Annotated in this window: 46 protein-coding genes (2 of these 46 cut by a window edge); 22 read left to right on the plus strand and 24 right to left on the minus strand. The window is 45.2% G+C overall.

Annotation, left to right across the window (positions count from 1 at the left end; translation table 11 throughout):
* Nucleotides 1-1,428, plus strand: partial view of a lysine--tRNA ligase gene (gene lysS, locus QUA02_RS00510; protein WP_333024436.1) — the 3' portion only. Its footprint begins 129 nt before the window's first position; only the last 1,428 of its 1,557 coding nucleotides appear in the window; its start codon lies off the left edge, out of view; it ends in the stop codon at nucleotides 1,426-1,428.
* 151 nt (nucleotides 1,429-1,579) lie between these two features.
* Complete coding sequence (locus QUA02_RS00515) at nucleotides 1,580-2,452, plus strand: hypothetical protein (RefSeq protein WP_333024437.1); 873 nt, start codon at nucleotides 1,580-1,582, stop codon at nucleotides 2,450-2,452.
* A 126-nt stretch (nucleotides 2,453-2,578) separates the two neighbouring features.
* Here the strand turns inward: QUA02_RS00515 and QUA02_RS00520 are convergent, their stop codons facing one another.
* From QUA02_RS00520 to QUA02_RS00535, 4 genes are all read right to left on the minus strand, one after another.
* Nucleotides 2,579-3,178 carry a TerD family protein gene (locus tag QUA02_RS00520; protein WP_333024438.1) on the minus strand — a complete coding sequence of 200 codons (600 nt, stop codon included), beginning with the start codon at nucleotides 3,176-3,178 and terminating at the stop codon, nucleotides 2,579-2,581.
* 180 nt (nucleotides 3,179-3,358) lie between these two features.
* On the minus strand, nucleotides 3,359-3,931 hold the full coding sequence (locus QUA02_RS00525; RefSeq protein WP_333024440.1) for a TerD family protein: 573 nt from the start codon (nucleotides 3,929-3,931) through the stop codon (nucleotides 3,359-3,361).
* A gap of 54 nt (nucleotides 3,932-3,985) precedes the next feature.
* Entirely contained in the window at nucleotides 3,986-4,519 is a 534-nt protein-coding gene (gene def / locus QUA02_RS00530; protein ID WP_333024441.1) for a peptide deformylase, read from the minus strand.
* Nucleotides 4,520-4,608: 89 nt separating this feature from the next.
* Complete coding sequence (locus QUA02_RS00535) at nucleotides 4,609-5,850, minus strand: HhoA/HhoB/HtrA family serine endopeptidase (RefSeq protein WP_333024442.1); 1,242 nt, start codon at nucleotides 5,848-5,850, stop codon at nucleotides 4,609-4,611.
* Nucleotides 5,851-6,056: 206 nt separating this feature from the next.
* On the opposite strand from QUA02_RS00535, the gene dnaA reads away from it, so the two are divergent.
* Together dnaA and dnaN are read left to right on the plus strand one after the other, a co-directional pair.
* Nucleotides 6,057-7,424: a chromosomal replication initiator protein DnaA gene (gene dnaA, locus QUA02_RS00540; RefSeq protein WP_333024443.1), complete on the plus strand. Its 1,368-nt coding sequence runs from the start codon at nucleotides 6,057-6,059 to the stop codon at nucleotides 7,422-7,424.
* A gap of 528 nt (nucleotides 7,425-7,952) precedes the next feature.
* A complete protein-coding gene (gene dnaN / locus QUA02_RS00545) occupies nucleotides 7,953-9,092 on the plus strand; it encodes a DNA polymerase III subunit beta (RefSeq protein ID WP_333024444.1) in 1,140 nt (379 codons plus the stop codon).
* Between the two features lie 201 nt (nucleotides 9,093-9,293).
* On the opposite strand, the gene QUA02_RS00550 is transcribed toward dnaN, so the two are convergent.
* Nucleotides 9,294-10,733, minus strand: coding sequence for a sensor histidine kinase (locus QUA02_RS00550; protein WP_333024445.1), 1,440 nt, complete (start codon nucleotides 10,731-10,733; stop codon nucleotides 9,294-9,296).
* A gap of 695 nt (nucleotides 10,734-11,428) precedes the next feature.
* Between QUA02_RS00550 and QUA02_RS00555 the strand changes: the two genes are divergently transcribed.
* The 8 genes from QUA02_RS00555 (at nucleotide 11,429) to QUA02_RS00590 (ending at nucleotide 21,651) form a co-directional block, all read left to right on the plus strand.
* On the plus strand, nucleotides 11,429-11,563 hold the full coding sequence (locus tag QUA02_RS00555; protein WP_333024446.1) for a hypothetical protein: 135 nt from the start codon (nucleotides 11,429-11,431) through the stop codon (nucleotides 11,561-11,563).
* 192 nt (nucleotides 11,564-11,755) lie between these two features.
* Complete coding sequence (locus QUA02_RS00560; RefSeq protein WP_333024447.1) at nucleotides 11,756-12,835, plus strand: permease; 1,080 nt, start codon at nucleotides 11,756-11,758, stop codon at nucleotides 12,833-12,835.
* A 140-nt stretch (nucleotides 12,836-12,975) separates the two neighbouring features.
* Nucleotides 12,976-13,764: a TIGR03943 family putative permease subunit gene (locus tag QUA02_RS00565; protein ID WP_333024448.1), complete on the plus strand. Its 789-nt coding sequence runs from the start codon at nucleotides 12,976-12,978 to the stop codon at nucleotides 13,762-13,764.
* A gap of 182 nt (nucleotides 13,765-13,946) precedes the next feature.
* Nucleotides 13,947-15,323, plus strand: coding sequence for an oligosaccharide flippase family protein (locus QUA02_RS00570; protein WP_333024449.1), 1,377 nt, complete (start codon nucleotides 13,947-13,949; stop codon nucleotides 15,321-15,323).
* 230 nt (nucleotides 15,324-15,553) lie between these two features.
* Nucleotides 15,554-17,119, plus strand: a complete 1,566-nt coding sequence (locus QUA02_RS00575) for a hypothetical protein (protein ID WP_333024450.1) — start codon at nucleotides 15,554-15,556, stop codon at nucleotides 17,117-17,119.
* 408 nt (nucleotides 17,120-17,527) lie between these two features.
* Nucleotides 17,528-18,094 carry a hypothetical protein gene (locus tag QUA02_RS00580; RefSeq protein ID WP_333024452.1) on the plus strand — a complete coding sequence of 189 codons (567 nt, stop codon included), beginning with the start codon at nucleotides 17,528-17,530 and terminating at the stop codon, nucleotides 18,092-18,094.
* Between the two features lie 714 nt (nucleotides 18,095-18,808).
* Nucleotides 18,809-20,164, plus strand: coding sequence for a sensor histidine kinase (locus QUA02_RS00585; RefSeq protein ID WP_333024453.1), 1,356 nt, complete (start codon nucleotides 18,809-18,811; stop codon nucleotides 20,162-20,164).
* Nucleotides 20,165-20,274: 110 nt separating this feature from the next.
* Complete coding sequence (locus QUA02_RS00590; protein ID WP_333024454.1) at nucleotides 20,275-21,651, plus strand: sensor histidine kinase; 1,377 nt, start codon at nucleotides 20,275-20,277, stop codon at nucleotides 21,649-21,651.
* Between the two features lie 213 nt (nucleotides 21,652-21,864).
* Here QUA02_RS00590 and QUA02_RS00595 read toward each other — a convergent pair whose 3' ends face one another.
* A complete protein-coding gene (locus QUA02_RS00595; RefSeq protein WP_333024455.1) occupies nucleotides 21,865-22,665 on the minus strand; it encodes an ion transporter in 801 nt (266 codons plus the stop codon).
* A 25-nt stretch (nucleotides 22,666-22,690) separates the two neighbouring features.
* Between QUA02_RS00595 and QUA02_RS00600 the strand changes: the two genes are divergently transcribed.
* The 3 genes from QUA02_RS00600 to QUA02_RS00610 all read left to right on the plus strand — a co-directional run bounded on the left by QUA02_RS00600 (nucleotide 22,691) and on the right by QUA02_RS00610 (nucleotide 25,867).
* On the plus strand, nucleotides 22,691-24,655 hold the full coding sequence (locus QUA02_RS00600) for a pentapeptide repeat-containing protein (RefSeq protein WP_333024456.1): 1,965 nt from the start codon (nucleotides 22,691-22,693) through the stop codon (nucleotides 24,653-24,655).
* A gap of 270 nt (nucleotides 24,656-24,925) precedes the next feature.
* Nucleotides 24,926-25,447: a hypothetical protein gene (locus QUA02_RS00605; protein ID WP_333024457.1), complete on the plus strand. Its 522-nt coding sequence runs from the start codon at nucleotides 24,926-24,928 to the stop codon at nucleotides 25,445-25,447.
* 75 nt (nucleotides 25,448-25,522) lie between these two features.
* Nucleotides 25,523-25,867 carry an NAD(P)H-quinone oxidoreductase subunit M gene (locus QUA02_RS00610; RefSeq protein ID WP_332978567.1) on the plus strand — a complete coding sequence of 115 codons (345 nt, stop codon included), beginning with the start codon at nucleotides 25,523-25,525 and terminating at the stop codon, nucleotides 25,865-25,867.
* Between the two features lie 87 nt (nucleotides 25,868-25,954).
* Here QUA02_RS00610 and QUA02_RS00615 read toward each other — a convergent pair whose 3' ends face one another.
* Nucleotides 25,955-26,266 carry a hypothetical protein gene (locus tag QUA02_RS00615; protein ID WP_333024458.1) on the minus strand — a complete coding sequence of 104 codons (312 nt, stop codon included), beginning with the start codon at nucleotides 26,264-26,266 and terminating at the stop codon, nucleotides 25,955-25,957.
* Between the two features lie 797 nt (nucleotides 26,267-27,063).
* On the opposite strand from QUA02_RS00615, the gene QUA02_RS00620 reads away from it, so the two are divergent.
* Nucleotides 27,064-29,391, plus strand: a complete 2,328-nt coding sequence (locus QUA02_RS00620; protein WP_333024459.1) for a protein phosphatase 2C domain-containing protein — start codon at nucleotides 27,064-27,066, stop codon at nucleotides 29,389-29,391.
* 182 nt (nucleotides 29,392-29,573) lie between these two features.
* Here the strand turns inward: QUA02_RS00620 and QUA02_RS00625 are convergent, their stop codons facing one another.
* The 14 genes from QUA02_RS00625 to QUA02_RS00690 all read right to left on the minus strand — a co-directional run bounded on the left by QUA02_RS00625 (nucleotide 29,574) and on the right by QUA02_RS00690 (nucleotide 47,722).
* The gene (locus QUA02_RS00625) at nucleotides 29,574-30,269 is read right to left on the minus strand and encodes a CsgG/HfaB family protein (protein WP_333024461.1); all 696 of its coding nucleotides are present in this window, start codon (nucleotides 30,267-30,269) and stop codon (nucleotides 29,574-29,576) included.
* Between the two features lie 104 nt (nucleotides 30,270-30,373).
* Nucleotides 30,374-31,615, minus strand: a complete 1,242-nt coding sequence (locus QUA02_RS00630) for an RNA-guided endonuclease InsQ/TnpB family protein (RefSeq protein ID WP_333024462.1) — start codon at nucleotides 31,613-31,615, stop codon at nucleotides 30,374-30,376.
* A gap of 190 nt (nucleotides 31,616-31,805) precedes the next feature.
* Nucleotides 31,806-32,171 (minus strand): DUF1823 family protein, encoded by a 366-nt coding sequence (locus tag QUA02_RS00635; protein WP_333024463.1) that lies wholly within the window; start codon nucleotides 32,169-32,171, stop codon nucleotides 31,806-31,808.
* A 149-nt stretch (nucleotides 32,172-32,320) separates the two neighbouring features.
* A complete protein-coding gene (gene gap / locus QUA02_RS00640) occupies nucleotides 32,321-33,352 on the minus strand; it encodes a type I glyceraldehyde-3-phosphate dehydrogenase (RefSeq protein ID WP_333024464.1) in 1,032 nt (343 codons plus the stop codon).
* A gap of 461 nt (nucleotides 33,353-33,813) precedes the next feature.
* On the minus strand, nucleotides 33,814-34,122 hold the full coding sequence (locus tag QUA02_RS00645; protein WP_333024465.1) for a P-II family nitrogen regulator: 309 nt from the start codon (nucleotides 34,120-34,122) through the stop codon (nucleotides 33,814-33,816).
* A gap of 4 nt (nucleotides 34,123-34,126) precedes the next feature.
* On the minus strand, nucleotides 34,127-35,098 hold the full coding sequence (locus QUA02_RS00650) for a sodium-dependent bicarbonate transport family permease (RefSeq protein WP_333024466.1): 972 nt from the start codon (nucleotides 35,096-35,098) through the stop codon (nucleotides 34,127-34,129).
* A gap of 203 nt (nucleotides 35,099-35,301) precedes the next feature.
* Complete coding sequence (locus QUA02_RS00655) at nucleotides 35,302-36,036, minus strand: glutathione peroxidase (RefSeq protein ID WP_333024468.1); 735 nt, start codon at nucleotides 36,034-36,036, stop codon at nucleotides 35,302-35,304.
* A 92-nt stretch (nucleotides 36,037-36,128) separates the two neighbouring features.
* Nucleotides 36,129-36,254, minus strand: a complete 126-nt coding sequence (locus QUA02_RS00660) for a hypothetical protein (protein WP_333024470.1) — start codon at nucleotides 36,252-36,254, stop codon at nucleotides 36,129-36,131.
* A gap of 31 nt (nucleotides 36,255-36,285) precedes the next feature.
* Nucleotides 36,286-38,145: a tetratricopeptide repeat protein gene (locus QUA02_RS00665; protein ID WP_333024471.1), complete on the minus strand. Its 1,860-nt coding sequence runs from the start codon at nucleotides 38,143-38,145 to the stop codon at nucleotides 36,286-36,288.
* Nucleotides 38,138-42,226 (minus strand): tetratricopeptide repeat protein, encoded by a 4,089-nt coding sequence (locus QUA02_RS00670; RefSeq protein ID WP_333024472.1) that lies wholly within the window; start codon nucleotides 42,224-42,226, stop codon nucleotides 38,138-38,140. The genes QUA02_RS00665 and QUA02_RS00670 overlap by 8 nt, the downstream gene beginning before the upstream one ends.
* 24 nt (nucleotides 42,227-42,250) lie before the next feature.
* Nucleotides 42,251-45,034 carry a tetratricopeptide repeat protein gene (locus QUA02_RS00675; protein ID WP_333024473.1) on the minus strand — a complete coding sequence of 928 codons (2,784 nt, stop codon included), beginning with the start codon at nucleotides 45,032-45,034 and terminating at the stop codon, nucleotides 42,251-42,253.
* Nucleotides 45,035-45,440: 406 nt separating this feature from the next.
* Nucleotides 45,441-46,310, minus strand: coding sequence for a calcium-binding protein (locus tag QUA02_RS00680; RefSeq protein WP_333024474.1), 870 nt, complete (start codon nucleotides 46,308-46,310; stop codon nucleotides 45,441-45,443).
* 359 nt (nucleotides 46,311-46,669) lie between these two features.
* Entirely contained in the window at nucleotides 46,670-46,879 is a 210-nt protein-coding gene (locus QUA02_RS00685; RefSeq protein ID WP_333024476.1) for a hypothetical protein, read from the minus strand.
* 654 nt (nucleotides 46,880-47,533) lie between these two features.
* Entirely contained in the window at nucleotides 47,534-47,722 is a 189-nt protein-coding gene (locus tag QUA02_RS00690) for a hypothetical protein (RefSeq protein ID WP_333024477.1), read from the minus strand.
* 1,409 nt (nucleotides 47,723-49,131) lie between these two features.
* Between QUA02_RS00690 and QUA02_RS00695 the strand changes: the two genes are divergently transcribed.
* Both QUA02_RS00695 and QUA02_RS00700 read left to right on the plus strand, forming a co-directional pair.
* Nucleotides 49,132-49,329, plus strand: coding sequence for a hypothetical protein (locus tag QUA02_RS00695; RefSeq protein WP_333024478.1), 198 nt, complete (start codon nucleotides 49,132-49,134; stop codon nucleotides 49,327-49,329).
* Between the two features lie 612 nt (nucleotides 49,330-49,941).
* Nucleotides 49,942-50,142, plus strand: coding sequence for a hypothetical protein (locus QUA02_RS00700; protein ID WP_333024479.1), 201 nt, complete (start codon nucleotides 49,942-49,944; stop codon nucleotides 50,140-50,142).
* A 150-nt stretch (nucleotides 50,143-50,292) separates the two neighbouring features.
* On the opposite strand, the gene QUA02_RS00705 is transcribed toward QUA02_RS00700, so the two are convergent.
* Entirely contained in the window at nucleotides 50,293-51,042 is a 750-nt protein-coding gene (locus QUA02_RS00705) for a pentapeptide repeat-containing protein (RefSeq protein ID WP_333024480.1), read from the minus strand.
* A gap of 54 nt (nucleotides 51,043-51,096) precedes the next feature.
* Here QUA02_RS00705 and QUA02_RS00710 point away from each other — a divergent pair, with 54 nt between their 5' ends.
* Nucleotides 51,097-51,609 carry a phosphoribosyltransferase gene (locus QUA02_RS00710; protein WP_333024481.1) on the plus strand — a complete coding sequence of 171 codons (513 nt, stop codon included), beginning with the start codon at nucleotides 51,097-51,099 and terminating at the stop codon, nucleotides 51,607-51,609.
* A 12-nt stretch (nucleotides 51,610-51,621) separates the two neighbouring features.
* Here the strand turns inward: QUA02_RS00710 and QUA02_RS00715 are convergent, their stop codons facing one another.
* Both QUA02_RS00715 and dxr read right to left on the minus strand, forming a co-directional pair.
* On the minus strand, nucleotides 51,622-52,296 hold the full coding sequence (locus tag QUA02_RS00715; protein WP_333024483.1) for a Uma2 family endonuclease: 675 nt from the start codon (nucleotides 52,294-52,296) through the stop codon (nucleotides 51,622-51,624).
* A 398-nt stretch (nucleotides 52,297-52,694) separates the two neighbouring features.
* Complete coding sequence (gene dxr, locus QUA02_RS00720) at nucleotides 52,695-53,885, minus strand: 1-deoxy-D-xylulose-5-phosphate reductoisomerase (RefSeq protein ID WP_333024484.1); 1,191 nt, start codon at nucleotides 53,883-53,885, stop codon at nucleotides 52,695-52,697.
* A 127-nt stretch (nucleotides 53,886-54,012) separates the two neighbouring features.
* On the opposite strand from dxr, the gene QUA02_RS00725 reads away from it, so the two are divergent.
* The 3 genes in view from QUA02_RS00725 to QUA02_RS00735 are tightly spaced (at most 9 nt apart) and all read left to right on the plus strand, a layout consistent with a single transcriptional unit that may run on beyond the window.
* Nucleotides 54,013-55,626 carry a DUF2079 domain-containing protein gene (locus tag QUA02_RS00725; RefSeq protein ID WP_333024542.1) on the plus strand — a complete coding sequence of 538 codons (1,614 nt, stop codon included), beginning with the start codon at nucleotides 54,013-54,015 and terminating at the stop codon, nucleotides 55,624-55,626.
* Between the two features lie 8 nt (nucleotides 55,627-55,634).
* Nucleotides 55,635-57,185, plus strand: coding sequence for a DUF2079 domain-containing protein (locus QUA02_RS00730; protein WP_333024485.1), 1,551 nt, complete (start codon nucleotides 55,635-55,637; stop codon nucleotides 57,183-57,185).
* A gap of 9 nt (nucleotides 57,186-57,194) precedes the next feature.
* A protein-coding gene (locus QUA02_RS00735) for a DUF2079 domain-containing protein (protein WP_333024487.1) crosses the window boundary here: on the plus strand, nucleotides 57,195-57,671 show its start. 969 nt of this gene lie beyond the right edge of the window; only the first 477 of its 1,446 coding nucleotides appear in the window; its start codon is at nucleotides 57,195-57,197; the stop codon falls past the right edge of the window.

The following is a 57,671-nucleotide window of genomic DNA, read 5'->3' on the forward strand; positions in this document are numbered from 1 at the left end:
CAGCCGGGAAAAGAACTCCAAAACGGAGAAAGTGACCCCGAAGAAATTTCCCTCCGATTAGCCGGCCGCATCACTTCCAAGCGAGACAGCGGCAAAATTGGTTTCATCGATTTAAAAGACGCCACAGACAAAATTCAACTCAAAATCGAGAAAGCAATCGTCACCGGCGAAGTCGGTTTGAGCTTTGAACAAATTAAAAAATTGCTCGATGTCGGCGATTTTGTCGGCGTCGAAGGTATCGGCTGCCGCACCCCCAGGGGAGAACTTTCTATTTTAGTGCGGGAATTCACGCTTTTATCAAAAGCTACTATGCAATTTCCCGATGCTTATTACGGCATTAACGACCCCGAAGTTTGCCGCCGTCACCGCGAAATGGATTTGGCTAGCAATCAAGATGCGCTCAACCGTTTTATGCTTCGCAGCCGCATCGTTCAAAGCATCCGTTCCTATCTCTGGCAAGCCAATTTTTACGAAATAGAAACGCCGACACTGCAAGCTATTTACGGCGGTGCTGCTGCTAAGCCATTCATCACCCACCACAATGCTTTGGAAGTGGATTTGTATTTGCGAGTTGCTCCCGAATTATTCTTAAAAAGGGCAATTTGCGGCGGTTTCGAGCGAGTTTTTGAACTAGGAAAAGCCTTTAGAAATGAGGGAATTGACAGCACGCACAATCCCGAGTTTACTTCTTTAGAAGTTTACCAAGCTTATGCTGATGTTTTCGACATTTTAGGAGTTGTCGAAGATGTCATGTGTTTCGCGGCGGAGGCGGTATTTGGGGATGTCAAAGAAATTGAAAATCAGGGGGAAACGATTAGTTTAGAACGCAAGTTCGACTACAGCGAAAAGTATCCCGGTTTCAGCGGCAAACACTGGCAAGTGAAAACGATGGTAGAAGCTGTCAGAGACGAGTTTGGGCTGGATTTTGACAGTTTGGACTTGGAAAGTGCGATCGCATCTGCAACCAAGCTAGAATTGCACCTGTCTAAGTTAGAACAACAGAGTTTAGGCTACGTGCTGTATGCAGTTTTTGACAAATTAGTTGTTCCCAAACTAATTCAACCTACATTCATCATCGACTACCCTGTCGAAGTCAGTCCCTTAGCAAAAGGACATCGCAGCAAGCCCGGATTTGTAGAACGTTTCGAGCTATTTATCAACGGTACAGAATACTCAAACGGATTCTCAGAATTGAACGATCCGAAAGAGCAAAGAAAGCGGTTTGAGGAACAGTTGGCGCAGAAAAATGCGGGCGATGACGAAGCGCATCCAATGGATGAAGATTTCATCCAAGCCTTATCTTTGGGAATGCCTAATTGTGCGGGAATGGGTATCGGCGTAGACAGATTGGTGATGCTTTTAACTAATACTCAAAGCATCCGAGATGCGGTGATGTTCCCGACAATGCGGCCTGTCAAAGATTCGTAAAATATTTGAGTTCAGTTCACCTCCCCGACTTCTCTAAGAAGTCGGGGAACTCGCTTGCAGCAGCTAAATATTAATATTTATGACATTTGAAATAAAATTTATCGCGGCAGTTATAATTTTTTTGTTTATTTAACTAACCCACCGATCGCACATGATTTTAAGTGAGTCAGTTACCCTCAAACCAAGATATCAACCTCAAGCATCAGACACCTGTATTGAAGTAGAAATCATCCAGTTTAATCTCTGGAGGCAAATGCAACCCGCAAAGAGATTAGCATTAGCCTCTGCTGCCACGAGGGGCTGCCGCCAATTAGCCTTATCGGGAATCAAAAAACGCAACCCTCAATTAGATTCCGTCTACCTCAAACAAGAGTTTATCAAAGCAACTTTAGGACAAGAATTTATTAAAATTGCCCAGTTACTAGAGACAAAACTTGTAATGCAAGATCCGATCTGGTTAGCAGCTAAAATTGGTAACATCCTAGATACACTGTCAATTCCCTACTATGTTGGCGGTTCAATTGCTAGTTCCGCTCACGGCGAACCCAGATCTACTCAGGATGCAGACATTGCGATCGGCATCCGAAAAGAACAAACTCAGTCCCTCATGCAAGCAATGCAAAGGGAATTCTACATCAGCGATATTGCAGTTGAAGACGCTTTGAGGGGGAGAAGTTCAAGTTTCAACGTCATTCACCTAGAGACAGCCATTAAAGCAGACATTTATTTGATTAAACCCGATCGCGAATACGAGCAATCTCAGCTCGATCGCCGACAGCAATTCTACCCAGACGACAGACCAGAATTAACCTTTTATATCTGTAGCCCCGAAGATATAATTTTGCAAAAACTCATTTGGTACCAAATGTCAAGATTTCAGTCAGACAAGCAATGGCGAGATATTCTAGGAGTGATGAAACTTCAGGCAGATTCGTTAGATAGGGCTTACCTGCAACATTGGTCTTCCCAGTTAAATATCGCTTCAGAAATCGATCGGGCTTTTTCTGAATCGGGATTAAATTAATCTGAGATATTGCACTATTGTCAATAAGGCTTTCAGGGGCGGGCTAGGAGCAACGCCCCACAATAAAATTTAAATTTCGACGGTGCGGGTAGGCAAGGGGGCACTACTCTTACAAATTTTTACGAATCACCGCATAAACGAACCGACAACACCGTTCATATCTTCAGCCAAAGGATTTCCCAAAGCCTTAAACTTCCACTCGCCGCCTTCTCGATAAACTTCTCCCATCAACATATTTAATTTTCCTTCATAAGAAGGGTCATTTGACAAGCGATAGCGAGCTATTTCTTTCCCGGCGGCATCTACAGCCCTCACAAAAGCATTTTCTACCAGACCGAAATGCTGTTTTCTCTCTTTTCCATCGTAAATATTAACTCCCAAAATTATTTTGTGATATTGTGCTGGCAAAGAGCTGAGTTTCACCACTATTTGTTCGTCGTCTCCGTCTCCAGCCCCCGTGAGATTGTCGCCTGAGTGAACAACTATTTTGTCGTTTGACTCCAAATGAGAGTAATAAATTACATCCTCTTTGTAGTTCTTTAATTTGCCATTTTCCCCCAGCAGCAGAGCGTAGGAATCTAAGTCAAAATTAGCACCGCTGCTGCGGCCGAAAAGACCTTTTTTAGCTTGTGCAACATCCCAGCCCAAAGCCATTGTTAGTCTGGACAAGTCGTATTCGCTTTTGCTGAGAACGATCGATTGTCCTTTTGTTAAGTTGATAGCCATAGTTTTGTGATTTTGTATGGTTTATAGTGGAGATGTTTTAGAAAGATTAAATCTTTCGCCCTTCTTTAATTGAATTCCCATCTGGTTTATCACCTCATGAGTCTGATTGCTTAAAATCGAGGGAAACATTCCTGCTTCCGAATTTCCCCTCGATTTATTTAGCTAGGAGCGATCGACCTTTTATGCGGCATACTTGTCTACAAAGCTCTGCAAGCCGGAATTGTAGCCTTGTCCTACGGCTTGGAACCTCCACTCGCCGTCTTTCTTGTAGAGTCTGCCAAATTCGATCGCAGTTTCCCGCGAAAAATCCTCATCCAAATCGTACTTCGTGACTTCTGTGTTAGTAGTAGTATCGTAAATTCTGATAAAAGCATTCCGAATTTGACCGAAGTTTTGCCTTCTCGATTCTGCTTGGTCGATTGTTACCACAAACACAATTTCTTGCACCGCCGGATCGACTTTGGTTAAATCGACTGTAACGGTTTCATCATCGCCAACTCCTTCTCCGGTTCTGCTATCTCCCAGATGTATTACAGAACCGTCCGGCGACTCTTTGCTGTTGTAGAAAACAAAGTATTTTTCGCTGGGAATTTTTGCATTAGCCCCCAACATAAACACGGAAGCATCTAAATCAAATGCCGCCCCGGTGTCTGTAGCGTTGATATCCCATCCCAAACCAATCCCAGCATTTTTCAGCCCGGGTGCTTCTTTAGATAGATTGATTCTCCCGCCTTTTTCTAAGTTGATAGACATTCGCCCTCCTATTCACAACATCACTGGTGTTACCGATCGCAATTATATCAATTATTAGAGGAGCTTGACAAATTGCTGCTGGTACTCGTCCTCTGTCATCAGTTCTTGGGTGCTTTCCACTCTGTCTAAAAACACGATTCCATCTAAATGGTCGTGTTCGTGTTGAAAAATACGGGCTACAAAGTCGGTCAATTCTTGTCGGTGGAGTTTGCCGTCTCTAGAAGTGTATTCTATCTCGATCGCCCTACTTCTCGGCACCAATCCCCGAATCCCCGGAATGCTCAAACAGCCTTCCCAGTCTTTGACTGTCTCTGTTGATGCAGCCACAATCCGGGGATTAATCATCGCTGTGGGTTCCATGTGGGGTGCTTGGGGATACCGCAGGTTGGGGCGGGATGCGACGATGAACAGGCGATCGGACTGAGCCACTTGAGGGGCGGCAATCCCCACTCCGTTTGCGTGCTGTACTGTAAAGATTAAGCTGTCAATCAACTGTTGAATGCGATCGTCCTTAATATTTTCGACAACTTGCGACGGGCGGCGCAGTACAGGATTTCCTAATTGTGAGATTTGTAATATTTCTGCCATATTAATTAGTCATTGGTAATTGGTAATTGGTAATTGGTAATTGGTAACAACTGTCAACTGTCAACCGTCAACCGTCAACTGTCAACTGATTATCCAACTTTTTGAACCGGCAAACTCCCCGGTTTTACAGTCAAATTAACTATTTGCCCGTTGCGGTTAATCTCCATTTGCAACATACCGCCAACTTTAGCATTTTGCACGAAATCCTGAACAGCTTCCGACTGAATAATCGGCTGATTATTAATTTTTTGAATCACATCTCCAGCGCGCAAACCGGCTGCGGCTGCGGGAGAATTAGGAACAACGCTAACAATAGCCACACCCCGATCGACTGCAACTCGCAAGCTGCTGTTAGCGTTGCTGTTAATTTGCTGCTTAACCTCTGGATTCAGCGTCGCCATTTCAATGCCTAAATAAGCGTGTTCGACTTTCCCCGTCGTAATCAGTTCCTTCGCCACCTGTTGGGCAGCCTGAATGGGAATCGCAAACCCCAATCCTTGAGCACCTTGAATAATCGCCGTATTCATGCCAATAACTTGGCCTGAAGCATTCAGCAGCGGGCCGCCGGAATTCCCCGGATTAATTGCAGCGTCTGTTTGAATAAAACCGATCCGCTTGTCGGGCACGCCCACATCTGAGCTCGATCGCCCCGTAGCGCTAATAATCCCCGCAGTTACGGAATTGTCCAAACCCAAAGGATTGCCGATCGCGATCGCCCATTCCCCAGACAACAGCTTATCCGAATTGCCGATCGCCACCACAGGCAGAGCATTCGCCTCAATCTTCACCACAGCAACATCCGTCACCTTATCCGCCCCCAACACCTGCCCCTGAAAGCTGCGGCCGTCCTTGAGAGTTACATTTACCGTATCGGCTCCCTCTACAACGTGAGCGTTAGTGAGAATCACGCCGTCGGCACCGATGACAAAACCCGAACCAGTGCCGCGTTCGATCCCGCCCCGGCCGCCCGAATTCGGTTCTATGCCAAAAAAATCTTCCGGCGACAGCGCTCTATTTTGCGGTTTCACCCGGCGCGAAGCATCGATCCGAACCACTGCCGGGCCAACTTTTGCCACGGCAGCCACAATAAAATTCACATTAGCCGCGTCGCCCGACAAGGCAGCAGGCGGCAAGACTTTGCTAGCTCGATCCTTTGTATTAGGAGACAGTTGCAATTTCGGTTCCAGCGCCTTTTGTCCCGAATCGCCAGAATTTGCACGAAATTGAGAAACCGTCAGACGATCGCCCAACATGGCGGCCCCGGCTCCCGTTACCAGCAGCAATATGTAAATTGCCGGTTGCTTCCAAAATTTGCCAGTAGAACTCTTCATGGCCACGTTTTAAGGCTTTCCTGCCAAATCTAAATATTTGCCGAGCAGCTCGATACCTGGTTTGGGCCGATGGTGCCACCAAATTTTTGGGCGATGGCGTCCCGCCCCGCAAGCTACGGCAGACTCCCTTAAACTTTAGCATCTGAGGACTAAACTCTCTAGACTGTAGAATTAATATCTTGAATGCCGATCGGCAGAGGTGAGCGATGGACATTCCCCTCGAAAGTCTGTGGAATCAGATACTTGAACGTCTCCAGGTACAACTGAGCAGACCTAGCTTTGAAACGTGGATCAAAACTGCCCGCGCCGAACAACTCGAAAATAACTGTTTGATCGTCAGCGCCCCCAACCCCTTTGCTCGCAATTGGTTGCAAAAATATTACAGAGAAATCCTTGCCGATGCAGTGTACGAAATTCTCGGCTATCCAGTAGACATTTACTTGACAATTTCCGGCGGAAACGAAACAGGCGGCAGCAGCGACTCCGCCATGATTTGGCCGTACCCCATTGCCGATGTCGAAAGCCACTCGCTTCACCCCCCCAAACCCGCCAATTTAAACCCAAAATACCTATTTTCCCGCTTTGTCGTCGGTTCTAACAACCGCATGGCTCACGCGGCTTCCCTCGCGGTAGCCGAGTCTCCGGGCCGAGAATTCAATCCCCTATTTTTGTGCGGCGGCGTCGGTTTGGGCAAAACTCATTTGATGCAGGCGATCGGTCATTACCGCTTGGAAATTGACCCCAACGCCAAGATTTTTTACGTTTCTACTGAGAAATTTACTAACGATTTAATCGCCGCAATTCGCAAAGACAGTATGCAAACTTTCCGCGATCATTATCGGGCAGCAGATGTTTTGTTAATAGATGATATTCAGTTTATTGAAGGCAAAGAATACACTCAAGAAGAATTTTTTCACACTTTTAATACTTTGCACGAAGCCGGAAACCAAGTAGTTTTAGCTTCCGATCGCCCGCCGCAGCAAATCCCCCGCCTGCAAGAGCGTTTGTGTTCCAGATTTTCGATGGGATTAATTGCCGACATTCAATTACCAGATTTGGAAACTCGGATGGCAATTTTGCAGAAAAAAGCCGAGTATGAAAATATGCGGCTGCCGCGAGATGTGATTGAATACATTGCTTCTAGTTATACTTCCAACGTTCGGGAATTGGAAGGAGCTTTGATTCGGGCCGTAGCATATCTTTCAATTACCGGTTTGCCGATGACCGTGGAGAATATCGCCCCAATTTTGAACCCGCAAACTGAAAGCGTAGAGGCGACGCCCGATGCAGTAATTGCAGTTGTGGCCGAGGCATTTGATGTTTCTGTTGAAGATTTGAAAGGTATTTCCCGCAGGCGAGAAATTAGTCTCGCCCGTCAAATAGGGATGTATTTAATTCGGCAACATACTGGTTTGAGTTTGCCGAAAGTTGGCGAAGTGTTCGGCGGCAAAGACCACACGACTGTGCTTTACAGTTGCGACAAAATTGCTCAGTTGCGGAACACAGACCCGAATTTGGCCCAAACTTTGCGTCAGTTGAGCGATCGAATTAACGTTGTCAGCCGCAAAAGTTAATAAAAAGTCATTAGTCAGTAGTCAGTAGTCAGTAGTCATTAGTCAGTAGTCATTAGTCAGTAGTCAGTAGTCACGCCAAATTCTGGTTAAATACCTTATTGAGCTCGCTTCTCTGCGGAGGCAGACTTCGTTTGACTCTCGACAGCGATTTCAATCGCCGAATCATCGAAGGGGTAACTCTCCCATAACAGACTTGCCTGTGGAAAAACCTGTGGAAAATTTGCCCTTATTTTGTGGAAAACATTACTGCTTGGCCCGAAACAGTTTTTGTACCAAAATGGGCGGGCGATCGACCGCACCAACTTTTCCACAAGTTTTCCACAGGTATTGTTTAGCTACAAGTCACGCCCAGCAAGCAGTTAACTTTTTTTTCCACAGTTTCCACAGGTCGATGCCACAAAAATAATTCAATAAATTAAAAAAAAATCTGGTACTCCGCGCGCACCCTACACAGAGAAAAATTGCCCCGTCAGTTTTCTGTGATACGATTTGTTTCTGTTTCAAATCCGGTTAATTAACCTTCCACCCATGAAATTGGTTTGCACCCAAAGTGACCTCAACGCCAACCTCTCGTTGGTGAGTCGGGCTGTTCCCTCCCGCCCGACACATCCGGTACTAGCCAACGTGCTCTTAGTAGCGGATGAGGAAAATCAGCGGGTTAGCTTGACAGCTTTCGATCTCAGTTTGGGAATTCGTACCAGCTTTGCAGCAGAAGTGACTGGCGGCGGCAGTTTTACCATACCCGCGAAATTGCTCAACGATATTGTTTCGAGACTCCCAGACGGAGAGATTACTTTAGAAGACGAAGCAGGGGACACCGTAGCATATCTCACTTGCAGTTCTGGCAGCTACCAAGTTAGAGGCATGGGCCCGGAAGAATTCCCAGAATTGCCGGCAATCGAAGCCGGAACAATCCTCAAATTGCCGCCGGAAGCCTTGATAGAAGGACTCAAAGGAACTTTATTTGCGACAAGCCCCGACGAGGCAAAACAGGTACTCGCAGGCGTACATTTAAAGGTATTGCCAGATTGCCTGGAATTTGCAGCTACAGACGGGCACAGATTGGCAGTAGTTCAAACTCCCAATGAAAAAGCCGAAGGCGAAGAAACCGAAGAAGAATTTGAGGTAACAGTCCCCGCTAAAGCATTGCGGGAAGTAGAAAGAATGCTGGTAATGCGACAGTGGACTGAACCTGTTACGCTGCATTTCGAGCACGGTCAAGTAGTGTTTGAATGGGCCGATCAGCGGCTGACAACTCGCACCTTGGAAGGGCAATATCCCGCATACCGGCAGTTGATTCCGCCCTCCTTTGAGCGGCAAATTACCTTAGAAAGGCGATCGCTCTTAGCAGCAGTAGAAAGAATTGCAGTTTTTGCCGACCAAAAAAATAATATTCTCAAATGCAGCATCGACGAGGAGAATCAGGAAATCACTTTGTCGGTAGATGCTAAAGATGTCGGCTGCGGCAAAGAGTCAATGCCGGCCCAGATTTCGGGAGACAGCATAGATATTGCTTTCAACGTAAAATATCTGATTGATATCTTAAAAACGGCTCAATCCCCAGAAATTCAACTGCAATTAAACGGTGCTTTAGCCCCCGTAATTTTCCAGCCTTTGGGCGGAGTCAATGCTACATTCTTGGTAATGCCCGTTCAGCTTCGAGCGTAACAGTAGGGTGCTCTTCGGCGCACGGCCGTGCGCACTGCGCACCCTACATACAGCGTATTCCAGGTTTGTGAATTGTAGGGACACGGCAGTGCCGTGTCCCTACGCGAAGCTGAGGATAGGCGGGCGTACTTCATAAATGTGGAATCTGCTGTAATTAGTTTCTATTTCTTCCCTCTTCCTTCTTCCTTCTTCCTTCTTCATTTAAATCAACGGCAGCAAAATTTCAAATTCCGTACCCGTACCGGGCGTAGAATGCAAATTCAACTTGCCTTTATGCTTCTCCGTCACAATTTGGTGAGTAATTGCCAACCCCAAACCAGTACCTTTGCCCGCCGGTTTAGTGGTGAAAAATGTCTCAAAAATCCGCCGCTGAATTTCTGGCGGAATTCCCGGCCCGTTATCGGCAATTCTGATGGCTATCCAAGCGTTATTTTGATTTTTTTCCGCTGCTTCTGGGCTGAAGTCCCCGTTTTGGCTGCCGGATGATAGCATTTTTGAATTTTGCCGATCGCCCAAAACATAATTTTGAATTAATTCCGAATTCACGCAGTCTCTGTCAGAACCGTCTATTACCTCAGTTTCAATAGTAATCGCAGGTACAAAACTTTTTTCTCCTTTTACCTCTTCCAAAGCGTCGATCGCATTGCTGACAATATTCATAAATACCTGGCTCAACTGACCAGAATAACACTTGACTAAAGGCAAATTCCCATAGTTTTTAACTACTTTAAACCCGTACTTGAGACGGTTTTTCATAATCAGCAGCGTACTGTCAATACATTCGTGGAGGTTAGCTTCTTTCAAGTGGGTTTCGTCCATGTGAGAGAAGGTGTGCAGGCTGGTTACGAGTTCGGTCAGCCTCTCTGACGAAACCTGCATACTTTTGAGAATTTCCACCCAATCTTCTTGCAAAAAATCAAATTCTATGTTTTCTTTTAGTTCGTCAACTTTTTCGCTGGGGCCGACAATTTGCTCGTAAGCAGACAACAATTCCATGATGTCTTTCGAGTAGTTGGACAAAAAGCCGAGATTTCCGCTGATACAGGTGACGGGATTTCTAATTTCGTGGGCGACTCCAGCTACCATCTGCCCCAAACTTGCTAGTTTTTCGGTTTGAATTAGTTGAGATTGAGTTTGCTGCCTCAGCAATTTTGTCGCTAGTTCGTGAATGTTGGATTGGGCTACTAACAGTTCGTGCACGTCTACCAAACTATAAGTGTTAGGTGACACTTGAACTACGATCGGCTCGTAAAGCAGTTCTCTCGATCGCAGCAGCGACTTCCTCGCTGCATCCACGATTAAAGTATTGCTGGGAAAAATTAAACTTTCAGTTTCGGCAAAGCGGTACAAAGCCCTCACAGGTCGCTTTAAAAATAATTCTCGCCCAAAAGGACGGCTGATAAATTCTAAAAATCTCCGCCGGGAAATCATACCGCCAAATTCACCTTGATGGGTCACAATGACTCCCGGTAACAGGGGATTAGCTTCTAACATCTGGGAAATTCGCATTCCCAAATCCGCAGCTTCTACCTGAAAATCGTAAAGCGACAATTCTTGGAGAGTAGAGTCTAAACAAAGTTCTCCTAGGTCAGCCTCGGAGATGGGTTGGACTGGTCTTTCGGCGCAGGAGGTATTCAACATAAATTCATCACTACTAAAATTGGGGTTCTATTTGCCAGCAGACATTTAGCTACCAAAGGTCAGCAGGTGAGTAGCTGAGTGCTTTGGTCGGCATCCCCCTGGCAAACTGCATTTTAAATTACACAAAAAACTGACGGTCGTAAAGGGGATTTTACCACTTAAAGTATTAGGCAAGATTTAGTATCACCGAAATAAATGCGCCCTGGCAATTATAGCTGACTTTATTTTATACTGACTTGAGGGGTATTAACGCTTGGTTTGACTATTTAACTATTAATTAACATTGAGCTCTCGTCTTAACCTATTGTTAATAGTAAAATTACATTTCTGAAAAATATAATTAAGTGACAATAGAGGAAAATCGGAATTAACCCGCCTCGCCCTGGAAGATACCGCTGGCTGCGCGTCCCTGAGTTTTAGCTAGCGTCATGTCGCGCGATGACCAAGAATTTCTTGATGGTACCCGCCACGTGATTTATCCGTGGAATCAATCCAAAATCTAAAATCTCAAATCCTCAAGCCCCCTAATTTATCCGTGGGGTCAATCCAAAATCCAAAATCTCAAATCTAAAATCGAATGACTGGGAGCCCTCGCCCGTGCTACGGCATTTGAGCCGATGTCACCATAGGTTTGTAACAGCGGAGGACACTCCACTCCCGCCGTTTCCCTACCTCAAAATAATCCATCGAACTCGATGAAATATGTAACCGTCGCCCGATTAATTGTAGGGACACGGCACTGCCGTGTCCTGACTGTGGGTAATATCAATTCCGATGCCACCGGATTTGATATCGGGCAGAAATTTGGAGTGCAATTCAAACAAGTTTAACGACTTCAAATCATTCAAGACATCAGCAACGATCGAATTATAACATCTACAAATTAAAGTAGAATAAAAGCAGAAATCATTTTGAAACTTAAATTATTAACTGAATCTTAACTTAGGGCTGTGCTTTGGTATAATCGACAGGGATTATGCCAAAAACATGAAACTAGATAGCAATTTACCAGTAGGCGATCGATGCAACCAGCCCTAACGAATCAGTTAAACAATGCTTTTACCCTTTTTCTCAGCTTGTTAGTAGAGGCAATACCTTTTCTGCTGCTGGGAGTTTTATTCTCAGGTTTGCTGCTGGGCTTTGTAGACGAACGCAAACTCGTATCCCGCATCCCGCGAAACCCGCTGCTGGGGGCTTTGATGGGCAGTTCGATCGGCTTTTTGTTTCCCGTGTGCGAGTGCGGTAACGTCCCCGTAGCCCGCAGGTTGCTGATGCAGGGAGTGCCCGCACCAGCCGCGATCGGCTTTTTGCTCGCGGCCCCCACCATCAACCCCGTGGTAATTTGGGCGACTTGGACGGCATTTCGCGATCAGCCAGAAATTGTAGTTTTGCGGGTGGTATTTTCTCTCTTTACAGCCACAATTATCGGCTGGGTGTTCAGCGCCCAAACAGACTTGCGGCCTCTGCTACACCCCTCTGTAGCCCGCGCGATTCCCCTACCAAAACCAGATTTGTCCGAAAAAGAGCTCGTCGAAGCCAACACTCCGCTGCTGTTGCAGTCGGGAACATTTATGCTCGGTCACCCGGGGGGGGCGGTGCCGATCGAATCTTTGCTAAAAGACGACTGGAAGCCATTACAAACAGGCAAAACAGAAAAAACCTCGAAACGTTCCTCGATGTTCCACCCTGTTTCTAAAGAGCGTCTGCGCCTGCTTTTAGATACTATGGTACAGGAGTTGCGCGAATTGGGAGGAGTGTTGGTAATCGGAAGTGCGATCGCAGCCATCATTCAAGTTGGCGTACCCCGCGACCTAATTCTCAACCTCGGCCAAGGCCCGGTTTCCTCGATTTTAGCCATGCTGCTCTTAGCCGCAGTCGTATCGATTTGTTCTACAGTAGATGCCTTTTTTGCCCTGTCTTTTGCTTCCACATTTACCAGCGGTTCGCTGTTAGCTTTTCTCGTTTTCGGCCCGATGATTGACCTCAAAGGCATCGGTTTGATGTTATCTATTTTCAAAGGTCGAGCCGTAATTTACTTAATGATTTTGGCAGCTCAGTTAACCTTTTTAATGACTCTAGCTGTCAACTTGTATCTAGGTTGATCGATTAGCCCGGACGCACAAATAACGATAAATTCCCAATTCCCAATTTCCCCTACTTCGGCTACGCGAGCGTACAACCTCCCAATTCCCAATTCCCAATTCCCAATTCCCAATTCCCAATTCCCAATAACTATTAAAAAATGGATCTTAAAAAAATTAGCCCTTGGCTGGACGCCCTAGCTATCTTAGCGTGGGGAATATTGCTCCTCAAATATTGGAGCACCGGCAAATTAAGCATTCTCATTCACCCCAATTACTTTGGCTTGACTGTAGCGGGAGGAATCGGCTTAATGGTGATTGGCGGGTTGAAAATTTGGGAACTATTAAAACTCGATCGCACCACAAAGCAATCGCGGACATCGCCAGCAAATAAATCTCCCAGAATCACAGAAGTTGAACACGTTACTTTGTTTCCCCCCAGTATCGGCAGCACCTTAATGTTGAGCGTCGCATTAATAGGTTTAGCAACAACGCCGCGCACTTTTACCAGCCAGACAGCATTAGAACGAGGCCTCACCGAATCCCTGCCAATCACCAGACTGCAACCCCAAGAATTTCGCAATACTACAAAACCCGAAAAGCGATCGCTCGTCGAATGGGTGCGGCTGTTAAATTTCAATCCCGAACCCGATACATACAGAGGTCAAAAAGTAAAAGTTCAAGGATTTGTAATTCACCCCCCCAACATAGCAGAACAATATATGTGGATCGGGCGTTTTATCATTACCTGCTGCGCGGCGGACGCCTATCCGATCGGGTTGCCGGTAAAATTACCGATCGGTCAAAGCCGCACCGCCTTTGCCCCAGACAGTTGGCTAGAAATAGAAGGAGAAACGATTGTAGAAGAACTGCAAGGCAAGCGCAAATTAATCATTCAAGCATCCTCTCTCAAACCAATTCCCGAACCAAAAAACCCTTATGATTATTAGATGTGGAGTAAGTCTGAGATTAAATTTTACCTATATTGCGAGATGGACACTCCAAGCCCCTCCTGCGTATACAAATTAAGATGCTGTACAGTCAGCTATAAAAGTGGTAGCAGCATCCTGTAGGAGTTGCCAATACCAAATTCAGCAACTACACTCGTAATTAGGAAATAAATTCTCAGTATATGTCATCCGAAAAAAAATTAGCTATTAAAGGTGCTGTCTGGACGATCGCCAGCTATGGAAGCAGTCAAATTATCCGATTTGCCAGCAACCTAATCCTGACGCGCCTGCTTTTGCCAGAACTATTTGGTCTGATGGGTCTAGCCTACGTTTTCATCACAGGGATTAACTTATTCTCAGACATCGGTCTGGGTCCAAGCATCATCCAGAACAAGCGCGGGGAAGATCCTCAATTTCTGAATACCGCTTGGACACTGCAAGTTATTCGCAGCTTTTTTATTTTCATTTGTTTAATTATAATTACCCACCCAGTTGCTAGTTTTTATGGAGAACCCCGTCTCCGGTGGTTGATTCCAGTAATAGGTATAAATTCCCTAATAGGAGGGTTCAACTCCACTGCTACGTCCAGCCTCAACCGACAGATGGCAGTCAAGAGAGTAGTAATTTTTGAGTTGGGCATACAGATAGTTTCTACTACAGTGATGATTGTCTGGGCTTGGTTCGATCGCAGCATCTGGGCGATCGTTGCAGGCGGCTTTACTGGAGCTTTAATGGAGTTAGTATGGAGCCATTTTTTGATTCGGGGCAAGTCGAACCGCTTTGCTTGGGATAAAGAAGCAGCTAAAGAAATATTTTCTTATGGTAAATGGATATTTTTGTCTACGGCTTTGTTTTTCTTGTGTTCTCAAGCCGATAGACTCATCCTCGGGAAAATATTTACTTTAACAATGTTGGGCATTTACGGCATCGCTTTTACTCTCGGCGATATGCCGCGCCAAGTAATCATCGCCATTAGTGGCAGGGTGATTTTTCCCTCGATTTCTATGATGGCAGACTTGCAGCGGCAGGAGTTGCGCGCGAAGATACTCAAGAACCGCAAGCTAATTCTAATACCGTTAGCCGTAGGTTTAGCAATTTTTGTGAGCTTTGGAGATGAGTTAATTTTAACACTGTACAGGAAAGATTATTGGGCTGCATCTTGGATGATGCCAATCTTGGCTTTAGGTATCTGGCACACTACCCTCCACAATATGATGGGTTCTTGTCTGTTAGCCGTAGGAAAGTCTCAGTACGCAGCTATGGGCAATCTGCTGACTTTTGTGAATCTATGTATAAGTATACCGCTGGGATATCACTTAAAAGGTAATTTAGGTGCCGTGATTGCTGTAGCTCTAGGCGACCTTCCTAGCTATGCAGTAACTAACTACGGTTTGTGGCGAGAAGGACTAACTTGTTTTTGGCAGGATATTCAATTAACAGGGCTGTTTGTAGGGGTGCTGGCAACTCTACTTTGGTGTAGAGTCGCTTTTGGTTTGGGTCTGCCGATCGATAAAATATCACCGATAGATTTAATTCCCATCAATACACTGTTTCAGTAAACAAACCTGTTGAAAGTGCCGCGTGTCCCACCTACTTAATATCTTAAGTTTCATTCAGTCCTGGAGAGACCCCAACTTTCAACAACCGGGTTTTATTACCAAAAGACGCGTTGCAGTCCTTTCGGTAAAAAAAACGGGTTTCTGAGGGTCGGGAGTGCGCCCAAGACTGTAAAATTTAATAGGGAAAATTTGGCAGTAAATTTTCAGCAAAAATTAGGAGAGAAAGATTTGTGAGTATTTTTAACAAAAAAATAAATCCTTCACCCTTCGCTATGGGGCCATTCAAACAGCCGATCGACCGCACGGCGATCGTCCTCATGCTACTGCTGAGCATCTTAATGGGACTGCTGCTGCTGAGCGGCGATCGCACAGCACCCAGAGTGCGAGAATTTACCTGGGAAAACAAACAAATCGGCGCCGCAGATACCGGCTTTATCCTCACCTTCTTTCGGCCGATGAACCACTCCACCGTCGAGGAAAACTTAAAGCTAGAACCCCCCCTCCCCGGTAAATTTAGTTGGGCTGGAAGGCGCATGGCTTACACTCTCCAAGATCCAGCACCCTACGGCGTTACCTACACAGTAAAACTCGCCGGAGCAACCGACAAGTATTTCGGAGAAAACAACCAAAATAAAGGAACGCCAATTCAACCGTTTAGCAGTTCCTTTCGCAGCCGCGATCGAGCTTTTGCTTACATCGGCGTCCAAGGCGAAACAGAAAGCAGATTAATGCTAGTCAATCTCACAAGCAGCGAATCGAAACCGATACCGCTGACTCCCAAAGATTTAGTAGTAACGGATTTTAAACCGTATCCCGACAGCGATCGCATTTTATTCTCCGCCACAGATCGATCGATCGCCCGTACTGGCGGCACCCTAAATCAAGAACTATTTACAGTCACCACCGGCCTCAATCCCCAATCGGGATCGGAAACCAGACCTCCGCAGCCAGCAGGTAGAATCGACAAACTCTTAGATTCCAAAGACTACCAAAACCTCAAATTCGACCTCTCAGCCGACGGAAAAATCATAATTATCCAGCGCGTCAACCGCCGCAATCCAGGCGATTTCAGCCCTTGGATTTTGGAAGAAAAAGTTGCGCCCCGACCCTTGGAAAATCAACAAGGGGGAGATTTTATGATTCGCCCCGACAGCAAATCGATGGTAATATCTCAAAAACAAGGATTAGCGATCGTCCCCCTCAAACCGGAAGCAGACCCAGTAGAATTTTTGCCAAAATACGAACAAGTATTGGGCATGGCCCGCGACAACTCCGCCGCCGCCTACGTTAAATACAACAGCGACTTTACTCGATCGCTTTTCATCTTAGACAACCAAGGTGCAGAACAAGAAATATTGCGGATTCCCGGCAGCATTATCGCCGTTTATTTCGACCCCCGGAAAAACAAAGACAACCAATTCCAGCGTCTCTATTGCCTGTTAGCCCAACGCCTCAAAACAGAAAGCTACAAAGAACAGCCTTTCATCGCCGCCATCGACCTCAAAAAAGATGGCATCCGTTTGGTAGGAACCATCAAACCGCTGCTGGTTTTGCCCAACCAATTAGATACCCAAATCAGTTTATCTCCCGACGGGCTGGCATTAATTTTTGACCAATCAGTCACAACAGCAACACCCTCAACAGTAGACAGTCCCCGCAATGACAGCGGACAGGCGATCGCCACCAGCCGCCTCTGGGTGCTACCCTTATTAGAAATACCCGCAGACGGATCTCCGGCAAAAGTACAGCCAGAAGAACTTCCCTTTGCCGGCTATCACCCCCGCTGGCTCCCCTAACTCAATTTGAGATTTGAGATTTGATATTTGAGATTTGATATTTGATATTTGAGATTGACCGATATTGGTAAATATCAATAAGGTAAAGTTCTCCGCGCGCACCCTGCATTGAAATGTGTGCGGTGCGTACCGGGTGTTGAAATGTGCGCGGTGCGACCCAACTTTTACAGTCCTGGACGCACTAATCCTCAGAAACCCGGTTTATTCGTAGATTTTTCGGTTGCCAACCTCTTATTGTCGTAGAAACCGGGTTTCTGAGCGTAAGCCCTAGTTTAAATCGACAAATATAAGTCCTAAGATGGTGGATTTTAGATTTTAGATCGATCGATACTGGTAAATATCAAAAACCTTGAAAGCAACTCGCTTTTTCTGCAATTTCAAATCTCAAACCTCAAATCTAAAGTTCCCATGACTCCCGAAGAAATTAGCAATACCCTTAAAGACTTATTCGGCGAAAGTGTTGAGACGCCGGCCCCTACTTCTTGGCAAGTACAAACCCCCAAATTTCGCCTCTTAGTCCTCCTTTCAGACGACGGGAGTTGGCTGCGGATTTTGCTGCCGATCGCCGATTCCCAGGAAGCTCAACCGTTTTTAGATAAACTGCTAGAAGCTAACTTTGACACAACCCTCGAAACTCGCTACGCCATACATCAAAACGTTTTGTGGGGAGTATTTCAGCACAGTTGCGCCACACTCGCCACCGCAGATTTCTCGGCCGCCGTCGCCAGACTGCTTGCTTTGCAAGAGCGAGGTTTGTCCGACTTTTTCGGCAGTGTGATAGAAAGCCGCATCCGTCAAATCATCAAAGCTGCCAAGATGCAAGGCCAGTCGGTGGAAACAACCCTTCAGACTTTAGACCGTTTCTACGCAGAGGGATTGATGGGCGAAATGGAACTCGGGCGAGAGTCTCGCGAACAGACTCTCGCCGCTTGGCGGTATCAGCTAGAACGCCTCTGGCCGGAGGTGGAACCCTAAGATGATTTGAGATTTGAGATTGCAGATTGCAGATTGCAAAAAAATGACAACCATCGAGGTTGGAAAGTTGCCTAAAGCTGCATTTCTTTTTACTGGTATAGCAACCGCACCCGACGGTTAGGAGGTCTTTAATTGCACAAACCCTTGCGAAAGATTGCTTCTTCCTTCTCTCCTAGATAACTAAAGCCTTACATCGGTTACATCGGTTACATCGGTTACATCGGTTACATCGGTTGCCGAACTTCCTTCTGCTGTACAATCTGCCGATTTTTGCCTGCGCCCCAGTCTTGACCGTTGGGGCCTCAAGTCACTTCCACGATCGCCAATCCGGGCCCTCGAACCCTCGAACGATGCCCGTATATTCACTGATAGCCCGCGAGCTGTTCTCCAATTCCCTACTAGCACCAAAAAAATGGTATAATAAGTAACAAAAATTCCTAATAAATGTTAAAGATTTTCGGAAAACACGCGATCGCAGGGTATATCATGGTAAAAAGTTTACAGCGCCTACTCCGTAAGTTCCACAAAAGCTTCGAGCGTTTAACATTGATTTAGAAACAAAATCTTTAGCAGACAATGCTAGTGCGATCGGGTTTTCCCATCGGGTGCTGTTGTAATTTGACAAATTAGCAACTACCCGCTACCAATTACCCGTTACCAATTAATAGCAACTTAAGTTGTTCATTAATACAACATTTAACAGGGGTTTCATCTATGTTTGCTGTTCGTGAGACTAGCTCGGAGTTATCTGTGTTGCATATACCTGAGAGTTGTACTTGGAACCTATCCTTAGAATCAACGCTCCTAGACCTGCCGCTCTACAACTGCCAAATTGAATTAACTCAACAGGCAAAAGAAGTAGCCCAGGCTTTTGAAGAAAATTCCATGCTTCCCGGCGTCATTTTGAGCGATCGGGGTAATTTTGTCGGCATAATATCCAGGCGTCTATTTTTTGAAAAAATTAACCGCCGCTACGGATTAGAAATGTTTTTTAAGCGACCAATAGAGGTATTGTACAGGTTTTCCAAGCCAGAGCTACTGGTGCTTCCCGGCAGTAAATTAATAGTAGAAGCCGCCCAGGAATCTCTTTACAGGTCAGCCGAATTAGTTTACGAACCCGTAGTAGTGGAAATAGCACCCCAGACCTACAAACTGTTAGACGTACACCAATTAATGGTCGCTCAAGCCAGAATTCACCAAATAACAAATAAGCTGCTCCACAAACAAACCCAAGCAAAACTCATCCAAACAGAAAAAATGGCGAGTTTGGGGAGGATTGTAGCCGAAGTAGCCCACGAAATTAGAAATCCGCTGAACTGTATTTGGGGAAATTTGACTTTTCTGCTGTCCTATTTTGAGCACTTGCTTCAGCTCATGTCGGTTTATGAAGAAGAATATTCGGAACCCTGTCCCCGAATTGATGCGCTCAAAGAAGAAATTGAATTTGATTTTTTACAAGAAGATTTGCCAGTCACCTTAGAAGGGATGGAGTTGGGAGCCACGCAATTGCTAAAAATAGTTAACGGGCTGCACCACTTCTCTCACATGGACGAGACAAAGGCAGTGGAGACAGACATTCACGAATGCGTGGAGATGACGCTGTTAATTCTGAAAAACCGCTTTAAAAATAACATAGAAGTGGTAAAGAATTACGGCGAACTGCCGCTAGTTAGCGGCTACTCCGGTCAGTTGAGTCAGGTGTTTTTGAATTTGTTAGTTAACGCTCTAGATGCTCTGACAGAGTACGCAGCCGATCGAGAAATACAGACCGAGTGCCTGGACGACTGGCAGCCCCAAATCGAAATTACCACTAAAGTCATAGAAACCGAAAACGGCAAGCGGGCAGCAATTAGCATTGCCGATAACGGGCCCGGCATTCCCCCAGAAAATCAATCGCAGATATTTGACACCTTTTTTACCACTAAACCTGCCGGCAAAGGCACCGGTATGGGGCTGGCTATTTGCTATCAAATCGTCACAGAAAAGCACGGCGGCCAACTTTCATTGCGATCGCAACCGGGCAAGAGCACCGAATTTGAAATTCTCCTGCCAATAGTTCGCAAAACATGATTAACTCAAGAATCGTCTCGGCTGAACGCTTACGAAAAGTGAAATGATAGGCTAGCTTAGTAGTACGTTCTCAATTCACTTTCCCAGCGTTTCGGCAACTAAAAGTTCCAGTGGCAAATAAATTCAGTTCCAAACTACGAGGCCCTTCACTCTCCGAAGGCAGCCATCAAGACCTTTCCCTAGAGTCTACCCTCTGGGATTTGCCCCTGTATGACTTTCAGGTTAAATCGAGCTGCTTGGCCGTCGCAGTTGCCGAAATCTTTGAACAGTATCCCCTAGTGCCCGGAGTCGTCTTGCTGGAAGCAGGAGAGTTTGCTGGCATGATATCCCGCAGGCAACTCCTGGAATATTTGCTCAAACCCCAAGGCCCCGAGCTATTTTTGCACCTGCCGCTGAAAGTTCTCTACAGTTATGCTCGGGTCGAAATATTATTGCTCGCAGAGAGTGCAACTATTTTGACAGCAGCTCCACAAGCTCTGCGCCGATCGCCCGAATTGCAGTCAGAACCGATCGTCGTCCAAATAGACTCCCAATCTTACCGACTCTTAGACTCTCACGCACTAAACATCGCCTACTGGCAAATTCGCGGCATAGAAACTCAAGTCCGCTACGAAAGAGCCCAAACTCAAATGATTCAAAGCGAAAAAATGGCTAGTTTAGGGCGTTTAGTCAACGGAGTAGCCCACGAAATTTTAGATCCGGTAGGCTTTATTTGGGGCAATTTAACCTACGTCAGCGACTACAGCAAAAACTTGATGGAGTTGCTATCAGTTTACGACGCGCACTGTACCGATACCCCGCCGGAAATAGCACGGCTCAAGGAAGAGATAGACTATGACTTTTTGCAAAACGATTTCCTCCGAACTGTTGCCAGCATCAAATCGGGAGCCGAACGTTTGAGCAAGTTGGCAACCAGTTTGCAAAACTTCTGCCACATCGACGATATTTATCCCAAACCGACCGACTTGCACGCCAACATAGACAGCATACTTTTGCTGCTCAAAAGTCGTTTGACCAGGGAAATCAAAGTAGTAAAAAACTACGGCTACCTGCCGCCAGTGCCGTGCTATGCAGGACAGCTCAACCAAGTATTTATGAATATATTGACCAATGCTATTCATACATTAATTAACGAAGCAGTCGGTCAAGAATTGGCGAAAGAGTTCAAAGGTGGAGGAATCAGAGAGGGCGATCGCCAGCCTCAAATTGAAATCACAACTCAAGTCTGCTGTCCCGAACCTGCACCGGATTTAGACAAACTTCATGTTCGGTGGGTTTCGATTTGCATATCAGATAACGGGCCAGGAATGTCACCTAGCAAGTACAAAAAAATCATAGAATCATTCTCTACTGAAAAACGCGCCCTCAAAGAAACCAGTTTAGCAGTTAGCTATCAAATTGTGACGGGCAAACACGGCGGTGCATTCAGAATGCGATCGGAATTAGGCAGCGGCACCCAATTTGAAATTTTGTTACCCTTGGCTTAAAGAAGGAAGAAGGAAGAAGGAAGAAGGAAGAAGGAAGAAGGAAGAGGGAATAGGGAATAGGGAATAGGGAATAGGGAATAGGGAATAGGGAAGAAGTTACAGTTTATTCCTGATTTATGAAGTATAGGATACGGCAATGCCGTCTCCCTACCCGTTATCTGTACTCCACTCAACGGAAAACTGCTGTAACAGTCAACAGTCAACAGTCAACAGTCAACCATTATCTAATTGAGTGCCACACATTTTACAATATTTGGCATTAGCATCGTGTACAGACCAACCGCAACCTTTACAAACAGCTTCTCCGTGATTAGCACTTTTAACTAATTGTTTAATCAAATCCCCCAATTGCCAAGGAATCAGAGCAATTCCCGTCAAAATCATCAAAATAGTCAGAAAACGGCCAGATTCCGAAATCGGAGTAACATCGCCAAATCCCACCGTCGTCATCGTGACAACCGAGAAATAAACAGCATCCAAAAAAGTTCCAAAACTTTCGGGATTTGCCGGATGTTCCACTTGATAAATCAAACCAGAATAAACAAAAATTATTGCCAGCAAAGTAAACAATATCCTAGCAAAAATCACCCCATCTTCGCTACTGATGCGGAAAATAGAAATTTTCAATTCCAGAAAGCGGATGAGTCGGAGAATTCTAAACCAGCGAAAAATTCGGATAAAACTAACGTTGACAAATCCAAGCAAAAATGGTAATATTGCCAGCAAATCAATGATTGAAAAAAAACTAAAAATAAATTTCACTCGATTTTCTGCACACCACAGCCGCAATAAATACTCAACTGCAAAAACGATTAAAAGAACGGTATCGAGAGTTTGCAAATAAATTCTAACAGCTTCCGAAATCGGGTAAGTTTCGGCGATGAAGCTGGCGGAAGATAAAAGAATGAGTCCGGTAAGAGTTAAATTTACGGTTCGGCCAATAGGAGTTTCGATATCTTCGAGATAAAATCCAATTTGCGATCGGGTTAACATAGATGAGATAATTAATACCATTTCTGAGGTAAGGGAATTATCGCACATGAGTATCGAATTAACTAAGGGTGAAAGGTTCAATCTTTCTAAAGAAACTCCTAATTTGAGTAAAATTGCGATCGCCCTCGGTTGGCAAGTCAGCCAGACAGCACAAAACTGCGACATTGACGCATCAGTTTTTATGTTAGCGGCGGACGGTCGCATTCCCGATGAAAAGTATTTTGTATTTTACAACAATCTGACCTCCCCCGACGGTTCGGTGCGGCATTCAGGAGACAGCAGGAATGGACAAATTGAGGGAGATGATGAGACGGTTTATCTGGATTTGAGTAAAATCAATTCGGCGATTCAGGAAATTGTGTTTGTTGTGACTATTCACGATGGACAGCAAAAGAATCAAAGTTTTAGTCAAGTTACAAATGCTTTTATCCGGCTTTACAATTCAGAGAATCTTAGCGAATTGGTTCGGTACAATTTAAATCAGATATTTTCCCAAGAAACGGCTTTAGAATTTGGACGTTTGTACAAAAAAAATGGCGAATGGAGGTTTCAGCCGGTAGGACAGGGATATAATGCTGGGTTGCAAAGTTTTGTAGATAAGTATTATGTTGAAAATGCGGTTGAGAAAAGCGCGAATGCTAGTGAGAAGGTTGATGATGCTGAGGTTTTGAGACAGTTTAGCGATCGGGTGGATCGGTTATTGCGCGAAGAGGCGATCGAGGAGACACCAATTCCAGCATCTAGCGAAGGGGTAGAACAGCCGGCTGCTACTCCTGTAAATGCGGATACTGTGGAATCTCAGGAAGAGGAAAAAATAGATGATTCTGCACTAGAAAATCTGAAACCCGTTATCAGTGCTGAGGAATTTTTACAACTGTATAATCAGGGAGAACGAGATTTTACGGGAGTTAATCTAGCTGGAGTAAATCTGAGCGGGAAATCCCTGAGTCAGGTTAACTTGAGTAGTGCTAATCTCAGCGGTGCAGAACTCTCTGAAGCAAACTTATCAAGCGCTAACCTCAGTGAGGCAAATTTATGTCATGCAAACCTTCACACAGCCAATCTCAGCTCAGCAAACTTAGGGAAAGCAAAATTCATAAATGCAAATTTAAGTGAAGTAAATCTGCAAGGATCAAACCTAAGTGAAGCTAATTTGAGTGGGGTAGATCTCAGCAGTGTTCATTTGTTCTCGAAGACAAACTTCAGCAGAGCAAACCTCAGTAAAGCAAACTTAACAGGGTTGAATTTGAGGGAATCAAAATTGATGAAGGCTGATTTGAGTAATGCAAACTTAAGTGATACTAACCTATTAATGGCAAACCTTGAAGGGGCAAACCTTGAAGGATCAAAACTTCAACAAGCACTTTACAACGCACAGACTGTCTTCCCTAGAGGCTTTGACCCTGTTAAAGCAGGTGCTTACTTAATTGCTCCTAATGTTTCACTGAAAGAAACAAACCTAGCTCGTCGTAACTTGAGCGGAGTTAACTTGAGTGAAGCTAACTTGAGTGGTGCAAATCTAACTAAGGCAACTTTGCAGAGAGCAAAACTCCTGCAAACTAATTTGAATAAAACCAACTTAAGCGAAGCAGATTTGGGTGGTGCCAACTTAACGGCTGCAAACCTGATAGGAGCCAACCTGATGCAGGCAAACTTATCAGGTGCTAACTTAACTGCCGCAGACTTGAGTGGAGCGAATCTGAAAAATACAGAAACAAGTGGGGCAAATTTTAGTGGTGCTAATCTGAGCAAAGTTAATCTGGTTAGTGGAACTCTTCAATGTAATGTCAGCGGAGCAATATTAACTGAAGGAAATCTCTGTGGGGCTAACCTTCGTTATGGTAATTTTACTGGAGCCAACTTAACTTCGGCAGACTTGCGCGGGGCAGATTTGGATAATACAAACCTAGAAAAAGCCAACCTAAAGGGAGCGAACATAAGTGGGGTGGTCAATCTGGAAAAGGCCAAACTCGCAGGTGCAATTATGCCAGATGGCACAATTCACGAATAAATTCGATCGCAAATATTAAAGAGCCAGGTGGGCAATGTATTGGTGTCAATTTTCCACGCTCTTTCCCGAAGTCCGGCAGGGGTTTCAACCCCTGCCTCATAGCTCAATTCATCTAAAAAGGACTGAATAACTCATACCAAATCCTGCTTTATTCTTTAGTCCGCGTAGGCGGACTTTGTTTGTGTAGTAGCGGTTTTAACCGCCTACTGGCAATGCCGAGCCTACAAATAGAGTATGATGAGTGTGAAATGTCAAATACATAGATTTTCGATGAATGAATCTGACACGGAAATTATAGAATCTACCCTCAGATGGATGACGGAGTTTGTCGAGTTACCGCATCCAGTTTTCAGCGATTTACCGATTTGTCCCTTCACTAAAAAAGCACGCTTGGCTAATCAAATTTTATTCAAAATTGAGCGGTTTTCAGCGCTGACTGAGTTCGATCGCGATTCTGCAATAATGAAATCGATTTATGAATTTTACAATTCGGAATTTGAAATAATGGTAGTAATTAATCCCGATAAAACTGCAATTACTGCGCCACAAACTAAAGAATTGATAGACAAATTGAATAATCGGATTTCAGAGTTGGGCTTGCTGGCTTTTCACACTCATCCAGAGGAAGATTTTAATATTGACGGGCTTCGTACTAGGAGGATGCCGTATCCGGGCTTCACCGTTCAAGTAAATTCTAAGCTGAAGCCAGCTTCCGATGCTTTAGAGAAAACTGAATATTACAAAAATTGGACTGCCGAACAACTAAAATATTTCGGGATTCCGAGAAATTGACGATCGCCCGCCCTCCCCGCGCATCTCCCAGCCATTACAATAAACTCAGCAAAAAATCTTTACACATAAGAACTCATGCAGCTCAAGTCAACAACCCGCCATATTCGCATATACACCGCTATCCTCGAAGACAACGAACTCGTCCCCAGCAACGACCTTTTGACGATCGACATTGACCCAGATAGCGAACTAAACTGGAACGACGAGTCAGTCAAACAGGTATATGCCAAATTCGACCAACTCGTAGATGCTTACGAGGGCGAAGATTTGACCGAGTACAACCTCCGCCGCATCGGTTCGGAGTTGGAACACTTGGTACGATCGCTCCTACAAAAAGGCGAAATCAGCTACAACCTCAACAGCCGCGCTGTCAACTACAGCATGGGATTGCCCCGAGTTGACGCGAAAATTCACCTGTAAGCTGCTAGACAAATAAATTGCTTGGTTTCGATAGAGTGTCCGAGGGAGAGTGGGAGAGTGGGAAAATCTTCCTTCTTCCTTCTTCCTTCATTCTTCTTCACTGCCGATAGTTTCTGCGTCTTTCCCGGCATCCTTGGGAGCAACTGCCCAATTGGGAGTACGATCGCGCTCCAAAAACTGTTTTACCGCAACTTGGCGGTTAGTCATAAACTGACCCCAAGCGCCGGGAAACAGACTATCCAATGTTTCCACCAGCGCCCAAACCTCAATATTCATCACTTTGTAATAAAAACCGTGAGAATGCTGAATCTTAGTCAGCATTTCGTCAACCTCAACTGCCCGCAGCAGCTTGGGATCGGGCAAATTATGGCGAAAGGCGCTTGACTCATGTGGGGGCATGGTTAATAACTCAACAGCTTGCAGAGTCCGGTCAGTCGATTTTAGATTTTAGATTTTAGATTGACTCCACAGATGAATCTGGGGGCTTGAACTAATATCTAATTTTTTTTGCTCTCCACGACTCCTGTCGGGGGCTTGTATCCGTCAGTCGATTTTAGATTTTAGATTTTAGATTTTAGAATTGACTCCACAGATGAATCTGGGGGCTTGTATCCGTCTTTGGGTAAAGTTAAATTAACTTTACTTGCCAAGCTCAGGCGCGAGGCACGGATCGCCCTTCGCGAGAAAACCGAGAATTGATATTTATACCTGTCGGCTCAGGTGATTTCTGCGTATCTAGATCGTACCATTACAATCAGTCTAAAACCTCAATTCCGTTGACTGCCGCGATTTATTCGGAAATTGGCACGATCGGGAATATGCTGAAAACAGCGTGCCCTCAAGCCCTTGACTGCGGTGTCGCGCCAGCGTCGAACCCTGACAACTGATAGCAAGATTTATCCGGGGGTCAACAAAATGGTAGACTATTCGTGTCAGTACAAGACTTTAAAACCTACCCCTAGACTGGGGGGAAGTCACGCCTAAAACATTGTCAGGAGAGCTCGCAGCGCACATAAAAGTGCAAACGTGGTGAGCCTGGGAACCTGAAAAATTAGGATATTAGGACTGCGAAGTCTTAAGCATCCCCGTCTGCTGAGAAAGCGGGGTGTAAAATCATCGCCACGTATCAACCCGTCGAGGTTCAAGCGCTAAAATAGTTCAGATCAGCACTGGGCCCAAAGGCGTCAGGAACCCTTATGCAAAACTCTGTGGCAAAACACTACTTATGGGCTTTAGGTGAAGGGATCAAAGGGTGTAGGCCGGGCGATCTGATCGCGGGTCGCTACTTGGTCAAGCGCGATCGACTTCTTGTCGATACTCAACCCGAACAGTTGCCGGAACTGCCTGAAGAGATTCCGAGTGTTGTCACTCCTTATTTGAGACTGTTTGCCTATCAGTTGCACGTACCTCAAGTATACGGGCTGGTATCCTCGCAGACGAGCAAGCTCTCGGGAGATATCTGGCTGCTGGAAAACGGGCCGATTTTGAGGGTGACGGAATCTTTAATGCCGGAATTGGCCGACTCCTGGAAAGGAGCCGCCGCGATGCGCCAGCTCAATTGGCTGTGGCAAATTGCCAAGTTGTGGCAGCCGTGTATCGCTCAGGGCGTGGCTTCGACGCTGCTGACTCCAGAACTGCTGCGGGTGGAAGGGCAATTGGTGCGGTTTCTGGAATTGCAGCCCGATCGCAAACCGCCTAATTTGTCGCAGTTGGGCAAATTGTGGCAGCAGTGGCTCGAAGATGCTCACCCGGCGATTGCCAATTTTTTGAGGCAACTTTGCCAGCAAATGGTGGCCGGTCAAGTGCGCAACGGCGAACAACTGATGGGCCAGTTGGATAAAGCTCTGGCAAAATGCGGCAGATCGTACGATCGTCACGTTGAGATTGCCACGGGCACGGATGTGGGCCGAGCGCGGGCTCACAACGAAGATGCTTGCTATCCGCCCAGCGGTACGGTGTTCGCAGGAAACCCGGGCTCGTCCGCTTGCGCGATCGTCTGCGACGGTATCGGCGGACAAGACGGGGGCGAAGTCGCTTCGGAAGAAGCGATTGCTGTGCTGCGCGACAAGTTGCAGCAAATGCCCCTGCATCAAGCTAATTGGGACCCGCTGAGCCTGACTTCCAAGCTGGAACGGGCCGCTTGTGCTGCTAACGACAAAATAGCCGGTCGCAACGACAGCGAACACCGCCAAGGCCGCCAGCGGATGGGAACTACGCTAGTTATGGCTTTAGCCCACATACACGAACTATACGTCGCCCACGTCGGAGACAGTCGGGCTTACTGGATTACCCGCACCGGTTGCTATCAAGTTACTCTCGACGATGATGTGGCTTGCCGCGAGGTGCGTTTGGGCTACTCCCTCTACCGGGATGCTTTGGAACAAGTGGCCGCCGGAGCTCTGATTCAAGCTTTGGGCATTACTTCCTCCAACACTCTGCACCCGACCGTGCAGCGTTTTGCGGTGGATGAGGATTGCGTTTTGCTGCTGTGTTCCGACGGTTTGAGCGATAAAGACCGGGTTGAGGAATGTTGGGAAGCGGAGATTTTGCCAATTCTCGACGGTAGCATTAATGTGGGGAAGGCGCGCGATCGGCTGATCGAGATTGCTAATACTAGAAACGGTCACGATAATGTCACTGTTGCTTTAATTCACTGTCAAGCACATTTGAGGGAAGACGGCAATACTTTTACAGAATTGTCTGTCGCACCTTTAGATGTGCCGCCGATCGAACTAATTGCCGACAGCGAGGATACGCCAACCGATTTGACCGATAGCACAGCCCTTGGCGATGCTGATTTTCAAGGCAAAACGCAGTTTGTACAGCCACCGGACAAAGGCAAAAGCCTATTTTCGCTGCTGCTGAAAATTGTATTTTTATTAGGTTTGGGGGGTGTATTTGCTTATTTTTTCATCCCTCCGGTAGGTCGGGCGATCGATACTGCCGGGGAGTCGATTTTCGGGAAACGCGGTTTAATTAATGCTGGAAGCAGGCCGGAGAAAACAGTTGAATCTGTACCTTCTCCGGTAAAATCTTTAGAAACAGGCTCGTTTATAGAGATTAAAAGTTCTGCGGCGGGGGAACAGGGAAAAGAGGGCGATCGCTTGGATTTGCGAGTCGCAATTGGTGAGTTGACTGTCAAAGGAACAGTCCCGGCAGGTAGCATTTTGCAGGTGACAAACAAACAGCTTACGCCTCAAGGCAATTGGCTGGAAGTGAAAGTTTGTTCGATTCCTGAAATAGTGCAGTCGAACTCTTCCAAACCCAAGTCAAATAAAGATTTTTCTACTGTTTCAAAACCTGCACTGAATCCATCTCCTGCTGTGGCAACTCCCACTCCCTCGATTTCCCCCGCAGTTAAGCCAACTGTTGATGCAGTAGAAATCGCCAACCTGCAAGCGGGAGAAATCGGATGGATTCAAGAAAAAGATGCCGTTTCTAAGGTAGCGTCGAACCCAACTCCCAACCCGAATCAACAGGGAAAATGCGTTGTTGGTTCTGACTCAAATCCCAATGCTAATTAAACTGTTAATGCTTGAGTATGTTGAGCAGATTTGAGCGAGTTTAGTTGAACGAAAAATGCTGATTCCTAAACAAAACTAAGATTAACTGGTACAATCGCCCGCAAAATAGCTGACCTAATTTTAGATTTTAGATTTTAGATTTAATAATTCACAATCTAAAATCTAAAAAGGTTTCAAAATTTCTAACCTAATTTCTTAGATACTTCTGCAAGTTTAGTCACCATTTGGGATACGGCTTTATCAACTGCCGAGCTCAAAAGTGAATCTTCATTGCTACTGCCGGAATTACCGCCAAGACCCCTAACGGAAATATTAGAATCGCTTTGATCCGCTTCTCCTACTGCTTTGGCAGTCGCAAGAATATCTCCTGAAGCTGTACCGATTAACCGCACGTCTATTTGAACGGTAGCTTTGGTTTTTTGGGAACCGCCGCCGATTCCCATAAAACTGCCGCCGCCGGATTGTTTGTCGATATTAAACCGGGTAATGGTGCCGATGAGTACGGCGTCAACTCCTAATTGTTTGCCAATTTCTGCTGCTGTGCCGGCATCCATCGTACCGCTGCGATTTTGCTGTTTGAGCACTTGTTCGAGTTTGCTACGATCGACTACTGTATAAGTACCATTGTTGACGAGTTCGTTGATTAGCAGTTCGCTGATGCCTTTGGCGGCGCCGACTCCCCTGTAGGAAGTGTAATAGCTGTTGGTGGTGCCGTAGTCGAAGTCCATGACGACGAGGCGCTTTTTGGCAGTAGCTTGGGCGAGTTGGGTTGCGGGTTGGGTGGTGGCTGGTGTGGCGATCGCACTTACACAAACGCCTGCTAGCATTAGCGCAGCGAGGGAAATGCTGGTTAAGCGAGATATGGTGGTTGTTTTCATAAAGCTTTCCTCACAGTTGTTTTGTTCCTAGATTGACGTACTCCCCGCGATGAATCGACGGGGATTCTCAAAGGTTGCATGAAGGCACGGCTAAAGCCGTGCCTTCATGCTTTTTTCTTCCTGTCTCTTAGGCTCTTAACTAGACTGTTTCCAGTCCCCGTCAGACCGCCTCCACAGGCAATTTCTTTTATATCAACCGAGCGTCCCTCGGCGGATAGTCCGCGATTACGGATAACTTGAGCCGCTGCTACATCCCTATGTGTTGTATACCCACACTCAGGGCAATTATGCACTCGGTTATCAAGAGCTTTCTTGCCAGTATGACTATCACAATTTGGACACACTTGAGAAGTGTAATCTTTGTTTACCTTCTCAAAATACACGCCTTGTTTCCAGCATACCCACGACAGAATCGAAATGAATTGTCCAAAACCAGCATCTAAAGTATGTTTGCAAAACATTCCTTTAGCCCAGACTCGAAAATCGATATCTTCAACAAATACCATTCCCGCATCTTTAGCTAGGTCATGAGCTAATTTGAACTGCCAATCCTTCCTGGTATCGGTCACACGCTGATGCAGCCTAGCAATTTTTAGATTCAACTTATGACGGTTGCTAGATCCTTTCTTCTTGCTCTTGAGCCGACGTTGCAGCAATTTAAGCTTGCGGTGTTCGACTGCTAAGAACTTAGGACGTTTGATTAGTTTCCCCTCAGAAGTTGCTAGAAATTGGTCTAAACCTAGATCTATGCCAACTGGGAATCCATTCCCAACAGGTTGAGGAACGTTAACACCACACTCTAATGAAAGTATGACGAAATATCCACTAGCCTTCTGCACGATTCGAGCTTGCTTGACTGCAAACCCATTAGGAATCTCTCTAGATTTAATGAACTCAACAACGCCTAACTGTGGCAGTTTGATACTATTACCTTGGATGCAATTTTTCAGCATTTGGGGGAATACAAACGACCGCATTCGGTATTTATTCTTAAATCTCGGGAATCCCATTCCCTTTCGCTTCATATCTAAGAAAGCTGTTTCCAGCTTTCTTAATACCTGTTGAAGCATTTGAGCGTTAACCGTTTTAAGTTCGGGAAACAACTCTTTGGCTTTGGTTAGCCCCGTTGCCTGAACATAATAATTTGGGTAAGGAGTATCAGCCGGAATAATGTACTCGCTCAACGTAGAGCAAGCATTAATCGGGCATTTACGAGAGTTAATCCAGTCTTTCCGCTCTCTCAATGCGTAGTTCCAAACCTTGCGACAAATCACTAGAGTTCGTTCGATTTCCAAAATCTGCTCGTTTGTCGGCTTCAGTTTGTACTCGTAGCTGAGATTTAACATGGCTTTTAGATTACTCTACAAAACATTATAGCATTTTGTAGATACCCTGAAACAATAAGAACTTATTGAGTGACTGGCAGCTTGAAAGCTGCTGCTAGCTTTCATCCGGGCCTTGAAAGGTCGGGGTTCTCAGCATATTTCCTATAGTTCAAACAACAGCCAGATGTCAGTCAATTTGAGATTTGAGATTTTAGCTTTCAACTTCCATAAAACCCATCAACCAATTAGCCATCGTCGCCCTGCGAGTCTGTCTCGGCCCGAATTCCCCAATTTTATAGCCTTGAAAGCCCAATTTTTCCTTCAGCAACTGCTTGTTTTCTGGAGGGGTCGATCGAGTCAATTTCACCGTCGCGGGTCTAGAATCAATAAAATCCGGGGGTTCCGGGTACTCTAGACGCCACTCTGGTGCAACATCAGCAGTGTTCCACTTACCTGTCTCGGCATCGCAGCGGTAGCCCAGATACTGCCAAACTAATCGGTTGACGGCAGCATCGTCTATCTCTTCGTTGAGGATAGCCCAAATAGTTTCGTTATTCAGCGGTGGCAATTCAGACATGAGCGCGATCGAATCGGAAACAAAAAAAGTTTAACTCACATTAGGTAACATTATCAGGAACGGGCAAGATGCCCGTTCCACAAAAAATCCTAAGAATTTGTTTGTGGGGTGGGCACGCGAGCCCGCCCAAAATGCCACACCCCAAAAAATTAATTATTCAAAATTCCGTCTTTCTCGGCCATCGACAGCATCAAATCAATCACGCGGCTAGAATAACCCCACTCGTTGTCGTACCAGGAAACAACTTTAAAAAACTTAGAATTCAGTTCAATTCCCGCACCTGCATCGAAAATGCTCGATCGCGCGTCGCCCTTAAAATCTGTAGAAACCACCGCATCTTCAGTATATCCGAGAATGCCTTTGAGTTCGCCCTCCGAGGCTTTTTTCATTGCCTCGCAAATTTCTTTGTAGCTAGTTTCCTTCCCCGTTTTGAAAGTAAGGTCAACTACAGACACGTCGGGAGTTGGCACGCGCAAAGCCATTCCAGTCAATTTTCCTTTCAATTCCGGCAGTACCAAAGTAACAGCTTTCGCCGCACCGGTCGAAGATGGAATAATATTTTGAGCCGCACCGCGTCCTCCCCGCCAATCTTTTTGGCTGGGGCCGTCTACAGTTGGTTGAGTAGCTGTCATCGCGTGAACTGTCGTCATTAAACCTTCTTCCAAACCGAAATTATCGTTGATAACTTTGGCAATTGGTGCTAAACAATTCGTCGTACAGCTAGCATTAGAAACAACAGTATCTTTGGTCGGGTCAAATTTGTGGTGGTTGACGCCTACTAGATATGTTGCAACTTTTTCCGGGTCTTTTGTCGGTGCTGAAAGTATTACTCGTTTTGCTCCCGCCGTCAAGTGTTTTGATGCGCCTTCAAAATCCGTAAACAATCCGGTAGATTCTACAACATAATCAGCGCCGGATTTACCCCACGGCAATTCGGCAGGATTTCTAATCGATGTGCAGGGGATAAAATTTCCGTCAACGACAATCCCGTTTGGTTTGCTTTCAACTTCGCCGTCGTAAATGCCGTGGGTGGAGTCGTATTTGAAAAGATAAGCCAGGTTTTCTGGCGAAACTAAGTCGTTAATGCCGACAAATTCGATGTTCGGGTTTTTGATGCCGGCACGCATGACTAGCCGTCCGATGCGACCAAATCCGTTGATGCCGACTTTTAATGCAGCCATGTTTAAACTCCTATTGAAAATATCGCTACTCGATTCGGGCGTTAGCGAAGCCCTCGAAGAGGATCGCCTGTTGTGGCTTAGAATTTACCACGCTAACTGATTTTGGCAACTGATTCTTTTCTATATCTTAAGAATTCTGAATTCTGCGGCGAAGGGCAATTAATTCTGAAATGACGGCTGGCTAATGGCTGATGATTGTAAAATTGTAAAAGTGCTATAATAGACAGAAATTATTTTCAAAATCGCCTTTTTAAAATCAGGCTAAAGTAATAATAAAAAACTTCTGCAAAAGCCAAAACGGATTGGCATTCTCACGAGTTGTGGCTGTTGAGGCCCGAATCCTAGGATTAAAGTCGCAGATACGCGCAAGGACACGGCATTGCCGTGTCCCTAAACATATGTCGTACAATCTATATGTAGCTCTACTTTCCCTAATTGGTACAATCACCAATAACTAATGACTACCCGACGCACCTAGTAATTAGCAATTCCACCGCATCTGAAATAAAACATGACCCGCCAAACTTATTGAGAACTGGTCTAATGTTTTCTGCAACTGCTGACACTTGCTCGGGGGTACAAAAAGCAAGCACATAAATGTTATCCAACGCCGTCATTGATGAACCGCGGGAAACGTGATCCCTGATGCTTTTTCCAGCGACATCACGAATCACCGAATAACCGGGTACGCCAGCTTTGTCTAAACCGTCTAAAATCTTGCCGAGTTCCACCGAGTGGGCTATGATTTCTACTCTTTTGACTGACTCCATTATCTCACCTCCAAAACATATTGATTCCGTATAGATACAGGGGAATGCCTACAATGATATTAAATGGAAACGTCACTGCTAAGGCAGTTGAAATGTAAAGACTTGGGTTCGCTTCGGGAACAGTTAGGCGCATGGCTGCTGGTACTGCTATATAAGAAGCACTCGCGCACAATACGGCAAACAGCAAAGTGTCTCCCTGCGGCATTCCGATTAATTTCGCTATTAGCAAAGCAATTACTGCGTTGACTATGGGAATTAGGATTGCAAAGCCGATCAGAAAAACTCCTGCCTCTTGCAAATCTTTAATTCTGCTAGCAGCAACCAGCCCCATGTCTAGCAAGAAAAAAGTCAAAACTCCGTAAAATAAGTCTTGAGTAAACGGACTCATAACTTCCCAACCGTGTTCTCCTGTCATTATGCCCATAATTAGGCTGCCAATCAGCAGAAAAACTGAACTGTTTAGGAATGCTTCTTGCAACACTTCTGGCCAAACTATTTCGCGTTTTCCTTCTTCCCCGCCAAATACACTAACTAGAATGAGACCTACTATAATTGCTGGGGATTCCATTAATGCTAGCGCAGCTACCATGTAACCGTCAAAGTCGATCCCCTGTGCTGTGAGGAAAGATGTTGCGGTAATAAATGTGACGGCGCTGATGGAACCGTAGGTGGCTGCGATCGCCGCAGCATTGTAGGAGTCGAGTTTGAGCCTCAGTATGAAAAAAGTATAAATTGGTACTAGCATTGACATCAGCATCGCTGCCAAAATTGTCAGGGCGACTTGCTGGTCAATTCCGCTTCTGGACAGTTCGACGCCGCCTTTAAATCCGATCGCGAACAGCAGATACAGCGAAAACAGTTTGGGGATGGGCGCTGGAATTTCTAAATCAGATTTGAGAAAAATTGCCAGCATTCCCATGAAAAAAGCCAATATTGGGGGATTTAAGATATTTGACGCTACTAAACTCAAATCCACGATCGTTCACTCCCATTTCTTGCGTTTTTAGTATTACTTCCCCAGTAATTGTTGCACGAGAATGGATCGATATACCGATCGAACTTTTGACCCGAAAGCTCGATCGGGCTAAATACCGCCAAATACGCCAAAGGCGCACAGTGTGCACCATACAACGAGTAAGGCGTGCACTGCGCACCCGCAGGTTAAGTATTTTTGTTTAACTAAGCAACTGCCAAATAAGACTCTAGGTCTTCGGAACCGCCGATCAGCTTGCCGTCGATAAATACTTGCGGCACAGTTGTAGCCCCAGTCACAGCCCGGAGCGATCGGGTTGTGACATCCCGGCCCAAGACGATTTCTTCATAATCCAAGCCATTTTTACTCAGCAGCGCCTTAGCCTTAGCGCAGAAGGGACAGCCCATTTTTGTAAACAGCGAAACGACCTTCGGCTTGGCTGCTGCGGAGTTGATGTAGTTGAGCATCGTCTCGGCATCGGACACTTTGAAAGGGTCTCCCGGTTCATCAGGCTCAATAAACATTTTGTCAACCAAGCCATCTTTTACCAGCATCGAATAACGCCAAGACCGCTTGCCAAAGCCTAAATCTGTTTTGTCTACCAGCATTCCCATGCCTTCAGTAAATTCGCCGTTACCGTCGGGAATTAACGTCACATTGTCTGATTCTTGGTCTTTTGCCCATTCGTTCATCACAAAAGCGTCGTTGACGGAAATACAAACGATTTCATCTACACCATTTTCTTTGAAAACTTTGGCACATTCGTTGTAACCGGGGAGGTGCGTTGACGAACAAGTGGGAGTAAAAGCTCCCGGCAGCGAGAACACTGCTACGGTTTTGCCTGCAAATATATCATCGGTGGTGACATCGACCCACTCGTTGTCTTTGCGAGTGCGAAAGGTGACTTTGGGTACTCTTTGACCTTCTTGGTTCGTCAGCATGATTTTGAATCCTTGGGTACTTGGGTTAAATTCCTTTGCTTCTCTAACCGTACTCATAACGAGTATGACTTGTCAAGGGGAGGCGGGTTTTTTTAGTCAGTTGTCAGTTGACGGTTGTCAGTTGTCAGTTGACGGTTGTCAGTTGTCAGTTGACGGTTGTCAGTTGTCAGTTGACGGTTGACTGTGGTGAGCTTTCCAGCTTTCCAGTCAACCGTCAACAGCTAACAATGCCCAATGCCGAATGCCCAATTACCAATCAAGTTTTCGGCCTAAATACTCCTCTAGCTGCTGATTGTAAGGTCGAAAATAATCCCTCAACTCATCGCGAACCGATCGATCGACCGGCTGGTAAGAACCGGGATTAGCATTTTGATAATCGGGCAATTGATATTCCGGCAAATCTAAGAATTCTAAAACTTGTTTGACAGTCCCCGCTGCACCAGCATAAAAATCTTCACTTTTCAAAATTAACAATTGTTCTCTAGGAAAGAAAGCCAGCCAGTTTTTAATAAACTCTATATACCTGCCGCGAGCTAAATAATTCCCCGGTTCCTCGCCGATGATGTATTCTGGATTTCGATCCAATCGTTCAATTTCATCGCTAATTGTTCGATCGAGCGATCGCGCTTCCCAATTTAAGTCAGTCAAGCGGTAAAATTGAGAAATCGCCCGATCGACCGGATTTCGCAACAGCACAACGAGTTTAGCCTCTGGAAACGCGCTGTAGAGACGTTCCGGCGCTTCCCGGCAGTCAAAATAGCTCGGACTTGCTTCACCAGTCAAAAATTGCTCCCCGGCGGGCATTGGCGGAAAATGAGCCAAATACCAATCAATCCCCCTGTAAAAGTGCCACGAGAAAAAATCCATCTCCTTTTTAATCGGAGTCAAAATTTGCGGGTGTTGGGCTAAATAAGTGTACAGAGAAGTCGTCCCGCACCGCTGACAACCAATAATTATAAAGTTAGGAACTTTGACTGGTTTTAAGTTCCAATTTTGTGGAACAGGCATCTTGCCTGTATCTGCTTGTGGAACAGGCATCTTGCCTGTTCTCTTACTGATAATAGATGCCAAACTTTGTTTGAAACTGACAGTTCGATAAAAATCAATCGCCTCTGCAATTTTACCTTGCCTCGTCAAAGCTTCCCCCAAATTCAGATAAGGCCAAAAAGCCTCCGGTTTAGCGGCGACAACTTCGCGGCACAAGTTCTCAACTTCATCCAGCTTGTTTTGCCTAACAAAAACTTCCCATAAATTGTAATAAAACCACCAAGGAATATCTGGATTTATTTCAATTGCTTGAAAAAATGCCGCCGCCGCTTCCTCCCAATATTTTTGGTGGCTCAGAACAGCACCTAAATTGTAATAAGACCAGCAATCATCTGGTTTTTGGGCGACAGTTGCGCGAGATGAGGCTAATGCGCGATCCTCTTCGAGGGCTTCGCTAACGCACTTTTCTTGCTGGTGCAACAACTCCTCTAATTCCACTGACACTTCTGCACAATTCGGCATACTTGTCAATAGCATTTGGTAAATAATAATTGCGCTTTTTGGGCGATCGTACTTGGCTAAATTCTTTCCTAACTGTAAATAAAACTCCCAATTTTCCGGTGTAATTTGCAATTGACCTTGTTCTAACACCAACTTTAAATCAGACTCTGTTTGTCCGAAAGCGTATCCCAACTTATCGTAAATTCCCGGCAAATTTCCGTCAATTTCAATAGCTTTTAAATACGCCGCGATAGCTTCATCCCAATATTTGAGTTGAGTTAAAACATCACCTAAATTGCAAAAAGACCAAGCAAAATCCGAATTGAGCGCAATCTCGCAGCGGTAAGCAGCAGCAGCCTCTTCCCATCGCCGAAGTTTCAGCAAAGCATCGCCCAGATTGTGATAAGACCAAGAAAAATCTGGATTTAACTCAACAGCTTTTTTGTAAGCAGCGACAGCTTCCTCCCATTTTTCAAGTTTCAACAAAACATCGCCCAAACTGTGATAAGACCACGAAAAATTGGGATTTAATTCAAGAGCTTTTTTGTAAGCAGCAACAGCCTCATCAAACCGACCGCTTTCTTGCAGGGAATTACCCAAATTGTGGTAGTCATTATCCATGCAAAACTCCTGCAATACTCATTAATTTTTCCAGCGAGTTCAAATCCAACCGCATATTCTTATGTAAGGGTTTTGTCGGAGTTCCATCATCAACCAAATCGCCAATTAAATAGTAATGTTCCAAACCGCACAAATTGCTAATCATCCAATAACAATGCGGAACGTAAAGGGGAGAAAAAACCTCAATTACCTTAGTTCCCGGACTGCAAAAAACTAGATTAGTCAACCCCCCTCCGTGAGGTGCGACAACCACTTTAGCAGCAGCCAAACACGCTGCTTGTTCCGCTACCGACATCGTTTCCAACTTTACACTGCGAAACCCAAATTTTTCTAAGTATTTAATTACCTCTTCATCGTTGACGATTCGCCGATAGGATGCTTGTTGGCGGCTGATATAAATTCGCTCTGAATAGTCTGTATTTAGTGGCTGTTGTTCATTTAAAAATGTTTGTTTAAGATATTCACACTTCCATTTTGAAACCGCTCCCGATCCGTCATATGATATTGACGGAACTATTAATTTATCGGCTGTAATGTGTAAATTGCAGCGACTTTCTAAAAGTTTATCTTGAGGAATTCCTAAAGCCTCTAAAGTTTCTGCTTGATAGGAAGAATCCGAGGCATTGACAACAAACTTATCTATAGTTTCTATAAATCCGCTCCGCTGCAAAAGGTCAAATCGGGTAATCACATCAAACATCCAATGAAAATAAGCGGCTCCACCCCAGCGAGCAGATAAAAAAGCCACATTTCCATCGACGTGTTCAGCGGGAGGCAATTTGTCGGAAGTGATTACCAATTCAGCACAACCCATTGAAATATCAGTAACAAGTTTATTGTCTGAAGTAATCACGGCGGTGGTCACAACATCTGCCCAAGCTCGTCCGTTTGGCAATACGGCAACAAAAGCTTTTCTGGAATGACTTTGATGTTCCCAAAATCGGCGGCTGCTGTCGATTGTTTTGGAATTAGATAAATTGATTTCACTCGCAGGATGGATGTCAATGCAGGTGAGGTGCGGATTGGATTCTGCTGCGGTCAAATCTTCTGTAAACCCACAGTATTTTTTGAGAATACTTAAGGGTAATATTTGATTGCTGCATTCTGCCCGATCGCTCTCATTGACTTCTCCTTGTTGTTCCAAAGCATAACCTATCTTATCGTAAGCTTCAAACAAATCGGGTTTAATTTGCAGTGCTTGAACTAAATTAGCGATCGCAGGTTCCCACTGCTGTTTTGCAATTAAACTCAAACCCAATCCTTCGTAACACCAACAGGATTTTGGATCGAGATTGATACCTTTTTCGTAAATGGCGATCGCCCTTTCCAATTCCCCTTGATTCCGCAGTGCATCGCCCAACTTTTTGTACAGCCAACTATGCTCGGGTTCTAGCTCAACAGCACGACCAAAAGCAACTGCTGCTTCGGGCCAATTTTCTTGTAATTCCAGAACTTCCCCCAAACTATTGTACAGCCAACAATCATCTGGATTTAATTCAATAGCTTTGCGGTAAGCCGCCGCCGCGTCCTCCCAATTTTCCAGTGCAACCAAAGCCTTACCTAATCTCTCGTAAGACCAACAAAAATCGGGATTTAGTTCAACTAACTTGCGGTAAGCAACAGCAGCTTCCTCCCACTCAGAAAGCTCCATCAGCACATCACCTAAATTGTTGTAAGTCCAACAAAAATCGGGATTGAACTCAATAGCTTTGCGGTAAGCAGCAGCGGCTTCGCCGTGTTCCTCAATCGCCTGCCAAGTTTCCCCCAAAAAGTGGTAAGCCCAACTAAAATTAGGGTTTAGTGCGATCGCCCGCTGGTAAGCGGCCCGAGCTTCGTCAAACAGTTCTTTCTCTTGCAGAGTCTTACCCAACTTGTGGTAAGTTGAATAGGTTCCAGACTTAATTTTAATAGCTGTTTGATAGCGTTCGATCGCCTCATCCAAATAACCCGCATTTGCCGCAGCCTCCCCCAACTTTTCCCAACCCAGAGACAACAGAGTTTGCTCTTCGCCCAAACTTTGATTGCCGATTTTTTTGGCAATTAGTTGATAGCCTTTGTGTACTACTTCTAACTGACTTCCAAACATCTCCAAAAAAACATCTATCCCGATTTTAGTATCTTGCTCCGGGCTGTCTGGAAAGGTAAACTCGTAATCGTCAAAAATCATCAGTCCGCCAACTTTCACCAACCTCCAAGATAAAATCGCATCTTGCAGAGCACTCGTGGGTTTGTGACAGCCGTCAATGTAAGCAACATCGTAATATTCCGAAGCCAAGTTAATTAACAAATCTTGAGAGTAACCTTCTAATTCAATTACCCGATCTGCTGCTCCAGTTTTAACAATATTGCCCTTAAAATGTTGTTGAAAATACAAATCAATACAAGTAATCTTTGCCGTCGGATGAGTTAAAACATTATCCAGCAGCCAGCAAGCCGACATTCCCTGAAAACTGCCGATTTCCACCACTTTAAATTCCGCAATTCCGGTAAATTCCTGCAAATGCCGTTGCCAAATAGGAATATTGTGGGTAAACCAATCTTGGGTAAATTGATAATCTTTCGCCGCACACTCAGGCCAACCCCTCAATTCGCTCGCTTTTTGGTGACAAATTATTGCTTCTTCCAATTCCCCTAATTGGGGTAAAATATTTCCTAAATCGTTGTAAGGCTTAGAATTGGCCGGCTCGATTTCTATTTGGTGACGGTAAGCAGCAATTTGTGCGTATAACTCGTGTTGTTTCGCCCGAATTTCCGCAAGTTTTGCGACAACTTCCGCAGCATTTGGTTCAATTTGCAGTGCCATACTATAAAATACGATCGCACCTTCAAGCTGCTTCTGTTTCGCTAAACTATTGCCTAAATTTATATAAAACTCCGCTCCATCTAACTCAATTCCCAGCAATTTGTGGTAAATTTTCCCGCTGGCGAGTACCTCTATATCTTGACAGTAAGTTGCGATTGTGCTGTCTAATCCCGATTCGCTGCGCTTCCGCAAAACATATCCCAACCTCTGATTAATTCCAGTCAAATTTGGCTCAATCTGAACCGCGTGCAGGAAAGCGCTAACAGCTTCATCCCAGGATTTTTCGCAGGTTAAGGCAATTCCCAAATTCACATAAAACCAAGGAATATTTGGATTTATTTCAATGGCTTGGCGGTAGCAACTAATAGCTTCAGACCACAGTTTTTTGTGAGCAAAAGCGTCCCCTAAACAATTGTGTGCCCAATAGGAATTATTATTAATTTCAAGAGTCTGACGGTAACATTTAATTGCTGCATCAAAGTCGCGCTTTTGCGCGAAAACATTACCCAAACCAAGGTAAGCACGAGCATAATTTGGATTGAGTTCGACGCTTTTGTTATAACAGGCGATCGCCCGATCGCATTCTCCTTGCTCCGCCCAAGTTTTACCCAAACTGTGGTAAGATTCAAAAGAATTTGGATTGATGGCAATGGCTTGTCGGTAATTGGCAATCGCCTCATCCCACCGCTTCTGGCCAACCAGCATTTCTCCCAAATTGTGATAAGCTGTTGCCAGCTTCGGGTTTAATCGAATTGCCCGCGAATAACACTCCATAGCGCGATCGAACTTTCCCAATTCAACCAAACTATTTCCCAGAGTGACGTGCTCCTCAGCAGTTGCCCAATTCGGCTCAATATTAAAAGCTTGATACCAACAGTCTGCCGCCTCTTCTCGCTTCTCCAACTGCGTCCAAACTCTCGCCAACTGCCGGTAAGCAGCAGCAAAATTCGGCGCTAGGGCGATCGCTTTTTCACAATTGGCGATCGCCTTTTCCCACTGTTTCTCCTGAGAATACAAACTGCCGAGATTAGCATAAACTTCCGGCAAATTTGGATTGCGATCGATCGCCCTTTCATACCACTGCTTAGCTTGCTCGATTTCACCTCGAACCTGCATCACCTTTCCCAGCGTCTGACAAGCTGCGGCCAAATTCGGTTCAATTTTCAACGCTAACTCGCAAGCAGCAACTGCCTCATTTAACTTTCCTTCGGCTAAATAAACTTCTGCTTGCCGACTCAAATCAACCGCTGCCTTTTCCATCTTCTCAATCGAGGGCATAATTAAACTTGCTCCAGACATCAACTAACCCAAACCCACCACCTCAACCATCCTTTTCAGCGAACTCAAGTTCACCAAAATATCCTCAGTCAGCGAATTCTGATACATCAACTGTCTAATAGGATAGCATTCAAAAGCCTCACCAGCTAAAAAGTAATGTTCCAACTTCAGATATTGACTGATTCCCCAGTAATAATGGCTGATATAGTGAGGCGACACCAACTCAATGACTTTAGTTCCCTGGCGGCAAAAAATCGTATTTGTCAAGCCGCTGCCGTGGGCGGTAACTATCACCTCAGCGTGGTAAAAATGAGCAATTTGCTCTGCCAAAGACATCGACTCAGGTAAAATAGAAACAAAGCCCGATTTCTCCAAAACCTCGATCGCATCTTCCTCGTTCAAAACTCGTCGGTATCTCGCTTTGCTGCGGCTGATATAAATGCGTTTTGGATAGCTCGAAATCGGTATAATTCCCTTGAGAAACTCGCGCCTCAAAAAATCCATCGCCCACCCCGAAGGCCAGCCCAAATATCCCGCAAAAGACGGCACAATTAACTCTCTTGCTTGAATGTGAGGCAAGCGATCGCTCTCCAAGACTTTCTCTTCGGGAATGCCCAGAATTCTTAGGGTTTCCCGCTGAAATTGGTGCTGACAACTGTTAACCAAAAACCAATCAATCTCTGCCAAATCCCTCCCGCTGTGCCGCAGCAATTCTATCCTCGGCAAAACGTCAACCATCCAGTGAAAATAGACATTTCCCGACAAACCCGAAAGCACCGCCACGCTGCCGTCAATTTGCTTTAAACCGGGAAATGATTCTAACTTGAAAACGCTGTGTTTTCTAACATCATGCTTTTCACATCCAGGCAAAAACCCCGGATAATCTCTTGACACATCAGCCAACAAATAATTGTCAGGAGTAATTACAGCGATCGCCTTGCAAATCAGCCAATAATTTTCCTGCGGCACAATCCAAACTCGCCCGTTGGGAATCTGTGCCACAAAAGTCTTGGGCGACTCCACAGGTAGCGGTTGCGAGTTGGACAAACGGCAAACTCCCCAACCCAAATGCACCGGAGCGAACCACTTAGAAAGTCGCTGCAAACACAGCCCGCAAGTTAAACCTGCACAATCGGAATTTGCCAATTGGGAATGACCAATTGGTAGTTGGGAATTCTGAATATTTTCTGCACAGGCTTCTGGTGCCTCTTCCCAAACTATTTCAACATAATTGTCCGCATCCAACTTAGCATTAACCAGCCAATCCCAACTCGATAAATAAATACCGTGAGGAGGTTTTAAAGAATTGCTATCTGGCGAGATAAAACTCTGTTTTTTCCACTCTTTCTGCTCCCCATACCCGTGCAATTGCAACTCTAAAACCTTTTGATAATAATCGATCGCCCGTTCCCAGCGCCCCTGTTTTTCCAGCAGTTTTGCCAACTCAAAATAAACCTGCGGTAAAGCAGGTTGAATCGTCAAAACCATGCGGTAAACTGCAATTGCTGCCGTGAACCGATGTTGCTGGGCTAAGGAGTTTCCCACCCGCCAGTAAATCTCTGCATTTTGTGGCTGAATTTGCAAAGCTTTTTGATAATAAGCGGCGGCCGATTCGTGTCCGCCGTACTCTGTTAAAGCATTTCCCAAATGCAAGTAAATTTCGGCTAAATTATCGCAGATTTCAGCAATTGGAAATTGGGCATTGGGCATTGGGAATTGGGCATTGGGAATAGTTTCTTTTTCTTCCTTCTTCCCTCTTCCTTCTTCCTTCTTCCTTCCAGTTAATGCTTTGAGAAATCGATCGCACGCAGCGATCGCCATTGACAATTCATCATCTTCTACAGCAGCAACTCTGCGCCGGTCTCCCAAACAACAGTAAGCCTCAACAAAATCAGGCTTCAGAGCTATTGCCCGCTCAAAATAAGGCATGGCTTCCGCAATTTTGCCCAAAACCATCAAAGAAAACCCGGCGTCTGTATAGCCCGAAATATAGTCGGAATCGATCTCGATCGCGCGATCGAAACAAGCAACCGCAGCCGAATGTTCCCCCTGCAATTGCCACGCTTTCCCCAGATTGTAGTGAGCCAAAACCATGTCCGGCTCCAACTCAATAGCTGTGAGGTAAGATGCGATCGCCCGATCGGGATTTTTGTTGAGCAACGCTTGACCCAAATTATTGTGCAGCGTCGCCCAATCCGGCTTAATCTCGATCGCCCGTTGGTAAACCTCGATCGCCTCAGCAGCCCGATCGTCCTTGAGCAAAATCACACCCAGATTGCTGTAAGCTTCCACGTAATCTGGCTTCAGAGCGATCGCCTGTCGGTAGGTATCTATTGCCGCTTCGAGCTGACTATTTTCATCTAAAACCACAGCCAGATTGTAGAAAGCATCGAGATAATCCGGTTTTTGGGCGATCGCACTTCGGTAACAGCCGATCGCCCCCAACAAATTACCCTGCTTGTGAAAAATATTTCCCAAGTTATAATGAAGTTCCGGCCAGTCTGGTTTCAAATCCAGAGCTTGCCGGTAGTGAAAAACCGCCTCATCCAGCCACGCATAGTCGCTGTAAAGTTGACCCAAATAAGCATGAGCCAGAAAAAACTGCGGCGAAATCTCCAAAGCTTGCACAAAAGCGTCTCTTGCCGCCGTCGGATCGCCTTGAGCTTCCAGAATTTCACCTAAAGTTGTGTAAGCCGAGGGCGAAAACGGTTGAAGTTCGATCGCCTTTTTGCAAAACTCGATCGCCTCATTTAACTTCCCCCGGTTCAAATAAATTTGGGCTTGCCGGATGTATTCTTCAGTGCTCATTGCTCGCGGTGCAGTTGCGGTTTCTTCCCCGCTTCAGTAAAACCTAGAAATTATGATTTAAAAACTTTGTATTTATATTTTGCCCGATCGGGCGATCGATTAATTCGATCGATAACTGTCGATCGATTTTTTTTTAACTGTTCCTGCTTCATATCGTTTCCGGTTGCATCGGAATAATATATTTGGATGATGTAGCGTGCGAGCGTCCTCGCTCGCGATCCAGGTCGCGAGCGAGGACGCTCGCACTACATAATTCCGAGCCACCGGATTTGATATCAGTTCCGGCATTGAATATTTCAACCTCACCCCGCTTGTGGCAGAGTGAGGTTGAAATCCTTTAAAACTATCGGCTTTGTGAGAACAGCCCCGAATCTTATCCGGTGCTGCCCCACAACTGCCTGTTGTTTTAGAACAACTCGAAGTTGTTCGAGGTAATCGTCAGGCCAGTCTGCAACTGAGCAATAGTTAGCACTCCGTTGCCGCCGTTGAAGTACAACGCACCGCTTGTTGGGTCGTAGACCAACTTGTTCGCCGTGGCTGCTCCTGGGTTGCTGGTGTTGAAACCAGAAACGACGACAAACTCGCTTGCCTCGAAGCCGTTGCTGGCCAAAGCAGAGAACACACCACCGCCTGTCGCCTTCAACTTGATCTTATCTTCGCCTGGGGTAAAGTCAGTGATCGTGTCTACGCCGAAATCGCCGCCACCAGCACTCGCGAAGTAGAACGTATCGCTGCCAGCACCGCCGGTCAGCACATCGCTGCCTCTGTCGCCAGAGATCAAGTCATTGCCAGCGCCGCCATCGACAGTATCGTTGCCTTTACCGCCGTAGAGAGTATCGTTACCGTCGCCGCCGCTGACAATATCGTTGCCTTGGTCGCCATAGACTATATCGTTGCCAGCGCCACCGAGTACGGTGTCGTTGCCAGCGCCACCGGATACGGTGTCGTTGCCATCACCGCCGTCGAGGAGGTCATTGCCGTTGCCGCCAGAGATAAAGTCATTGCCGCTGCCGCCAGCGACCACATCGTCGCCTTTGCCTGAAGCGATCCTGTCGTCGCCGTCGCCGCCGCCAACACTGTCATTGCCTGCCCCGGAAAAAATCAGGTCATCGCCACCGCCACCGGCGATGACATCATTGCCCCCAAAAGTCAGGATGATATCGTTGCCATTGCCTGTACTCAATCTGTTAGCGCCTTGGATGCCGATAACGTTTGAGCCACCGCCACCTCCAGGTAGTGAAACTGCTGGTTGTGTTGGATTAGTTACCTGTGTCATTTACACTCCTCCTAAAAGATGAATCATTTTTCTACAATACACTTTTCCCTCCAAAGGGATTCAATAAATGAAACCGGACATCGGTTGAGACCCTAATTGACCCGGCTGCCATAAGCTGTCATGTAATTTAAATTGTCCGCAGGGAGCCGGGGATCGCGAGTTGAATCCTGTAATTCGTTCAGCAGCCAATATCGGTTGTTTCCTGCTCCGGACTCTCGACTCCACCACTCCCTCCTCTAACACGAAAATATTCCAGTTAAACGTTTGTGAGTTTACCATACCGAGCCTGGGTGCGGCTAGTTATTTTTAAAACAATAGCCGGGAAATACACATAAACCATTTTTAATCGGAGTATGCTCTCAAGATTGAGAAGTTGCACCCCAGTCGTTGGCAACTGTCGATCGCCCGGAAGTTCGATCGCCCGCAATGGGGCTAGAACTGAGTTGCGATTTTTCAGTAGACTCTGATTGACCAGACTTTTGAGTTCCGCCTATAGTTCCCCAGGAATCAAAATTTTTTAGCAGGCTTTGAAAGGCTGCCCGCGCACGCTGCGGGCAGCCTTCAATCAAACCTAGCCCTCGATCGCGATTTAAGCCGCTACCCTTACCGCTTGTAGCGGCCGCCTTTACTCAACCCCAACAAATTTCCGGACGCACTCTTGAGGCTCCGAAGCTTGATTTTTCCACCGATATCCCTCGCGCTCAACGGATGATTTTAGCGAAAAAACCAGGTCGATAAACATACGTCATTTCAGCCCTCAGCGGCATCTATAGCAATCCTAAATGATTTGCAAAATTATACATGAGCAAGATGCTCACTGCAAGGATTCTGGTCTAAATCGATTTTGCGACTGATTTAGGATTGCTATATCCAGAGAATTAGATAATGCACGGATTGTGTTATTGAGTTGAGATTTCGGATGGGCCGCTAGAGTTCTGACGCTTCTGTCAAAGCTGAGAATAAGCTGCAGCGCATCTGAATTGTCTGTTGGTTCGGCATACAGTGTCAAACAGACAAATCTTTGAGCGGCGGTCAGCGACTCTTGAAAGTAACACTGCGCCCCGACCCTCCGTAAGTTTTTATATAATAATTAGATTTTACAATTTAATTTAACAATATTAAGTTTTAAGAAAATATCTGATTGCTAATTGTTAACTTCGAGCGGCTCATTAACAATTAGCCATTTCCCGCAAATTTAGTTCGGCATTCATAGACAAGCTGTATTATTTCCCTGAGCGGTGTGCTTCTATTTGCGCTGTTGAGCCGTTGGAATTGCTGTGGCTGTCGTAGCTGTAAATGTGAGCGTCGCTCTGGAAAATGTAATTGATAGAAGTAGCTGCATAGTATGTCAGCGCTAGCAGCGACACTATATTAAGAATTCGATAAATTGGCTTCTCAGATATTTCGTTCATTTTCACTCCTACTTTTTGTGCAAATAGCAAATTTGGATACAGTGACGGCACTCTTTTTGAGAAGTTCCTGAAAATCCCGATCCTGATGCCCGATCGCATAAAACAAGTTCTGCTGGAGATTTGAAAGAGTTGTTGTTGCCTATTTCATATTGCAGTCTCTGCGTTTAATTGTCTATCTAACTGCGGTAATAGTTCGGCAATTGTGGCTATATCGAACTCTACAATTGCCTGTGATATCTGCTACAATTTGAAAATATAGAGCCGGAAAAGCTTGCAGGGCATGGAGTATAGCTGTTCCTCAACACTCGGCAAGGATGTTCCCAAAATCGATTAATGGTGCGCAGCGGTCGGAAGTAATAAAAATTATTTAGTTGGTCAGCGGGACACTGAAATATGTCTAAAGTTATACTTTTGCCAGCAACATACCGTGTTGCATTGCATATTAAGTTGGATCTTGCTGGAAGTGGCAGATAATTTTTGATAAAAAAAAACTTGGGTCGCTGTCAGACAATTTTGAGTCTGACACTTTTGACTTAGTGGCAGCCTTAAATCACGATGTGACCGAATAAAAGCACGCGTCAAAAAGCAGCAGGTAGAAGGTGACTGCGGTAAAAAAATACTGTTTGGGAATTCATATTTTTTATGTGATTCTACCTTGTAGCTGCTTTTTTACCCTAAAAAAAGATAATTTACTCGCTGCCACGAGATGCACCATAATTAATTTATGACGAGATAAGCGACTGTGTTTGAGTCAGTTACTTGTACAATTTATTATAGTTTTTGCTCGCCGTTAGCTGGTTGTACAACCGACTTTTTGCTGGTAATTTGCAAAAGGGATAGGGGCAGAACAACAGGCCAAAACAGAGGGCCGATTACTAAGGCTATCCAAGAAATTAAGTCTTTTTTAGAGGTCGCAGTATCGTTCCAAAAACTTTTGAACCAAACAAGAAAAACGATCGCGGCAATCGAAAAGTAACCTATAATTATCATTGTTTTACTGACCTGCCTCTAGATGGGATTGAACAATTTATCATTATTGTATCTCAGGGTGCAAGTCGCCGATCGCAATTTTGGGCCCGGAGGGTGCAAGTGTCGAGAACCCAAAGCTTCACAAGTCTCCGAATCCAGAGTGTGCGATGTCGTCGATCGGACACACCCGTACAACAGCGGCGCGGGGCGCTCAAAGTCTTGCGCTCAGGTGTTTTCCAGGTTTCGTAAAAGTTTGAGGCGATCGCGGCAATTACAGCAAATGCGATCGAGGTCTCTCGTTCTCTGTGATTATGTCACGTATAATCGCAGACTTCGGTCACAAGTTTGGCCAAAAACGATCGCACAGCTTAGCTGACGGCAATCACCCTACTCTGTTCTCAAAAAATCTATATTAGAGTAGTTGATTTCAACGAGATTTTATGCAAGTTGTGACTTTAAAATCCGATCGCCCGATCGCTGAACTATTCTATCAAGTCACCCATTCAGGCAATCTGACTCGCTCTCAAAGCCACGGACTGCGCGCACTATGCCAAAGCGCTCTGTGCGAAGATGACCGAGATGCAGTCAACCGCCTCCTTCACGCCATCCGTCGCGGATGGATCGAGATTTCCGATTAGTTCCCTCAGACAGGAAGTTGAGATCGGTATTTCTACTTTCTTTCCTGTAAAGCTTCGCAAGCAATCAGATTTCCGTGAGTGTGTCGCTCCATTAACCCTCTCACCAAAAAATTGTGGGGCGATCGTTTCGATCGAACCCGGTTTCTTGAAGAAGCCGGGATTTTTAATCTGAAGCAGTCAGCAGTCAGTAGCCTGTAGTCAGCAGTTATTAAGTATATCCACGGAAAAAAAACCACGCCAAGACATTCGGTAAATGCAACCAAAGGCAGATGTCTCAACAGCGTAAAACTTTTAGACTTAATTAAATCGATCGATTTAGTTAGCAGTCATTAATTAGCCGTCATTAATCATCTACATAATAGATAAATATTAATTTATTTGTCATAGTTTCTTGACAACAAGTATAGATTTGGGAGTGGCCAAAAGCGAGAAATTGGGACGGAGTTTGTGTTTCGAGTTGCAGGGCGAGCGAGAAAACATCCGATCCCCAACTCCGGCTGACACAAATCACCAATTAAGACCGAATCGATCACATATAATTGCGTAGTTAAATCACATAAACATTGGGGAAATCAGTCAATACTGTCAAAAGTGAGTTTAATAAACAAACCAATGATGACCCAAACGTTTTTACCTCAATTTACGATTGCAGAGCTAGTCTTTCAGGTATATCACTCCGGTCTGCTGACTCCCACTCACCGAGAACAGCTCAAGACAGCACTGTTAAATGACTGTCTTACCGAAGAAGATCAGACAGCCATCAACCGCTTGCTCCACGCCGTTCGCCGGGGCTGGCTGAAAGTTGTAGATTAAACTGTGGCACCAAGAATTTTGCCGTTCCTCTTTGAAATACACTGTCGCCTGAAGGCAGAATTAAATTCCCTGAAAAAAATTAGCAATTACGCTGAATATAGGGTGCCATACAAGCACCCTGCGGTTTTAACTTCTGTTTTGCCAACTTATTTACTCAGAGATTTTGCCGTCTGGCATCATAGCATCTCTCAGATTCGCCTCATTCAAATTTGTCCCGCGCAAAGAAGCTTGATGCAAGTTTGCTCCCCGGAGATTTGCTCCCTTGAGAGAAACTCCGCTCAAATCTGCTAGATGGAGATTTGCACAGCTCAAGTTAGCTCCGCTCAAATCGGCTCCCTTCAAATCCGCTTTTTCCAGATTTGCTTCGGTCAAATTTGCCCAACTCAGATTTGCTTGAGTTAGATTAGCATCGCTGAGGTCAGCTTGTGTTAAGTTGGCGTCGGTTAAATTTGCTTTGCTGAGGTTGATTCCGCAAAGTTTTACTTCTGTCAAGTTGGCACCTTGCAAGTTAACGTTAACTGCATAAACTTGCATCAGAATTGCCCGCTGAAGGTTTGCATCTCTCATGTCTGCACCTCTCAGACTCGCCCCGGTTAAATCGGCCCCGCTGAACACCACACTCCGCAAGATGGCTCCGCTCAAGTTCGCTCCCACCGCCTCGCATTCGCCGAAATTAGCGGACATGAGGTTGGCTTGGGAGAGGTTGGCTTGGCTGATATCTGCTTGATACAGATTGGCTCTGTAGAGGATGAGACCGATCGCACTTGCACCCTTTAAACTAGCTTGACTCAGGTCAATATCGCGCAAATTTGTCCTTGACATATTGGCCCCGCCCAGGTCTACTTTGTGAAAAACCCGTTCTCCGGCTGCATACCGTCTGAGAAGTTCATCTGCATCCATGTCATTTTCCCCAAAATATTTAATAATGTCTTTGATATTTCAATAATATTAGGCATGAGCGACCTTTACATTTCTTGGTCTGAGTACCATCGAAAAATTGAGGATTTGGCAGTAAAAATTGATGGATCTCAGTGGAAATTCGATCGCATTATCTGTCTGGCGAGGGGAGGACTGCGGGTGGGCGATACTCTGTCGCGGATTTTCGACAAACCATTGGCGATTTTAGCGGCCTCGTCATACACTGGGGCGGAGGGGAAAGTCCGGGGTGCGATCGAGTTTGCCCGCGATTTGACAATGGTGGGCGATAATTTGGGCAGTCGCATTCTCCTGGTTGACGATTTGGTGGATTCGGGAATTAGTTTGGAGCAAGGTATCGCTTGGCTGAAGAACCGCTACGGAGAGGATATTCAGGAAATTCGGACTGCTGTGCTTTGGTACAAGGCTTGTTCTGTTGCAAAGCCGGATTATTATGTAGATTATTTGACCGATAATCCTTGGATTCACCAACCTTTTGAAATGTACGAAAAGATGAGTGCGGCTGATTTGGCGGCGAAAGTCAAAAATTAGTAAAACCAGCCCCTAGGAGTCTTTGATTTGTAGTTGCTCTTTAGCCCAAGCTCGAAATGCTCTGATTGTCGGGCTTCTGCCTTGGGTGTTAGCGCGATCGACATATTCGGGAATTACATCAATAATGGGAAAGTCGGGGAAATTTGGGCTAGTATCGGACTCAGTATATTTTCCCTCTTGAAGCAGATAGATTTTCAGGGTTCGCCCGTCATATCTCCAAAGTTCCGGCACTTTCAAAGCTTGATAGCTGTTTAAAGCGGTTTGTGAAGAGTTGTCAATCTCGATCGCTAAATCGGGAGGCGGGTCTACTGTTAAATCTATTCGATCTTTGCCTCTGACACCAGCTTGGTTCTGAATGTAGAAACAATCGTCAGGTTCTACGCCGCTCTGCATTTCTTTACTTTTGAAGGTAGTGGAACCTAAAACTTCACAATCAATATTAAGTTCTTCCAGCAGTAACTTAACGAAGTCGCCAATCAATGACTTAGCTTTTTCATGTTTGGGTAGCGGCATCCTAATTTCCAGTGTTTCTTTGTAATAAGTAAGTCGAATGGCGTAACCTTCTCCTAACTCTTCTAGGATAGATTCGTACATTTCCCAGCTAACGTTTTGTAACTGCACTTTATTGCCGGGGGGGACAATTAGTTGATTCAGTTCAAATACTGTTGATTTGGTTTCAGTTTGCATCGGTTGCTTCTAGGGATGGGACTCATAGCTCTATTTTATCAAGGGATTGAAGAATGAGATGGCAAAACTTTGATTTGGTTTTAACTGATATTTTGCACTTTTTGGCATAGTCCGCCAGGGGTTAAAAACCCCTGTCTAATAGCTAAAGTCCTCTGAAAGAGGACTGAATATCGATTAAGGTTTGGCAGTCGGTTTCAACTGAGATGTTGTAGCATTGTCAGCAACAGGCAAGATGCCTGTTCCACAAGAAATTCATTCTTTGTGGAACGGGCATCTTGCCCGTTCATAAAAGCCTTATTGAAAATTGTGCAATATCTCAATTGCAACCAAATTTAGCTATGAGACGGGGAATTAATTCCCGGCCCTCTTGTGGGTAAGTGCAAGTCTGCTGATTGCAATTAGCGAACCGAAAGAATACGATCGCCCAATTCCATACTTTTTGCCAAAACTTCCTGTCGCGCCCACCGATCCGCCGCCAAAATATCGTCTAAAACCGGACTTTCACAGTTATCGATTTGATGTTTATCGCACACCTTCTCAATCAATTTCGGAATATCCAAAAACTGGATTTTTTCCTCCAAAAATAGCGCTACTGCCTGTTCGTTTGCCGCATTCAGCACCGCAGGCATCGAACCGCCCGCACGTCCCGCCGCATAAGCCAACTGCATACAGGGATACTTTTCGTGGTCTGGTTCTCGGAAAGTCAAATCCCCAGATTTTACCAAATCCAGCCGCGGCCAATCTGTAGGAATTCGATCCGGCCAAGACAAAGCATAAAGCAGCGGCAACCGCATATCCGGCCAGCCCAACTGCGCCAAAACAGAGGTATCTTGCAGCTCAATTAACGAGTGAATTATGCTCTGGGGATGGATGACAATATCAATATCGTCATAATCCATTCCGAACAAGTAATGAGCCTCAATTACTTCTAATCCTTTATTCATCAAAGTAGCAGAATCAATCGTGATTTTCTGCCCCATCGACCAATTTGGATGTTTCAAAGCATCTGCTACTGTTACTTCTGCTAATTTGTCGATCGGCAAATCTCGAAAAGAACCGCCCGAAGCTGTGAGAATAATTCGCCGCAAACCTCCAGCAGGTAAGCCTTGCAGACACTGAAAAATTGCCGAATGTTCCGAGTCTGCCGGTAATATTTTAACGCCGTATTTTTCGATTAAGGGGTTGACAACGGGGCCGCCTGCGATTAATGTTTCTTTATTGGCTAAGGCGATATCTTTGCCTGCTTCAATTGCCGCAATTGTTGACAGCAAACCAGCACAGCCAACTATGCCAGTGACGACGGCTTGAGCGTCGCCGTATTTGGCAACTTCGACAACGCCTGACTCGCCCGCAAGTAAAATAGGTTGAGGGTCGATATCTGCGATCGCCCCTTGCAATTCCTGTAATTTATCTTCGTCGCAAATCGCGACAATTTCCGGTCGAAACTGGCGGATTTGCTGTGCCAGCAACGTTACATTTCGTCCTGCGGTTAACCCGACAATCCGAAATCGCTCGGGGTACTGAGCTACAATATCCAGAGTTTGAGTGCCGATGGAGCCTGTGGAGCCGAGAAGAGTTATTGCTTTCACAATTGTTTAATGTTTTGTGGGCTATTCTAATATTACGATTGCGGGGATTAAAATTAGCGGTTAACTATTGTGTGGAAAGCACATTCGAGGTAATCATATTTTGAGTGGTCAGTTAGTGCCAGATTTCATGCAGAATGCGGAAAATTTTCCTGATTCCAGTGAGGACATCAGCGTCTCGATCGCGGAAAATAGAGAGGAAGGTCGATCGCAGCTACCGTCGAGTTTGGTTTGGGCGATCGCTGCTGCTGCGGCAATTTTCTTTTTGTGTAGCAGTTTACGGCACGCTTTATTCCAATCAACTGCTTTCGATTTGGGAATTTTTGACCAAGCAATTTACCTCATCAGCCAAAACCAAACGCCTTTTTCTTCTTTGATGGGGATTCATATTTTGGGCGATCACGCAGCGGTAATCTATTATCCGCTAGCTTTGCTGTACAAAATCTACCCGGATGTGCATTGGCTGCTGTTGGTACAAGCAGTTGCATTATCCCTGGGGGCTTTGCCTAGCTGGAGTTTAGCGCGTTTGGCCGGTTTGAATCAAGAACAATCCCGTGCGATCGCATTGATTTATTTGCTCTATCCGGTGGTATTTAACATCAATTTATTTGATTTTCACCCGGAAGTAATCGCTTTACCCGCACTTTTGGCAGCAATTTTGGCTGCGCGTTTAAATAAAATTGTGTGGTTTTGTACCGCTATTCTGTTAGTTTTGAGTTGCAAGGCGGTTTTGTCTCTAACCGTTGCTGCTATGGGTTTATGGCTGTTTTTTTGCGAAAAAAAGCAACGGTGCGGGGCGATCGGACTTTTGCTCGGTGCAGCTTGGTTTTTGATAGCTTCCCAGAAAATAATCCCCTTCTTTAGCGGCAGCGAAGTCGCTGGAGTCGGGCGCTACAGCTATTTAGGCAAATCCGTACTAGAAATTGCCATCAATCTCATCTTAAAACCACAGTTAGTATTAGGAAAAATCCTTTCCTTCGATACATTCAAATATTTATTTATCCTCACCTTACCTGTGATTTGGGTGCTATTGCCATTCTCCCGCAAAATAGGGCTGCGATATTTAACAGCGCTAATTCCTGCCATCCCTACCCTGCTCATCAATATCCTCTCCGACTTGCCATTTCAACGCAGTTTAGCCTATCAGTATTCAGTGCCTGTAATTCCATTTTTATTTTTAGCAGCAATCGCCAAGGAAGAAACAAGGAAGAGGGAAGAAGCAAGAGGAAATAAGGAAGAGGATAAAGCAAATAAGCAACAGTTTTTTACATCTGTAAATTTGCCAAAATTTACACAGAGCAAATTGGAAAAATTACCATTTAAAAATTTCCGACTTCCTCAACTATTGCTGGGAATTCAATTGCCGAGAATCATGATAATTTGGTCGTTAATAATTTTCATATTTCTGGGCGAATATAAAGATTTTTATCTGTACCTAAATAGACTAGATACCTGGCAAGCTACACGCCAAGCAGTCGCACAAGTTCAACCGCAAAGCAGTATTTTAACAGATAATAGACTTGCCCCTCACTTTGCCCACCGCCCAGTAGTAAAATTGCTTTCACAAATTTCGCCCCAAACAAATTTAGCTGAATTTCAATACATATTATTAAACCTACGCCATCCCTGGCCTGATACTGAAAAACTTGGTGATACCTTAGCAAATAAACTTAAAAACTCTCCCGATTTTAAATTAACTTATCAAAAAAACGAAGTTCTGCTATTTAAACGAATCGCTGATTAAACAATAAAATGTTAACTTTAAAATCCCTCAAATCTCATCCAGTATTTTTAATAATTGTCGTGACAACGATAGTCTTATTTACCGCCAGCAGCGCGCGGCACGCTTTGTTTCATTCAACTGCATTCGACTTAGCAATTTTTGACCAAGCAGTTTACTTAATCTCTCAAAATCAAACCCCATTTTCCTCATTGATGGCCATCAATATTTTAGGCGACCACGCAGCCTTTATTTTCTATCCGCTAGCTTTACTTTACAAAATATATCCAGATGTTCACTGGCTTTTATTAGTGCAAGCTGTTTCCCTAGCGTTAGGTGCTTGGCCTAGTTGGAGTTTAGCACGTCAAGCGGGATTAAACGAACCAAAAGCAATAGCAATTGCAGCAGTCTATCTGCTTTATCCCGCAGTATTTAATGTCAATCTTTTTGACTTCCACCCCGAAGTAATTGCCTTACCCGCAATCTTAGCAGCAATCTTAGCAGCTAGACTTGATAAAATATTGTGGTTTTGTACCGCGATCGTATTAATTTTAAGCTGCAAAGCCGTCCTATCGTTGACAGTTTTGATGATGGGTATCTGGCTGTTTTTATTTGAAAAAACGCGCAGGTGCGGACTCATCGCTATATTTATCGGTGCCGCTTGGTTTTTGATTGCAACTCAAACCATTGTACCGTATTTTAATCAGGGCAAGCAACACGCAGGTGTCGGGCGATATCATTATTTGGGAAACTCAGTTTTTGAAATTGCGATAAACTTAATTCTGAAACCTCATCTAGTAGGAAGCCGGATTTTTTCGGCAGATACTTTGGAATATTTGATTTTGTTATTTTTGCCTGCAATTTGGTGGCTTTCCCCGCGACATCTCGCGCCGTTAATTGGTGCTTTACCCATGCTAATGATGAATATTCTGTCGGATATTGAGGCTCAACGAGATTTGATTCACCAGTATTCTGTGCCGATATTTCCGTTTGTGTTAACTGCCGTAATTTCTACGCTAGCAGACAGACAAACCAGAGGCTCCAACTTTCGGAAAAACGCAACTAATTATGTCTGGAATCGTCGCGGCTGGATTCATAAAATTTGGCATCGCATTTCTCTTCAACATATCTGGAATCACCGCATTTGGCTGCACCGCAGTTCGAGATGGGGAAGATGGCTATTCGCCAATTCTTTATTGTCAAAATTGTTGATTTTGTGGTCGATCTTAACCTTTTTAGTTTTGGCTAAGTACGGCTATTTTTGGACTGTTTATTTAGACTCGATGGATACTTGGCAAGCAACGCGACAGGCGATTAATCTCGTGCAAACTAAAGGCAATATTTTAACAGATAATTTCCTAGCAACTCATCTCGCCCACCGTTCAACAATTAAATTGCTGCATCAAGTTGCCAACGGACAAAGTTTGAATGAATTTGAGTACATACTGCTAAATTTGCGCCATCCTTGGCACGATACTGCGGATACTGCTGCTAGTATAGGTGCTCAACTTAAACAATCTCCTTTGTTTAAAATAAGTTATCAGCAAGACGATGTTTGGTTGTTTCAAAAAATCCGCAAATAAGTAGTAGCAATGAATAAACTAAACCATTTTAAGCATCTAAAATATTATCCAGTAATTTGGCCGATCGCCCTTTTATCTCTAATATTTTTCCTTTGCAGCAGTATACGGCACGCTTTGTTTGAATCCAACGCTTTTGAACTAGGAATTTACGACCAAGTAGCCTATTTGATCGGTCAGGGACAAACGCCATTTTCCTCATTTCTCGAAATTCACCACATGGGAAATCATGCCGCTTGGGTGATGTATCCTGTGGCTTTGCTTTACAAAATATATCCCGACGTTCATTGGCTGTTGTTAGTGCAAGCAGTTTCCCTAGCATTGGGTGCTTTGCCAGTTTGGAGTTTGGCGCGTCAAGCCGGATTAAATAATAGCATATCTCGAGCGATCGCCTGTATTTACCTCCTCTATCCATTAGTATTTAATGTCAATCTCTTCGACTTCCACCCCGAAGTAATTGCTTTACCAGCACTGCTAGCAGCAATCTTA

This window comes from Microcoleus pseudofavosus SVA1_A4 (assembly GCF_036700565.1).
Classification (GTDB): Bacteria; Cyanobacteriota; Cyanobacteriia; order Cyanobacteriales; family Microcoleaceae; genus Microcoleus.

What these genes read in the sequence shown, in the direction of transcription:
- QUA02_RS00515 (WP_333024437.1), top strand. Translation starts at nt 1,580, where the DNA reads ATGATTTTAAGTGAGTCAGTTACCCTCAAACCAAGATATCAACCTCAA.
- QUA02_RS00520 (WP_333024438.1), bottom strand. Translation starts at nt 3,178, where the DNA reads ATGGCTATCAACTTAACAAAAGGACAATCGATCGTTCTCAGCAAAAGC.
- QUA02_RS00525 (WP_333024440.1), bottom strand. Translation starts at nt 3,931, where the DNA reads ATGTCTATCAACTTAGAAAAAGGCGGGAGAATCAATCTATCTAAAGAA.
- def (WP_333024441.1), bottom strand. Translation starts at nt 4,519, where the DNA reads ATGGCAGAAATATTACAAATCTCACAATTAGGAAATCCTGTACTGCGC.
- QUA02_RS00535 (WP_333024442.1), bottom strand. Translation starts at nt 5,850, where the DNA reads ATGAAGAGTTCTACTGGCAAATTTTGGAAGCAACCGGCAATTTACATA.
- dnaA (WP_333024443.1), top strand. Translation starts at nt 6,057, where the DNA reads ATGGACATTCCCCTCGAAAGTCTGTGGAATCAGATACTTGAACGTCTC.
- dnaN (WP_333024444.1), top strand. Translation starts at nt 7,953, where the DNA reads ATGAAATTGGTTTGCACCCAAAGTGACCTCAACGCCAACCTCTCGTTG.
- QUA02_RS00550 (WP_333024445.1), bottom strand. Translation starts at nt 10,733, where the DNA reads ATGTTGAATACCTCCTGCGCCGAAAGACCAGTCCAACCCATCTCCGAG.
- QUA02_RS00555 (WP_333024446.1), top strand. Translation starts at nt 11,429, where the DNA reads ATGAAATATGTAACCGTCGCCCGATTAATTGTAGGGACACGGCACTGC.
- QUA02_RS00560 (WP_333024447.1), top strand. Translation starts at nt 11,756, where the DNA reads ATGCAACCAGCCCTAACGAATCAGTTAAACAATGCTTTTACCCTTTTT.
- QUA02_RS00565 (WP_333024448.1), top strand. Translation starts at nt 12,976, where the DNA reads ATGGATCTTAAAAAAATTAGCCCTTGGCTGGACGCCCTAGCTATCTTA.
- QUA02_RS00570 (WP_333024449.1), top strand. Translation starts at nt 13,947, where the DNA reads ATGTCATCCGAAAAAAAATTAGCTATTAAAGGTGCTGTCTGGACGATC.
- QUA02_RS00580 (WP_333024452.1), top strand. Translation starts at nt 17,528, where the DNA reads ATGACTCCCGAAGAAATTAGCAATACCCTTAAAGACTTATTCGGCGAA.
- QUA02_RS00585 (WP_333024453.1), top strand. Translation starts at nt 18,809, where the DNA reads ATGTTTGCTGTTCGTGAGACTAGCTCGGAGTTATCTGTGTTGCATATA.
- QUA02_RS00595 (WP_333024455.1), bottom strand. Translation starts at nt 22,665, where the DNA reads ATGGTATTAATTATCTCATCTATGTTAACCCGATCGCAAATTGGATTT.
- QUA02_RS00600 (WP_333024456.1), top strand. Translation starts at nt 22,691, where the DNA reads ATGAGTATCGAATTAACTAAGGGTGAAAGGTTCAATCTTTCTAAAGAA.
- QUA02_RS00605 (WP_333024457.1), top strand. Translation starts at nt 24,926, where the DNA reads ATGAATGAATCTGACACGGAAATTATAGAATCTACCCTCAGATGGATG.
- QUA02_RS00610 (WP_332978567.1), top strand. Translation starts at nt 25,523, where the DNA reads ATGCAGCTCAAGTCAACAACCCGCCATATTCGCATATACACCGCTATC.
- QUA02_RS00615 (WP_333024458.1), bottom strand. Translation starts at nt 26,266, where the DNA reads ATGCCCCCACATGAGTCAAGCGCCTTTCGCCATAATTTGCCCGATCCC.
- QUA02_RS00620 (WP_333024459.1), top strand. Translation starts at nt 27,064, where the DNA reads ATGCAAAACTCTGTGGCAAAACACTACTTATGGGCTTTAGGTGAAGGG.
- QUA02_RS00625 (WP_333024461.1), bottom strand. Translation starts at nt 30,269, where the DNA reads ATGAAAACAACCACCATATCTCGCTTAACCAGCATTTCCCTCGCTGCG.
- QUA02_RS00630 (WP_333024462.1), bottom strand. Translation starts at nt 31,615, where the DNA reads ATGTTAAATCTCAGCTACGAGTACAAACTGAAGCCGACAAACGAGCAG.
- QUA02_RS00635 (WP_333024463.1), bottom strand. Translation starts at nt 32,171, where the DNA reads ATGTCTGAATTGCCACCGCTGAATAACGAAACTATTTGGGCTATCCTC.
- gap (WP_333024464.1), bottom strand. Translation starts at nt 33,352, where the DNA reads ATGGCTGCATTAAAAGTCGGCATCAACGGATTTGGTCGCATCGGACGG.
- QUA02_RS00645 (WP_333024465.1), bottom strand. Translation starts at nt 34,122, where the DNA reads ATGGAGTCAGTCAAAAGAGTAGAAATCATAGCCCACTCGGTGGAACTC.
- QUA02_RS00655 (WP_333024468.1), bottom strand. Translation starts at nt 36,036, where the DNA reads ATGCTGACGAACCAAGAAGGTCAAAGAGTACCCAAAGTCACCTTTCGC.
- QUA02_RS00665 (WP_333024471.1), bottom strand. Translation starts at nt 38,145, where the DNA reads ATGGATAATGACTACCACAATTTGGGTAATTCCCTGCAAGAAAGCGGT.
- QUA02_RS00670 (WP_333024472.1), bottom strand. Translation starts at nt 42,226, where the DNA reads ATGCCCTCGATTGAGAAGATGGAAAAGGCAGCGGTTGATTTGAGTCGG.
- QUA02_RS00675 (WP_333024473.1), bottom strand. Translation starts at nt 45,034, where the DNA reads ATGAGCACTGAAGAATACATCCGGCAAGCCCAAATTTATTTGAACCGG.
- QUA02_RS00680 (WP_333024474.1), bottom strand. Translation starts at nt 46,310, where the DNA reads ATGACACAGGTAACTAATCCAACACAACCAGCAGTTTCACTACCTGGA.
- QUA02_RS00690 (WP_333024477.1), bottom strand. Translation starts at nt 47,722, where the DNA reads ATGAACGAAATATCTGAGAAGCCAATTTATCGAATTCTTAATATAGTG.
- QUA02_RS00695 (WP_333024478.1), top strand. Translation starts at nt 49,132, where the DNA reads ATGCAAGTTGTGACTTTAAAATCCGATCGCCCGATCGCTGAACTATTC.
- QUA02_RS00700 (WP_333024479.1), top strand. Translation starts at nt 49,942, where the DNA reads ATGATGACCCAAACGTTTTTACCTCAATTTACGATTGCAGAGCTAGTC.
- QUA02_RS00705 (WP_333024480.1), bottom strand. Translation starts at nt 51,042, where the DNA reads ATGGATGCAGATGAACTTCTCAGACGGTATGCAGCCGGAGAACGGGTT.
- QUA02_RS00710 (WP_333024481.1), top strand. Translation starts at nt 51,097, where the DNA reads ATGAGCGACCTTTACATTTCTTGGTCTGAGTACCATCGAAAAATTGAG.
- QUA02_RS00715 (WP_333024483.1), bottom strand. Translation starts at nt 52,296, where the DNA reads ATGCAAACTGAAACCAAATCAACAGTATTTGAACTGAATCAACTAATT.
- QUA02_RS00725 (WP_333024542.1), top strand. Translation starts at nt 54,013, where the DNA reads ATGCAGAATGCGGAAAATTTTCCTGATTCCAGTGAGGACATCAGCGTC.
- QUA02_RS00730 (WP_333024485.1), top strand. Translation starts at nt 55,635, where the DNA reads ATGTTAACTTTAAAATCCCTCAAATCTCATCCAGTATTTTTAATAATT.